The organism is Planotetraspora kaengkrachanensis, assembly GCF_016862895.1.
Taxonomy (GTDB): domain Bacteria; phylum Actinomycetota; class Actinomycetes; order Streptosporangiales; family Streptosporangiaceae; genus Planotetraspora; species Planotetraspora kaengkrachanensis.
In genome coordinates, this window is record NZ_BONV01000010.1 from 172,616 (window position 1) to 229,251 (window position 56,636).

Annotated in this window: 52 protein-coding genes and 1 other RNA gene (1 of these 53 cut by a window edge); 27 read left to right on the plus strand and 26 right to left on the minus strand. The window is 70.0% G+C overall.

Annotated elements, in window-relative coordinates:
- The first annotated feature begins 241 nt into the window (after window positions 1-241).
- Window positions 242-535: a DUF4235 domain-containing protein gene (locus Pka01_RS14340; RefSeq protein ID WP_203883218.1), complete on the plus strand. Its 294-nt coding sequence runs from the start codon at window positions 242-244 to the stop codon at window positions 533-535.
- Here Pka01_RS14340 and Pka01_RS14345 read toward each other — a convergent pair.
- The 5 genes from Pka01_RS14345 to Pka01_RS14365 all read right to left on the minus strand — a co-directional run bounded on the left by Pka01_RS14345 (window position 532) and on the right by Pka01_RS14365 (window position 5,570).
- Complete coding sequence (locus Pka01_RS14345; protein ID WP_203883219.1) at window positions 532-1,908, minus strand: alpha,alpha-trehalose-phosphate synthase (UDP-forming); 1,377 nt, start codon at window positions 1,906-1,908, stop codon at window positions 532-534. The genes Pka01_RS14340 and Pka01_RS14345 overlap by 4 nt on opposite strands.
- A 211-nt stretch (window positions 1,909-2,119) precedes the next feature.
- Window positions 2,120-2,872, minus strand: coding sequence for a hypothetical protein (locus Pka01_RS14350; protein ID WP_239114968.1), 753 nt, complete (start codon window positions 2,870-2,872; stop codon window positions 2,120-2,122).
- Window positions 2,873-2,893: 21 nt separating this feature from the next.
- Window positions 2,894-3,193, minus strand: a complete 300-nt coding sequence (locus tag Pka01_RS14355) for a DUF4193 domain-containing protein (RefSeq protein WP_030505490.1) — start codon at window positions 3,191-3,193, stop codon at window positions 2,894-2,896.
- 260 nt (window positions 3,194-3,453) lie between these two features.
- Window positions 3,454-4,887 (minus strand): sensor histidine kinase, encoded by a 1,434-nt coding sequence (locus Pka01_RS14360; RefSeq protein ID WP_239114969.1) that lies wholly within the window; start codon window positions 4,885-4,887, stop codon window positions 3,454-3,456.
- A gap of 29 nt (window positions 4,888-4,916) precedes the next feature.
- Entirely contained in the window at window positions 4,917-5,570 is a 654-nt protein-coding gene (locus tag Pka01_RS14365; RefSeq protein ID WP_203883220.1) for a response regulator transcription factor, read from the minus strand.
- A gap of 241 nt (window positions 5,571-5,811) precedes the next feature.
- Here Pka01_RS14365 and Pka01_RS14370 point away from each other — a divergent pair, with 241 nt between their 5' ends.
- Window positions 5,812-5,976 (plus strand): hypothetical protein, encoded by a 165-nt coding sequence (locus Pka01_RS14370; RefSeq protein WP_203883221.1) that lies wholly within the window; start codon window positions 5,812-5,814, stop codon window positions 5,974-5,976.
- 67 nt (window positions 5,977-6,043) lie between these two features.
- Here the strand turns inward: Pka01_RS14370 and Pka01_RS14375 are convergent, their stop codons facing one another.
- Window positions 6,044-6,820 carry an inositol monophosphatase family protein gene (locus Pka01_RS14375; RefSeq protein ID WP_275414467.1) on the minus strand — a complete coding sequence of 259 codons (777 nt, stop codon included), beginning with the start codon at window positions 6,818-6,820 and terminating at the stop codon, window positions 6,044-6,046.
- 408 nt (window positions 6,821-7,228) lie between these two features.
- A complete protein-coding gene (locus Pka01_RS14380; protein ID WP_203883222.1) occupies window positions 7,229-9,199 on the minus strand; it encodes a S9 family peptidase in 1,971 nt (656 codons plus the stop codon).
- Window positions 9,200-9,287: 88 nt separating this feature from the next.
- On the opposite strand from Pka01_RS14380, the gene Pka01_RS14385 reads away from it, so the two are divergent.
- Window positions 9,288-10,262 (plus strand): ferrochelatase, encoded by a 975-nt coding sequence (locus Pka01_RS14385; RefSeq protein WP_203883223.1) that lies wholly within the window; start codon window positions 9,288-9,290, stop codon window positions 10,260-10,262.
- A gap of 3 nt (window positions 10,263-10,265) precedes the next feature.
- On the opposite strand, the gene Pka01_RS14390 is transcribed toward Pka01_RS14385, so the two are convergent.
- Complete coding sequence (locus Pka01_RS14390; protein ID WP_239114970.1) at window positions 10,266-11,444, minus strand: lytic transglycosylase domain-containing protein; 1,179 nt, start codon at window positions 11,442-11,444, stop codon at window positions 10,266-10,268.
- 224 nt (window positions 11,445-11,668) lie between these two features.
- Here Pka01_RS14390 and Pka01_RS14395 point away from each other — a divergent pair, with 224 nt between their 5' ends.
- The 3 genes from Pka01_RS14395 (at window position 11,669) to sepH (ending at window position 17,002) form a co-directional block, all read left to right on the plus strand.
- Window positions 11,669-12,859: an MFS transporter gene (locus tag Pka01_RS14395; RefSeq protein WP_203883224.1), complete on the plus strand. Its 1,191-nt coding sequence runs from the start codon at window positions 11,669-11,671 to the stop codon at window positions 12,857-12,859.
- A 102-nt stretch (window positions 12,860-12,961) separates the two neighbouring features.
- Window positions 12,962-14,287, plus strand: coding sequence for a D-arabinono-1,4-lactone oxidase (locus Pka01_RS14400; RefSeq protein ID WP_203883225.1), 1,326 nt, complete (start codon window positions 12,962-12,964; stop codon window positions 14,285-14,287).
- Between the two features lie 543 nt (window positions 14,288-14,830).
- Window positions 14,831-17,002, plus strand: coding sequence for a septation protein SepH (sepH, locus tag Pka01_RS14405; RefSeq protein ID WP_203883226.1), 2,172 nt, complete (start codon window positions 14,831-14,833; stop codon window positions 17,000-17,002).
- Window positions 17,003-17,108: 106 nt separating this feature from the next.
- Here the strand turns inward: sepH and Pka01_RS14410 are convergent, their stop codons facing one another.
- Together Pka01_RS14410 and Pka01_RS14415 are read right to left on the minus strand one after the other, a co-directional pair.
- Window positions 17,109-18,872 carry a PH domain-containing protein gene (locus Pka01_RS14410; RefSeq protein WP_239114971.1) on the minus strand — a complete coding sequence of 588 codons (1,764 nt, stop codon included), beginning with the start codon at window positions 18,870-18,872 and terminating at the stop codon, window positions 17,109-17,111.
- Entirely contained in the window at window positions 18,869-19,384 is a 516-nt protein-coding gene (locus Pka01_RS14415) for a PH domain-containing protein (protein WP_239114972.1), read from the minus strand. Before Pka01_RS14415 ends, Pka01_RS14410 begins: the two co-directional genes overlap by 4 nt.
- Window positions 19,385-19,505: 121 nt before the next feature.
- Here Pka01_RS14415 and Pka01_RS14420 point away from each other — a divergent pair, with 121 nt between their 5' ends.
- On the plus strand, window positions 19,506-20,471 hold the full coding sequence (locus tag Pka01_RS14420) for an ATP-binding cassette domain-containing protein (protein WP_203883227.1): 966 nt from the start codon (window positions 19,506-19,508) through the stop codon (window positions 20,469-20,471).
- Window positions 20,472-20,556: 85 nt separating this feature from the next.
- Entirely contained in the window at window positions 20,557-21,369 is an 813-nt protein-coding gene (locus Pka01_RS14425) for an ABC transporter permease (RefSeq protein ID WP_203883228.1), read from the plus strand.
- Between the two features lie 14 nt (window positions 21,370-21,383).
- On the opposite strand, the gene Pka01_RS14430 is transcribed toward Pka01_RS14425, so the two are convergent.
- Complete coding sequence (locus Pka01_RS14430) at window positions 21,384-24,671, minus strand: AfsR/SARP family transcriptional regulator (RefSeq protein WP_203883229.1); 3,288 nt, start codon at window positions 24,669-24,671, stop codon at window positions 21,384-21,386.
- 187 nt (window positions 24,672-24,858) lie between these two features.
- On the opposite strand from Pka01_RS14430, the gene Pka01_RS14435 reads away from it, so the two are divergent.
- The 4 genes from Pka01_RS14435 to Pka01_RS14450 all read left to right on the plus strand — a co-directional run bounded on the left by Pka01_RS14435 (window position 24,859) and on the right by Pka01_RS14450 (window position 31,064).
- Window positions 24,859-25,401 carry a YbhB/YbcL family Raf kinase inhibitor-like protein gene (locus tag Pka01_RS14435; protein WP_203883230.1) on the plus strand — a complete coding sequence of 181 codons (543 nt, stop codon included), beginning with the start codon at window positions 24,859-24,861 and terminating at the stop codon, window positions 25,399-25,401.
- 183 nt (window positions 25,402-25,584) lie between these two features.
- Window positions 25,585-27,633, plus strand: coding sequence for a hypothetical protein (locus Pka01_RS14440; protein ID WP_203883231.1), 2,049 nt, complete (start codon window positions 25,585-25,587; stop codon window positions 27,631-27,633).
- A gap of 52 nt (window positions 27,634-27,685) precedes the next feature.
- A complete protein-coding gene (locus Pka01_RS14445; RefSeq protein ID WP_203883232.1) occupies window positions 27,686-29,962 on the plus strand; it encodes a SulP family inorganic anion transporter in 2,277 nt (758 codons plus the stop codon).
- An 85-nt stretch (window positions 29,963-30,047) separates the two neighbouring features.
- Window positions 30,048-31,064, plus strand: a complete 1,017-nt coding sequence (locus Pka01_RS14450; protein ID WP_203883233.1) for an NAD-dependent epimerase/dehydratase family protein — start codon at window positions 30,048-30,050, stop codon at window positions 31,062-31,064.
- A 2-nt stretch (window positions 31,065-31,066) separates the two neighbouring features.
- Here the strand turns inward: Pka01_RS14450 and Pka01_RS14455 are convergent, their stop codons facing one another.
- Complete coding sequence (locus tag Pka01_RS14455; RefSeq protein WP_203883234.1) at window positions 31,067-31,786, minus strand: TetR/AcrR family transcriptional regulator; 720 nt, start codon at window positions 31,784-31,786, stop codon at window positions 31,067-31,069.
- 175 nt (window positions 31,787-31,961) lie between these two features.
- Here Pka01_RS14455 and atpB point away from each other — a divergent pair, with 175 nt between their 5' ends.
- A complete protein-coding gene (atpB, locus tag Pka01_RS14460; RefSeq protein WP_239114974.1) occupies window positions 31,962-32,753 on the plus strand; it encodes a F0F1 ATP synthase subunit A in 792 nt (263 codons plus the stop codon).
- A 22-nt stretch (window positions 32,754-32,775) separates the two neighbouring features.
- Here atpB and Pka01_RS14465 read toward each other — a convergent pair whose 3' ends face one another.
- The 4 genes from Pka01_RS14465 to Pka01_RS14480 all read right to left on the minus strand — a co-directional run bounded on the left by Pka01_RS14465 (window position 32,776) and on the right by Pka01_RS14480 (window position 37,177).
- A complete protein-coding gene (locus Pka01_RS14465; protein ID WP_239114975.1) occupies window positions 32,776-34,296 on the minus strand; it encodes an MDR family MFS transporter in 1,521 nt (506 codons plus the stop codon).
- A gap of 148 nt (window positions 34,297-34,444) precedes the next feature.
- Window positions 34,445-35,857 (minus strand): hypothetical protein, encoded by a 1,413-nt coding sequence (locus Pka01_RS14470; protein WP_203883235.1) that lies wholly within the window; start codon window positions 35,855-35,857, stop codon window positions 34,445-34,447.
- Window positions 35,844-36,347, minus strand: a complete 504-nt coding sequence (locus tag Pka01_RS14475) for a SigE family RNA polymerase sigma factor (RefSeq protein ID WP_203883236.1) — start codon at window positions 36,345-36,347, stop codon at window positions 35,844-35,846. Before Pka01_RS14475 ends, Pka01_RS14470 begins: the two co-directional genes overlap by 14 nt.
- 182 nt (window positions 36,348-36,529) lie before the next feature.
- Window positions 36,530-37,177, minus strand: coding sequence for an FMN-dependent NADH-azoreductase (locus tag Pka01_RS14480; RefSeq protein ID WP_203883237.1), 648 nt, complete (start codon window positions 37,175-37,177; stop codon window positions 36,530-36,532).
- Between the two features lie 85 nt (window positions 37,178-37,262).
- On the opposite strand from Pka01_RS14480, the gene Pka01_RS14485 reads away from it, so the two are divergent.
- Together Pka01_RS14485 and Pka01_RS14490 are read left to right on the plus strand one after the other, a co-directional pair.
- Window positions 37,263-37,727, plus strand: coding sequence for a MarR family winged helix-turn-helix transcriptional regulator (locus Pka01_RS14485; protein WP_203883238.1), 465 nt, complete (start codon window positions 37,263-37,265; stop codon window positions 37,725-37,727).
- 69 nt (window positions 37,728-37,796) lie between these two features.
- Entirely contained in the window at window positions 37,797-38,375 is a 579-nt protein-coding gene (locus Pka01_RS14490) for an SDR family NAD(P)-dependent oxidoreductase (RefSeq protein ID WP_203883239.1), read from the plus strand.
- A 77-nt stretch (window positions 38,376-38,452) separates the two neighbouring features.
- Here the strand turns inward: Pka01_RS14490 and Pka01_RS14495 are convergent, their stop codons facing one another.
- The 4 genes from Pka01_RS14495 to Pka01_RS14510 all read right to left on the minus strand — a co-directional run bounded on the left by Pka01_RS14495 (window position 38,453) and on the right by Pka01_RS14510 (window position 41,188).
- Window positions 38,453-38,824: a VOC family protein gene (locus Pka01_RS14495; RefSeq protein WP_203883240.1), complete on the minus strand. Its 372-nt coding sequence runs from the start codon at window positions 38,822-38,824 to the stop codon at window positions 38,453-38,455.
- A gap of 237 nt (window positions 38,825-39,061) precedes the next feature.
- Window positions 39,062-39,697 (minus strand): DUF6058 family natural product biosynthesis protein, encoded by a 636-nt coding sequence (locus Pka01_RS14500; protein WP_239114976.1) that lies wholly within the window; start codon window positions 39,695-39,697, stop codon window positions 39,062-39,064.
- 568 nt (window positions 39,698-40,265) lie between these two features.
- Complete coding sequence (locus Pka01_RS14505) at window positions 40,266-40,436, minus strand: hypothetical protein (protein ID WP_203883242.1); 171 nt, start codon at window positions 40,434-40,436, stop codon at window positions 40,266-40,268.
- A 251-nt stretch (window positions 40,437-40,687) separates the two neighbouring features.
- Window positions 40,688-41,188 (minus strand): protein-tyrosine phosphatase family protein, encoded by a 501-nt coding sequence (locus tag Pka01_RS14510; RefSeq protein ID WP_203883243.1) that lies wholly within the window; start codon window positions 41,186-41,188, stop codon window positions 40,688-40,690.
- A gap of 246 nt (window positions 41,189-41,434) precedes the next feature.
- Here Pka01_RS14510 and Pka01_RS14515 point away from each other — a divergent pair, with 246 nt between their 5' ends.
- From Pka01_RS14515 to Pka01_RS14525, 3 genes are all read left to right on the plus strand, one after another.
- Complete coding sequence (locus tag Pka01_RS14515) at window positions 41,435-42,940, plus strand: MFS transporter (protein ID WP_203883244.1); 1,506 nt, start codon at window positions 41,435-41,437, stop codon at window positions 42,938-42,940.
- A gap of 105 nt (window positions 42,941-43,045) precedes the next feature.
- Window positions 43,046-43,354 (plus strand): cupin domain-containing protein, encoded by a 309-nt coding sequence (locus tag Pka01_RS14520; RefSeq protein WP_239114977.1) that lies wholly within the window; start codon window positions 43,046-43,048, stop codon window positions 43,352-43,354.
- Between the two features lie 114 nt (window positions 43,355-43,468).
- The gene (locus Pka01_RS14525) at window positions 43,469-43,930 is read left to right on the plus strand and encodes a GNAT family N-acetyltransferase (RefSeq protein ID WP_203883246.1); all 462 of its coding nucleotides are present in this window, start codon (window positions 43,469-43,471) and stop codon (window positions 43,928-43,930) included.
- Between the two features lie 186 nt (window positions 43,931-44,116).
- On the opposite strand, the gene Pka01_RS14530 is transcribed toward Pka01_RS14525, so the two are convergent.
- Complete coding sequence (locus Pka01_RS14530) at window positions 44,117-44,812, minus strand: class I SAM-dependent methyltransferase (protein WP_203883247.1); 696 nt, start codon at window positions 44,810-44,812, stop codon at window positions 44,117-44,119.
- Window positions 44,813-45,107: 295 nt separating this feature from the next.
- Here Pka01_RS14530 and Pka01_RS14535 point away from each other — a divergent pair, with 295 nt between their 5' ends.
- Window positions 45,108-45,581 carry a YcxB family protein gene (locus tag Pka01_RS14535; RefSeq protein WP_203883248.1) on the plus strand — a complete coding sequence of 158 codons (474 nt, stop codon included), beginning with the start codon at window positions 45,108-45,110 and terminating at the stop codon, window positions 45,579-45,581.
- A gap of 90 nt (window positions 45,582-45,671) precedes the next feature.
- Window positions 45,672-45,872 (plus strand): tyrosine-type recombinase/integrase, encoded by a 201-nt coding sequence (locus Pka01_RS14540; RefSeq protein ID WP_203883307.1) that lies wholly within the window; start codon window positions 45,672-45,674, stop codon window positions 45,870-45,872.
- 228 nt (window positions 45,873-46,100) lie between these two features.
- On the opposite strand, the gene Pka01_RS14545 is transcribed toward Pka01_RS14540, so the two are convergent.
- Window positions 46,101-46,448 carry a hypothetical protein gene (locus tag Pka01_RS14545; RefSeq protein ID WP_203883249.1) on the minus strand — a complete coding sequence of 116 codons (348 nt, stop codon included), beginning with the start codon at window positions 46,446-46,448 and terminating at the stop codon, window positions 46,101-46,103.
- A 233-nt stretch (window positions 46,449-46,681) separates the two neighbouring features.
- On the opposite strand from Pka01_RS14545, the gene Pka01_RS14550 reads away from it, so the two are divergent.
- Together Pka01_RS14550 and Pka01_RS14555 are read left to right on the plus strand one after the other, a co-directional pair.
- A complete protein-coding gene (locus Pka01_RS14550) occupies window positions 46,682-47,005 on the plus strand; it encodes a VOC family protein (RefSeq protein WP_203883250.1) in 324 nt (107 codons plus the stop codon).
- A gap of 539 nt (window positions 47,006-47,544) precedes the next feature.
- Window positions 47,545-47,823, plus strand: coding sequence for a tyrosine-type recombinase/integrase (locus tag Pka01_RS14555; protein WP_203883251.1), 279 nt, complete (start codon window positions 47,545-47,547; stop codon window positions 47,821-47,823).
- Between the two features lie 39 nt (window positions 47,824-47,862).
- Here Pka01_RS14555 and rnpB read toward each other — a convergent pair.
- The 4 genes from rnpB to Pka01_RS14575 all read right to left on the minus strand — a co-directional run bounded on the left by rnpB (window position 47,863) and on the right by Pka01_RS14575 (window position 51,149).
- Window positions 47,863-48,251, minus strand: an RNA gene (gene rnpB / locus Pka01_RS14560) — RNase P RNA component class A.
- A gap of 62 nt (window positions 48,252-48,313) precedes the next feature.
- Window positions 48,314-49,618 carry a bifunctional RNase H/acid phosphatase gene (locus tag Pka01_RS14565; protein WP_203883252.1) on the minus strand — a complete coding sequence of 435 codons (1,305 nt, stop codon included), beginning with the start codon at window positions 49,616-49,618 and terminating at the stop codon, window positions 48,314-48,316.
- Entirely contained in the window at window positions 49,576-50,316 is a 741-nt protein-coding gene (locus Pka01_RS14570; protein WP_203883253.1) for a zinc ribbon domain-containing protein, read from the minus strand. The genes Pka01_RS14565 and Pka01_RS14570 overlap by 43 nt, the downstream gene beginning before the upstream one ends.
- Window positions 50,313-51,149, minus strand: a complete 837-nt coding sequence (locus tag Pka01_RS14575) for a Nif3-like dinuclear metal center hexameric protein (protein ID WP_203883254.1) — start codon at window positions 51,147-51,149, stop codon at window positions 50,313-50,315. The genes Pka01_RS14570 and Pka01_RS14575 overlap by 4 nt, the downstream gene beginning before the upstream one ends.
- Window positions 51,150-51,222: 73 nt before the next feature.
- Between Pka01_RS14575 and Pka01_RS14580 the strand changes: the two genes are divergently transcribed.
- The 5 genes from Pka01_RS14580 to Pka01_RS14600 form a co-directional block, all read left to right on the plus strand.
- A complete protein-coding gene (locus Pka01_RS14580) occupies window positions 51,223-52,272 on the plus strand; it encodes a dipeptidase (RefSeq protein WP_239114979.1) in 1,050 nt (349 codons plus the stop codon).
- Window positions 52,269-53,387, plus strand: a complete 1,119-nt coding sequence (locus Pka01_RS14585; RefSeq protein WP_203883255.1) for a M20/M25/M40 family metallo-hydrolase — start codon at window positions 52,269-52,271, stop codon at window positions 53,385-53,387. Before Pka01_RS14580 ends, Pka01_RS14585 begins: the two co-directional genes overlap by 4 nt.
- A complete protein-coding gene (locus Pka01_RS14590; protein WP_239114980.1) occupies window positions 53,384-54,193 on the plus strand; it encodes a GNAT family N-acetyltransferase in 810 nt (269 codons plus the stop codon). The genes Pka01_RS14585 and Pka01_RS14590 overlap by 4 nt, the downstream gene beginning before the upstream one ends.
- Window positions 54,190-55,293 (plus strand): o-succinylbenzoate synthase, encoded by a 1,104-nt coding sequence (gene menC, locus Pka01_RS14595; RefSeq protein ID WP_203883256.1) that lies wholly within the window; start codon window positions 54,190-54,192, stop codon window positions 55,291-55,293. The genes Pka01_RS14590 and menC overlap by 4 nt, the downstream gene beginning before the upstream one ends.
- Before the next feature lie 140 nt (window positions 55,294-55,433).
- Window positions 55,434-56,636 carry the 5' portion of a sensor histidine kinase gene (locus Pka01_RS14600; protein WP_239114981.1) on the plus strand. It continues 105 nt past the right edge of the window, so 1,203 of the gene's 1,308 nt are visible here — the first part of the coding sequence; its start codon is at window positions 55,434-55,436; its stop codon lies off the right edge, out of view.

Here is a 56,636-nt window from a genome sequence, read left to right on the forward strand (position 1 = left end):
CGGCGAATCCGTGCATGATCACGCGCGGCTTCACTCCAGGCCAGGAGCCTGCGCGCGAATGTGTGCATGATCACGCCCGGCGGTGGGGCAGGTCAGAGCCCACATCCGCGAATGTGTGCATGATCACCCCCAAGAGGGGGGCAGGTCGGCGTGCAGATCTACGAATCCGTGCATGATCACGCCGAATGGCGTGGCGGGGGTTGGGATGGGTAGACACTATGGTCATCACCGAGGAGGAACCATGGCGGACATTACGCGGGCTGACGCGGACAAGCCCGACATGCAGTGGCGGATCGTGGGCGGTCTCGTGGGGCTCGCCGTGGGCTTCGCCTCACGCAAGGTGCTCTCGTACGCCTGGGAGAAGTCGACGGGCAAGAAGCCTCCGGCCAACGTCGACTCCCCCGAGATCAGCCTCGGCGAGGCCATCGCCTATGCCGTCGTGATGGGTCTCGGCATGGAGGTCGCCCGCATCGTGGCGACCCGCGCCGCCGCCCGGAAATGGCGGTCGTGGAAGGACGCGGCGAAGGACCTCTAGTGCGCCTCGAGGGCGGTGAGGAAGTCGCTGGCCCACTTGTCGACGTTGTGCGTCGCGACCCTGCGCCTCAGTGAACGCATCCTGCGGCCCAGCTCGTGCGGGGTCGCCCGCATCGCCGAGAGCATGGCCCGTTTCATGCCCTCGATGTCGTACGGATTGACGAGGAACGCCTGCCGCAGTTCGTCGGCCGCCCCGGCGAACTCGCTCAGCACCAGGGCGCCCCGCAGATCGTGCCGGCACGCGACGTACTCCTTGGCCACGAGGTTCATGCCGTCGCGCAACGGGGTGACCACCATGACGTCGGCCGCGCAGTAGAGCGCCGCGAGTTCGGCCTTGCTGTACGACTGGTGGAGATAGGTGATGGGCTGGCTGCCCAGCATGCCGTGCTCGCCGTTGATCCGCCCCACCTTCAGCTCGATGTCGTTGCGCAGCCGGATGTACTCGGCGACCCGCTCCCGCGTGGGCGTGGCCACCTGGACGAACGCCGCCTCGCCCGGCTTGACCGTGCCGTCGCCGAGCAGCTCGCCGAACGCCTTGAGCCGCTGGCCGATGCCCTTGGTGTAGTCGAGCCGGTCCACGCCGAGCAGCACGTGCTCGGGATCGCCGAGCTCGGCCCTGATCTCCTTGGCGCGGGCCTGGATACGCGGCTCGCGGACCATCTGGTCGAGCTCGCCGAAGTCCACGGAGATCGGGAACGCCTCGGCCCTGACGGTCCGGCCGTCGACGTAGATCTCGTTGCGGTGGTACTGCAGGCCGAGGAGGCGGCGGCAGAGCCGGATGAAGTTGGAGGCGCCGCCGGGACGCTGGAATCCGACGAGGTCGGCGCCCAGCAGGCCCTCGAGGATCTCGCTCCGCCAGGGAAGCTGCCAGAACAGCTCGGCGGGCGGGAACGGGATGTGCAGGAAGAAGCCGATCTTCAGGTCGGGACGCAGCCGGCGCAACATGGCGGGCACGAGCTGGAGCTGGTAGTCCTGCACCCACACGACGGCGCCGGGCGCGGCGGCGTCGGCGGCGGCGCGGGCGAACCGTTCGTTGACCGCCCGGTAGGCGTCCCACAGCACCCGCGAGTAGACCGGGGTCGCGACCACGTCGTGGTAAAGCGGCCACAGGGTCGCGTTGGAGAAGCCCTCGTAGTAGAGCTCGACCTCCATGGCGGACAGCGGCACCGGGATCAGATGCATGCCGTCGTCGTCGAACGGCTTCAGCTCCTCCCCCGCGGCTCCGGTCCAGCCGAGCCAGGCGCCGTCGCGCCGCTGCATCACGGGCGCGATCGCGGTGACGAGTCCGCCGGGGCTGCGCCGCCATTCCTTCTCGCCTACGCGGTCCACGGGAAGCCGGTTCGCGACGATCAGAAACGCGCTGGTGCCATGCATGAAGCCCCTCCAGGGTCGGCTGTGCCTCACCATATGAAAGGCCGCTGCGATCGCCCATACCCGCAAGAACGTGCACAATTCATCAGGGACGGTGTGAGGATGATCTCACGCAGCTCACAGCCGTCGCCCAAGAGGTTTAGACCAATCCGCCACACTTCGCTACCGGGCTTTCCCGGTCCTGCCGCGGATCAGATGGGGGACGGACCGGAAATCAGGCGGGAGGCAGGGCCCGTTGCCGGCGCAGATCGGCTCGTACGGCTTCCGCGAGCCTCTTGGTGGCCGCCCTGTTGAGCGCGCCTCCGGCGATCGCGCCGGTGAGGAACGGGCCGAGGGTGGTGAGATGCCTGCCGAGCGTCCGCATGAGGCGGTTGCGCAGGGCCGTCTTCGCCGCCGCCCCCAGGGCGAAGGTGGCCGAGCCGGGCGTGAGGGGGTTCACTCCACGCTGCTTCGACCAGGCCATGGTGTAGGCGGCCGCCCGCTGGGAGCCGTTGCCCTGGACGGGCACGCCGTACACCTCGTGCAGTTCGGCGAGGAGCTTGACCTCGATCGCGGCCACGACCAGCGTCTCGGCCACGAGCTGCGCCGGAGCGGACAGCAGCAGGGGCGGGGCCGCGAACTCGGCGGCGGCGAGGGCTCCCCCCACCGCGCCGATGGCCGTCGTCGCCTTCGCCGCCGTGCGGACGAGGTCGTCGGCCAGTTGCTCTCCCGTCAGGCCGTAATGGTGTTCCTGCAGGGTCTCGTAGTCGCGGATCGGCAGCCGCTGGGCGATGCTGACGAACATGTCGGCCAGCCATCGCCCACGCCCCGAGCCTGACACACGGGCGTTCTTCGCCGACGTCGCGAGCGCCTTACTGAGGCGGCCGAGCAGCCGTCGCCGCTCGGCCCCGTCCGCCTCGTCAGGGGCCACGAGCTTGCCGACCAGGTCGGCGACCTCTTCGTTCGATCGATCCGTTTCGGGAGTCAACGGACCCTCCTCAAGAGACTCCTAGGCCGCGCACTCTCGGCAGACCTGCTGACCGTTCTTCTCGGAGGCCAGCTGGCTGCGGTGATGCACCAGGAAGCAACGAGAGCACGTGAACTCGTCCGCCTGCCGCGGAATCACCCTAAGAGACAGCTCCTCGTTGGAGAGGTCAGCCCCCGGCAGCTCAAGCGACTCGGCGAGATCCGTCTCGTCGATGTCGATGCTGCCCGACGACTTGTCGCTGCGCCGCGCCTGAAGCTCCTGAAGGCTGTCCTCATTCAGGTCGTCATCAGTCTTGCGCGGGCTGTCGTAGTCGGTTGCCATTTGCGTACTCCATCCCCCTCATCTATCTGTCTGCGCCTACGTCGCGCGTCTTCAACGCTCGGGAGGCGGAAATTGTGCCCGTCGCCGCCGGGAGATTTGCAATCGGTACCCGCATGGACGAACACTCAACCTCCCAACACGAGAGGGGCATCCCGTACTAGGCCCTGGTTAGCCAAATATGGCGAAAACCACAGTATCGACGGTATGACCCACCGCGTTTCGACGGCACATCCAACCACATGTGCGGCGCTGGCGCTCCATCAGCGCGCCGACTGCGTCCCACCGGTGGTCACCCCCGCCCCCGACAGACGCACCGTCATCACGAGGCCTCCACCGTCACGGGGGACGGCGTTCACCGATCCGCCATGCGCGCGGACGATCCCGCGCACGATGGACAGGCCCAGTCCCGCGCCTTTGGCCGACTGGATCCTGTCGGCGTTCAGTCTCCTGAACGGCTCGAACAGGCTGTCCACCTCGTACGCGGGAACGTGTGGTCCCGTGTTCGCGATCTGAACAACGGCACCCCCACCGACAATTCCCGTCCGGACCCAGACTTTTCCGGAAGGTCCGGCATTGTGCTTGATGCCGTTCTCGATCAGGTTCGAAAGGCAGCGTTCGAGAAGAACCGGATCACCTGTCGTGAGCGCGGGATGAAGGTCGTATTCGACGGCGATCTCTTCCTCTTCCGCGAAGGTGGCGAGTTGCTCGATCGCCGTCCTGGCGACCTCCTGAATGTCCACCGGTTTGCGAACGGACAACTCCCGATCGCTCCGGGCGAGCAGCAGCAGTCCCTCGATCAGACGCTCGTTGCGCGCGGTGGTCCCCAGGAGCGTACGGCCGAGCACCTTGAGGTCTTCGGACGCCTCGGGGTCGGCGAGCGCGACCTCCAGGACCGTCCGGTTGATGGCGAGAGGCGTCCTCAGCTCGTGCGAGGCGTTGTCGACGAACCTGCGCTGGGCGTCGAAGGCCGCGTTGAGCCTGATCAGCATGGCGTCGAAGGTGTCGGCGAGCTCCTTGAGCTCGTCGTCGGGGCCGGTCAGGTCGATGCGCTCGTGGGCGAGCGAGGTCTCGGACAACTTCCGAGCCGTCGCCGTCATCTGCTTGATCGGCCGCAGGGCCCGGTCCGCCACGATGTATCCGAGGATCACCGCGATGATGCCGACTCCCAGGAGCGCCAGGAGCCCGCGGGTGATCAGCGCGCCGAGCACCGCGTCGCTGACGGAGGCGTTCCTGTAGCTGATCTCCTGCTCCCAGTAGTCGATGAGCCACTGGGGCGTGTCGCCGGGGACGGTGAGTCGTACGCCCAGGGCGTTGGACAGCACCGGGCGCACCAGCAGGTACATCACGAGCAGGAGCAGGGCCCCCGCCGCGAAGAACAGGGCGCTGTAGGTGAGCGTCAGCCGCCATCGGATGCTCATCCGGTCCGACAGGGCCTTGGCCTGGTCGAGAAGGCTCACCTTCACAGGATGGGCCACGAGCGGCGGTGGCCCGTCCCAGACGGGAGGTCCGCTGGGCGGCGGCGGGACCTGACCGCGGAACTGGCCCCCCGATCGCCGGCCCGGCCCGGCGGGCGGCTCCTCGCCCGGCTCGGCCGTGTGCGGCGCCCCTGCGGCCGGGTTCTCCGCCCCCTGCCCCGGGCGGGCGCCGGACTCGACCGACTCCGGGAGAGCGCCGGGCTCGTCCGGTCCGCTCACCGTCTCACCTCGAGTCCCCCGTGATCGGCTCACAGCCGGTATCCCACCCCGGGGACGGTCTCGATGACCTGGGGTTCACCGAGCTTCTTGCGCAACGTCATCATGGTCACCCGTACGACATTGGTGAACGGGTCGATGTGCTCGTCCCACGCCTTGTCGAGAAGATCCTCCTGGCTGACGACGGCGCCCTCGGCGCGCATCAGCTCCTCGAGGACCGCGAATTCCTTCTTGGTCAGCGCGATCTCCCTGTCGCCTCGCGCGACGAGCCGCTTGCCCGGGTCGAGGCGGATCCCCGCCCGCTCGAGCACGGGAGGCAGGGGCGGCGCCGACCTGCGGCCCAGCGCCCGTACGCGCGCGACCAGCTCCAAGAAGGCGAACGGCTTGGCGAGATAGTCGTCGGCGCCCAGTTCCAGGCCCTCGACCTTGTCGTCCACGTCGCCGGCGGCCGTCAGCATGATGATCCGCGAACCCGACCGCTGGGTGACGAGCTCGCGCGCCACCTGATCACCGTGGACCTTCGGCAGGTCGCGGTCGAGCACGATCACGTCGTAGTCGATGTAGCCCGTCTTCTCCAGCGCGGCGGCACCGTCGTACGCCACGTCCACGGCCATCGCCTCCCGGCGCAGCCCGGTCGCGATGGCGTCCGCGAGCACACGCTCGTCCTCCACCACAAGAACGCGCATCTGGGTCCTCCTCAGCTGGAATGACGCCCTCATTCTCCCAACACCCGGCGTAAGCCTGCGGTAAGCGGTTCCCCGCGATCACGTGATGCAGAGCACATGATTTGGGTGGTTTGGGACAAGCCCGGCGGTGGGTAATGGGGGGCTACACCCCAAATTGTCGTGTGCCGGGGAAGGCGTACCCTCCCCAGGATCCGCTGCGGGGTCCGCGCGCGGCATGTTTCGCTCCAAGAAAGAAGGTGAGATGGGCGAGTTCACCAGCACGATCGAAACCAGGCTCGACCAGGCCTACAAGGGTCTCGAGGAGGCCAGGTCGAGTGGAGACGCTTTCCTCGCCGACGCGCTCACCGCCGAGATCGAAGACCTCCGCCGCCTGGCCGACGATCACGGCATCCCGATCCAGCGATAAGACGGCATCAAAACTCAAGGGGGCCCACCGGTGCGGTGGGCCCCCTTCGCCGTTCTCGGGACGGCGCTCAGTCGTGGTCGGGGTCCAGCGGGATCAGCAGATCGCGCAACTCCTCGAACAGTTCGGGCGCCGCGGACATGATCAGGTCAGGATGGACCGGCCAACCGCGCAGGCCGCCGACCCTGGCGCCGGCCTCGGCCGCGATCAACCCGCCCGCCGCGTGGTCCCAGTAGTTGGTGCCGCGCTCGAAGTACGCGTCGACCCGGCCGGCGGCGACGGAACACATGTCGACGGCGCAGGAGCCCGACCTCCGGATGTCCCGGATTCTCGGCATGACCTGGGCCAGCACCTCGGCCTGGACCCGCCTCCGGTCGGCTCCGTAGCCGAAACCGGTGGCCACGAGCGCCCGGTCGAGGGGGACGCCGGTGTTGCAGCTCAGGCGCTCGCCGTCCAGCCACGCCCCCTCACCCTTCTCGGCCGTGAACAACTGGCCGCGGGGCACGTTGTTCACCACTCCGGCGACGATCTCGCCGTCCACCTCGACGCCGATGCTGACGGCCCAGTCCGGCAGGCCGTACAGGAAGTTGACGGTGCCGTCGATGGGGTCGACGACCCAGCGGACGGCGCCCTCACCCGGCGTGTCGCCGCCTTCCTCGCCGAGTACGGCGTCGCCGGGGCGCGCCTGGGCGATGCGGCTGCGGATCAACTCCTCGGCGGCCTTGTCCAGGGCGGTCACGATGTCGGTCGGGCTCGACTTGGTCGCGAGGACCTCGGGCCGCGGGGGACGCTTGGCGAGGAGCATCTCCCCCGCCTCGCGGGCGATGTCGACGGCCAGCGTCAGCAACTCCCCCGCCGTCCCCCCTCCGCCGTGATCATGCGCGGGCCCCCCTTGGGGGTGATCCTGCGCGAGTCCCCCTTGGGGGTGATCATGCACACCTTCGCGATCAACCACTGTGACCTGCCCCCTCACATTTCGTGATCATGCACAGGTTCGGGATCATGCCCTGCGACCTGCGCGGACTCCTCACACGATCATGCAGTCCGGAAATTTCCGGACTGCATGGTCACGGACGCCATCCTCCCAGATCAGCGTTCGCGGGCCCGAAGGCCTGCATGATCACGCACTGCGACGCCGCAGGCCGTACAGCTGATCACCGAACCCGTGCATGATCACGCCCCGAGTAGGTGCAGGTCGCGAGGGGTGCCGGCGAATCTGTGCATGATCACCCATAAGGGGGGCGGCGCCCCGGGGTCAGCTCAGGGACTCGGGGGTCTCCCAGGGGGCGCCGAGCACGTGCTGTGCCAGGAAGGCCAGCACGGTCTCGTACCAGGCGACGGCGTTGCCCGGCTTGAGGACCCAGTGGTTCTCGTCGGGGAAGTAGAGAAACTTCGACTCGACGCCTGAGCGCTGGAGGTCCCACCAGAGCCGCAGCCCCTCCCCGATCGGCACCCGGTAGTCCTTGTCGCCGTGGATCACCAGCATCGGCGTGGAGATCTTGTCCAGCGAGTGGTGCGGCGACAGCCGGGCGTAGCGGGCCGAGCCCGGCGAGCCGAACTCCCGCTGCCAGTACATCGAGGCGTCCGTCGTCCCGGCGAACTGGTCCAGGTTCCACAACGAGGCGTGGGTGACGATGGCCTTGAACCGGTCGGTGTGCCCGGCGACCCAGTTGGCCATGTATCCGCCGAACGATCCGCCCATGGCCGCGATCCGCTGGTCGTCGATCTCGGGCCGCTTGAGGCACTCGTCCGTGATCGCCATCAGGTCGGCGTGGGTGACCGGCCCCCAGTCGCCCCAGCCCCTGTCGATCATCGACTGGCCGTACCCGGTGGACAGGGCGGGGTCCGGCAGCAGCACGGCGTAGCCGCTCCTGGCCATCAGCCACGGGTTCCAGCGCCAGGACCAGTCGTTCCAGCTCCCCACCGGGCCGCCGTGGATCCACAGGAGGAACGGCGCCGGGTTCTCCGCCGACGCCTCGGACGGCACGACGAGCCAGCCGCGGATCTCCGTTCCGTCCTCGGCGACGGCGCTGACCTCGGTCAGCGTGCCCGGCAGGTCGAGCGACGGCACGGGCGACGGCAGGTCGGTCACGGAGCCGTCCGGGGAGATCCGCACGGGCCGGGGCGCCGAGTCGACGGCGCTGCGCAGGGCGTAGAGCGTGCCGTCGGAAGCGGGGCACAGCTCCTGGTAGGCCCCGTCGTCCTCGGTCACCCGGGACACGTCGCCGTCGAGGGAGATCCGGAACACCGGCCGGCGGCCCAGGTGATCGGCCGCGATGTAGATCGCGTCCGACGAGGGCGCCCACGCGACGGCGGACGGGAACAGTTCGCCGCCCAGCGCCCGGCCCTCGCCGGTCTCCAGGTCGACGACCCACAGGTCGAGCGCGGTCGAGAGTTCCTGGTCGCCGAGCCGTTCCCGGGTGCAGGCGACGTACCGGCCGTCCGGCGACACCTCCACGGGGCCGCCGAACTCGTGCCCCTCGGAGGCGGCCAGGGTGCGCCGCGCGCCCGTCGCGATGTCGATGGCGGCGAGTTCGGCCCGCATCTCGCCGCTGGGCAGGTAGACCAGCCAGGTCGTGACGACCGACGACCCGTCGGGGGTGACGGCGAACGACACCCTGTCCAGCGCCCGGCCCGGCTCCGGCGTCAGGTCCGCGGCGTCGTCCAGGCCGCCCTGGACGGAACCGGCGAGCAGGCGGGTCTGGGCGGGCCCGAGGTCGTGATCCCAGTAACGGATGGGGTACTGCTCATGCAGGATCGCGCTGACGCCGGCGTCCTTGCGAGCCTTCCGGCGCTCCTCCTCGGTGGCGGCGTCACCGGGCAGCACGTTGGCGGCGACGATCACCGCGCCGCCTGCCGCCCGCACGCCGCCGATCCCGCCGGGCCTGGCCGCGATCCGGCGGGGCTCGCCGCGCTCGGGGAGCAGCCACAACGCCGGGACGTCCTCGTCGTTGTCCTTCACGGTCTCGTCGGGCCGGCGGGAGACGAACAGCAGCTCTCCCCCGGTAGTGAACTCCGCGCCCGCCTCTCCCTTCGCCGACCGTGTCAGCCGGTACGCCTCCGCGGCGGGGTCCAGCGGGATCTCCCACAGCGCGGTGCCGTACGACGAGCGGTCGGGGTTGAGGGACTGGACCACGGACACGAGCCGGGTCCCGTCGGGGGAGAGCCGCAGCGACACCACGCGCGGCAGGGCAACGTATTCACGGATGTCCGGAAATTGGCTCACCGCTCGAACCTACCTGGATCTCCGCAAGATCCCAACGGAGCCCACCTCCGGCCGCGACCGGACCGGCGCGTGCGTAGGCTGGACAGCCATGGGGAGCACCTTGCCTTACGACGCGTTGCTGGTCGTCTCATTCGGCGGACCGGAGAAGCCCGACGACGTCATGCCGTTCCTGGAGAACGTCGTCCGGGGCCGCGGAGTGCCGCGTGAACGGCTGCTCGAAGTCGAGGCGCACTATCAGGGCTTCGGCGGAGTCAGCCCGATCAACCAGCAGTGCCGCGACCTGATCGAGGCGCTCGACGTCGACCTGCCGGTCTACTGGGGCAACCGGAACTGGCATCCCTTCCTGGAGGACACCGTCCGCCAGATGAAGGCCGACGGGGTCAGGAAGGCGGCGGCGTTCGTCACGGCCGCCTACAGCTCCTACTCGAGCTGCCGGCAGTACCTCGACGACATCGACCGCGCGCGGGCAGCCGTCCCCGGGGCGCCGGAGATCGTCAAGCTGCGGCATTACTACGACCACCCCGGATTCATCGCGGCCATGGCCGACCACACCCGCGCCGCTCTCGAGGCCCTTCCGCCCGCTGACAGGGACGGCGCGCGCTTCGTCTTCACCGCGCACAGCATCCCGGTCTCCATGGCGAGGACCGCCGGCCCCGCGGGCGGGGCGTACGAGGCGCAGCTCAGGAAGGCCGCCGCGCTGGTGACCGAGCAGGTGGGCGCGGGCCGGTCCTGGGACCTGGTCTGGCAGAGCCGCAGCGGCCCGCCGAGCGTCCCCTGGCTGGAGCCCGACGTGTGCGACCACCTGGAGGCGCTGCACGTGGAAGGCGTCCGCGCGGTCGTGGTGGTCCCTATCGGATTCGTGTCCGACCACATGGAGGTCGTCTACGACCTCGACATCGAGGCGGCGACCATGGCGGACAAGCTCGGCATGAGGCTGAGCCGGGCGGCCACCGCGGGCACGCACCCGCGGTTCGTCTCCATGGTGAGCGAACTGCTGGCCGAGCCCGAGCCCGTCCTCTGCGCCGCCACCTGCTGCCCGGCGCCGGTGCGCAGGCCCTCCTGATCCCTACGGATATCTCCGGGCGTACGCCCCGGCCAGACCGAGGACCTTGTCCACGTACGACCACGAGTGGTTGTAGAACCAGACGCTCTTCCTGAGCTTGTCGCCGCCGCGCCCGGCGCCGTTCGCGCAGAGGTATTTCGCGGCCGCCGGGACGGCGTCGTAGGGGCTCCAGATGTCCTTCTCGCCGTCCCCGTCGCCGTCGAATCCGTAGGCCTCCCACGTGGCCGGCATGAACTGCATCGGCCCGAGCGCGCCCGCAGAGGACGGCCCGTTGTTACGCCCGTGGCCGCTCTCCACCTGCCCGATGGCCGCCAGGACGGTCCAGGACAGGCCGGGGCAGGTGGTCGCGGCCCGCTGGTAGAGCTCCAGGTAGCTGCCCGGCCGTCCGACCAGTCCGGACGTCGAGGCGGGCTTCGACGGGGCGACGACCGGGGTGCGGGCCGCACCCACGGTGACGATCTGCGCCCTTTTCCCGAGCAGCCGGCCGACCGCGCGCCTGTCGGCCGTGCCGTGGTCGGTGTGGATGAGGACGACGACGCCAGGGGCGAGTCCCAGACGACGGCCCAGGCCGATGCTGACCAGGCCGTCGACGCCGGGCAGGCCGAGCGGGGCGGACGCCGCCAGGCGCACCTGCGGGCCCCCGTCGATCTGGTATTCGGCGCCGAGCACCATGCCCGTGCGGTCGACCGTCCCGCTGTCGGCCACGACCTCGTCACGCGCAAGCGCGCTCCAGACCTCGGGCTTGTCGGCGACGGGCTTGGGCGTCCACGAGCGGAACGAGGTGGGGTCGACGGCCAGCAACTGCAGTCCCCTGCCGGAGGCGCGCACCGCGCCGCCGTCGGCGCCCGCCACCTCCCGCACGTTCTTCAGGGCGGCGATGGCCCGCAACGTGTCGGCGGAGACCGGAGCGGGAGCGATGGCCATCATGCTCGGCGGCGTGACGCGCACGGCGGCGTCGGCGACGGGCGGGCTCGAGGGCAGCGCCGGGTCGGGGACGATCTCAGCCGAAGCCGAAGGAGAGCCGGGAACCGGAACAGGAGCAGTGGCGCCGGCCGACACGGGCTGTTCACCTTCGCCGGCGGAGCCCAGCAGGACGAAGCCTCCGGCGACGATCCCGGCGATCAGTACGGTCAGCCCGGCCACAAGAGCACGAAGATGCGTGGACCGGGGAAGAAGACGCACCTGGCTCAGGTTAATCCCTTCACCCCAAAGACGTAAAAATCACTTGCCTTACGCCGGGGTTGTGCGTAAGGGTCGAGCGGCGTACGTCATCGTCCGCGTGCCGTGGGGACGACGCCCCGCGGCCGCCGCCGCTCCCAGCCGGTGTGCCCGGACGCACAGCGTGACCACGCGTTCCCCTGGCCGGGCCGCGATCACGTGACGACACGGTGCTGAAGGGATGCGACATGGTGGGGCCCTTTCGAGGTCTGTTCGGCACGCCCGGCGTCAAGGGCTTCGTCATCACGGGCTTCGTCGGCCGGATCCCCATGTCGATGCTCGGCATCGGCCTGGTTCTCCTCATCTCGGCGCTCACGGGTTCCTACGCCACCGCCGGCGCGGTGTCGGCCGCCTTCGCGCTCGCCAACGCGGTGGCCGCCCCGGTGTCCGGCCGCCTCGTCGACAGGTACGGCCAGGCGAAGATCCTCGTGCCGCTCGTCGTCCTCCACGGGGCCGCACTCGCGGGCCTCATGATGTGCGCCCACACGAAGGCCCCGATCTGGACCCTCTACGCGACCGGCGTCGCGGCGGGGGCCACCGCCACGTCCCTGGGGTCGATGGTGCGGGCCCGCTGGTCGCACGTTCTCAAGGGCTCGCACCGGCTGCACGTCGCCTTCTCGTTCGAGTCGGTGGCCGACGAGGTCATCTTCGTCTGCGGCCCCGCCTTCGTGACCGCTCTCGCCACGGCGGTGAACGTGTACGCCGGGCTCATCGTCGCCCTGGTCCTCGCCGTCGCGGGCACGCTGGCGTTCGCGGCGCTGCGTGGCACGGAGCCGCCGGCCCTCCGGCACAAGGACCACTCGGGCTCCCCCATCGCCATCCCCGGGGTGGCCCTGCTGTCGGGCGTCTTCCTCGCGATGGGCGCGGTATTCGGCTCGGTCGACGTCATCACCGTCGCCTTCGCCGACGAACAGGGCAGCAAGGCGGCGGCGGGGTTCCTGCTCGCCTCGATCGCGTGCGGGAGCATGGTCTCCGGCCTCTGGTACGGCTCCCGCAACTGGCGGATCAGCCTCCGCAGCCGCTTCATCCGGGCGTTGTCGGTGTTCGCGGCGGGGATGACGCCGGTCCTGCTGATGGGGGACGTCCGCGCGATGGCGGTGGCCATGTTCTTCGCCGGGCTGGCGATCTCCCCCACCCTGATCACGGGCTTCTCCCTCATCGAACGCCTGGTCCCGGCCTCGCAGCTCACCGAGGGCATGTCCTGGATCTCGACGTCGCTCGGCTTCGGCGTGGCCATCGGCGCCTGGGCGGGCGGCCACCTGACCGACACGTTCGGCGCGTCGAACGCCTACGGGTTCACCTTCGCCTGCGCCCTCGCCGCGGCGCTGGTCGGCGTGGCGGGGTCCACTCTGGTGCGGGCGGAGCACCGCACCAACTGAACCCGCGCGAGCGGCGCTCCGGCCATAGGCAGCCGGTCATTTTATGAGTAGTGTTCATGTTCCACGACGGGGGCGTGCGGTTCTCACTGCGCGAGGAGGAACATGGGCGCCTTCGTCAACTGGGCACGCAACCAGTCGGTCACTCCCTCCGAGTTCCGGACGCCCGCGTCCGCCGAGGACGTGGTGCGGGCCGTCTCGGACGCCGCGCGCGACGGACGGCGCGTCCGCATGCTCGGCACCGGACACTCGTTCACCGGCGTGGCACTCACCGACGGGATCATGCTCAGGCCGGAAGGGCTGACCGGGATCATCGAGACGGGCGACGGCCGGGTCAAGGTCGCCGCGGGCACCCCGCTTCGCGTGCTCAACGAGGAACTCCAGGCACGCGGGCTGGCCCTCGCCAACATGGGGGACATCACCGCCCAGACGGTCGCCGGGGCCATCCAGACCGGCACCCACGGCACGGGCCGGGAGGTCGGCGGCCTCGCCGACCAGGTCCTCGAGATGGACATCGTCCTGGCCGACGGCTCGACGGCCACGGTGAGCGAGGGCGACCTGTTCGACGCGGCGCGCGTCGGCCTGGGCGCCCTCGGCGTCCTCACCGCCGTGACGTTCCGGGTCGAGCCGTCCTTCCTCCTCCACGCGCGCCGCGAGCCGATGTCGTTCTCCCGCATCCTGGACTCGCTCGATGACCTCACGGGCGAAAACGAGCACCTCGACTTCTTCTGGCTGCCGCACACCGACACCTGCCTGGTCAAGCGGAACAACCGCTCCCCCGGCCCCGCCCGGCCGCCGGGCGCGTTCAAGCACTGGCTGGACAACGTCTTCCTGGAGAACACGCTCTTCGGCGCGATGTGCGCCCTCGGAGACCGCCTCCCCGCAACCATCCCCCGCATCAACGGCCTGTCCGCGAGCGTGCTGAGCGCGTCGGAGTGCGTGGACGCCTCATACAAGATCTTCACGTCCGTCCGGGAGGTGCGCTTCCTCGAGACGGAGTACGCCATCCCCCGCCGGCACCTCGCCCAGGCCCTGCGCGAGACGCGGGACCTCATCGAGCGCGCCGACTGGAAGATCACCTTCCCGGTCGAGGTCAGGGTGACGCCGCCGTCCGACGCGTGGCTGTCCACCGCGTACGGCAGGCCGTCGGCGTACATCGCCTGCCACGTCTACCGCCGGACGCCGAACCCCGCCTATTTCGCGGGCGTCGAGGAGATCATGACGAGGTTCCAGGGCCGCCCGCACTGGGGCAAACTGCACACTCGGGACGCGGCGTACCTCCAGTCCGTTTACCCGAAATTCGCCGACTTCCAGGTGTTGCGTGACAGGCTCGACCCGCACGGGTTGTTCGCCAACGACTACCTTGACCAGGTGCTCGGCACGGCACGGGCCGGTTCCCCCGCCGAGGGCTCGGAAACCACGGCCACGTAAAGAGAACACCTTCGTGGTGCGTTCTCGGCGTGTCGGGTTGCCTCAACTGACCGGCTTACGGGCACATTGCGAGGCACGGGCGGCCTGAGCCCGGCGTGCCACTCGAACCCCGGGGGAGCAAGTGCACATCAACCCCTCCCGCGGGTGGGGCCTGAGGGCCCACCACCCCGCGGGGGCCGCCACGACCTCCGCGGCGACCACGACGTCCTCCGCCGTCCCGGCGCGGGGACGGACGCGGCCACGGACGGTGAGCGCGCATCACCTCAGGAAGAACGACCCTCCGTTCTCTCGCTTCATGAGCCGACTCCGCCCCTCGGGGCGTCGCCGTACGGGACAATCCGTCGAGAACATCAGCCCGCTTGCCGTAGTCCGTCGGGCTGTAGCAAGGTGAGCGCGGAAAATGTGACCGGCGTCACAACATCTGCCCCACCCCTCGGCGAGGCGATGTTCGGACATGCCGGGTACGGTGCTGGAAGGCAACCGGCTCACGCGAGAAACTCAAGGGTCCGGGGGAAGACGCAGCACGATGACGAAGGGACTCGCATGCAGGAGCTCCGTCTCGTCGCGGTAAGTGAGGACGGAACGTATCTCGTCCTGGCCACGGCCGGACGGGGCACGCGGTTCACGCTTCCCGTCGACGACCGGCTCCGCGCCGCGGTCCGCGGCAACTTCTCCCGTCTCGGCCAGTACGAGATCGAAGTGGAGAGTCCGTTGCGCCCCAAGGAGATCCAGGCTCGAATCCGCGCCGGTGAGACGGCTGAGGAGATCGCGGCCACCGCCGGCATCCCGGTGGAACGAGTCCGCTGGTTCGAGGGACCCGTTCTCCAGGAGCGCGAGTACATGGCCCAGCAGGCGCAGCGCGTCCCGGTCCGCCTGCCCGGAGAGACCACCCCCGGCCCGACGCTCGGCGATCTGGTCGCCGAGCGGCTCACCCGCCGCGGCGTGCCCGCCGACGAGATCGACTGGGACTCCTCCAAGCGCGACGACAACCTGTGGCGGGTGAAGCTCGGCTTCGTCTGGAACGGGCACACCCGGCACGCCGAGTGGCTGTTCGACCCGCGGCGCCGCCACATCACCCCGAACGACGACGAGGCCATGCGCCTGTCGGCGGACGAGTACGTCGAGCCCGACACCGACGACTCGACCGTCCGCCCCTTCGTGCCGAGGCTCGCGGCCAAGCTCGCCCCCGTGGCGCCGCTTCCCGGTTCGTCGCTGCCCGGCCGGCAGAACCCGCAGGGACGTGCCGAGCCCGGCTACGACCGCCCGGCCGTACGGCACGAGCCGCCGGCCAGACTCGACCCTCCGCTGCGCCAGGAGCCCCCGTCGTGGCATGAGCCCCGTTACGAGGAGCCTGCGGCGTATCGGTCCGAGCCGCGCCGTGAAGACCCGGCGACCTACCGATCCGAGCCACGCCGCGAGGACCCGGCGACCTACCGGTCCGAGCCGCGCCGTGAAGACCCGGCGACCTACCGGTCCGAGCCGCGCCGCGAGGACCCTGCCGCGTACCGATCCGAGCCCGCGCCGGTGCCCTTCCGGCTGCCGGAGCCGCTGGTCGAGCCGGACGAGGTGGAGGAGCCTCCCGCCTTCCTGCTGCCTCAGGCGACACCGGCCGCGCCGGCCCCGACGCCGCTCCGCCCGGTCGCGGACGACAGGCGCGTCAACCACCCGGCCGTCAGCGCGCCGGAGTTCGAAGCGCCCGCGATCGCCGAGTCCATGCTCCCCTTCGCCCTTGAGCCCTCCGCGTCTGAGGCGCCCGAGCCCGTTCTCGACGACCCCGGACAGTCGCGGGACGCCGCCCTTGAACAGGCGTCGGAGCAGGAGACGGCCGGGACGGACCGCATCGGCGAGAACGCTCCGGCGCACGAGGCTTCCGCCTCGGACGCCGCGACGGCTTCCGACGCGCGGAACGCACAGGACGAGGAGGCCGCCGAGCCTCACGCCGAATCCGAATCCGAATCCGAATCCGACGCCGAGTCCGACGCCTCGGCCGACGTCGAGCACGACGCGAAGCCCGCCGCCGAAGAGACTCGGGAGACGGCAGCGGCGGACGCCTCGGGGACCGCTGAGGACTCCACGGGCGCCGCGGACTCTGACGAATCCGTAGACGAGGCCCACGGCGCTACGGCGGGGACGGATCCCGCTCCCGCGCAGACGCCGGCCGAAACCGCGGCCGAGCCTGCTCCAACGCCCGCGCCCGCTCCCCGTCCGGTTCCGCGGCCCGCCCCTGTTCCCCGTCCGGTTCCCGCACCTCCGCGTGCCGCCACCGGTACGGCGGCGGCGGGCAGGCCCGCGGGCGGCGCTCCGGCGGCCCCGGCGAAGCAGGCGGAGAAGGCGGAGAAGGCAGAGCCTGCGCCTTCCAAGCCGGCTGCTCCTGCCACGACCGGACGCGGGGTACCCGCTCAGGCCCCTGCGGCAGCTCGGGCCGGAGCCGGCAACGGCGACCGGCCTGGAGGCGGGACGGCCGCGACGGCCCCCGCCGCCAAGCCGACCGGCAGGGACGGCGCCGAACCCGCCGCGAAGGACGAGGCCGCCAAGGCTCCCGCGAAGGAGCCGGTGAAGACCGCCGTCAAGGAAACGCCCAAGGACACGAAGCCGGAGACGCCCGCACCGCCCGTGCCGAAGCCGGCTCCGGCCCGGCCGCGGAAGTCGCGGGGCCGTCGCGCCTCTGTTCCGACCTGGGACGAGATCATGTTCGGGGCGCGCAAGCCCGAGTGACCCGAGTGAGCGGTGTCTGCATCGTGCGGGCACTTCGTCCGGGCCGCCTCTGCGGAGTCGGCCCGGACGGGGTGCCCGCTTTCGCGTGACCTGGCCGCTGCCGGGTCTACTGGGTGTCGGCCTGGGCCGGCGGGGCGAGGAACGGGCGGATCCAGTCGGGGGTGACCTCGGCGGCGAACTCCACGCCCTGGGTCTCCCCGGTGTCGATCGCGGGATATCCGCCGGTGCCCGCGCCGACGCCGGCGACCACGGTCAGCACGCCCGACGTCCGCTGGAACACCGTCTGCCGCAGGGTCCAGCCCACGACGGCGCGACGCTCGACGACGGCCTGGGCTCTGCGCAGCGACCCGCTGCGGACCGACAGCCGCTTGCCGTCGTAGGCGTGCCCGAGGGAACGGTAGCGATCGAGCCCGAGCGGTATTCCGAGCAGCGCCAGGACCACGGCGGCAAGGGCGGCGACCTCCCATCCCAGCAGGACCGCGGCGGCGGCGACCGCCAGCCAGGGTGTGATGGCCCGGAACAGCCTGCGGCGCCGCGCCTGGGGCGGGTGCCGCCGCAGCGGGGCGGAGAAGGGTCCTACGGCGTCCGAGGCGACGGTGGTGGCGAACGTCCGGGGTGCCACCGGCAGCAGCTGCCCCCTTGTCTCGGAGTCGCCGAGGCCGGTGACCACCGCCCACAACCGCACGACGTTGAACCGGCGTTCGATCAACCCGTCGACCAGCTCGTATCCGCGGATCCTGCGGCGTTCCAGGGAGACGGTGCGGCGCGTGACCAGGCCGCGCTCCGCCACGAGATAGCCGTCCCTGGTGCGCAGGGTGAAGTCCCAGTTGAAGACGGCGTACATGACGCCTCCGACCACGGGCATGGCGAGGACCAGCAGCACCGCGGCCGCGACCAGAAGGGCGGGACGGTCCTCCACCCAGGCGAACACCTCCCGCGCCGTCCGCGCGTCGACACGCAGTTCGCCGCTCACCTGGAAGAACAGGCCGACGGCTCCGGCCAGCAGCGCGAAGGGCGTCAGCAGGTAGGCGCCGGACAGCGGGCCGTACCTGAGCCAGGATCGGGGCACACGGCCGACGACTCGCTCGTCGTGATGCCCGGAAACCTGCCCGGGCACCGCATCGGGCGCCGGGCCGTACGCCCGTTCGTGTGCCGGTGCGGCGTCGTCGCGGGCGACGCCGTCCGGGGTCCCTGCGCCGTACAGCGCCGCGGCCTCGGGCTCCGCGGCCGAGCCTTCCGGCCGGCGGGACGGTGTCACGGCACGGCGCGCCAGCAGCACCGCCCGGAGGTTCTCCGCCTCCTCGACGGTGAGCGCGTCGAGTTCGCCCTCCTGCTCGCCGCCGCCCGCGCCCGTGTCCAGCTTGAGGACGGCGAGGTGGAGCAGGCGGTGCAGCGGCGGGGCGGTGATGTCGATGCCGCGGACCCGTTCCAGGGGGATCGTCCGCACCGACCGGCTGACGAGCGCGCGGGTGAGCTCCAGCCGGTCGCCGGAGACGCGGTAGGTGAACGTGGCCCAGCGGACGATCGCGTAGACCACCGATCCCGCCACGCCGAGGGCCGCCCAGCCGAACGACGCGGGCGAGAATCCGCCCGCCACCAGGACTCCGGCGAGAGGCAGCAACAACCCGGGCAACATCCTGATCGGGTCGATCAGCAGGACGCGCGGGCTCAGCCGCCGGGGCTCACCCGTGTTCCCGTACGGCGTCGCGCCCGGAGGAGCGGGATGGCCGCCCGGCACCGGCGGCCCGGCCTCCGGCCGAGCGGGGCCCGGCTGCGCCGGCCATGGCTGTCCGGGACCTGACGGCGCCGGACCCGGCTGTCCGGGACCTGACGGCGCGGGACCGGGCTGTCCGGCACCTGGCTCTGTCATGTCGCGTCGTCCCTGAGCTCCTGGGCCCGGCGGGCCAGTTCCGCGGCGAAGCCGGCGGCCACGTCGTAGTCGAGGCCCTTGATCGTCGACGACCCGGCGTGCGAGGCGGTGCGGATCTCCACGGTGGCGAGGCGGAGCGCGCGCTCGAACCAGCCCTGCGCCTTGTCCACGGTCTGGATCCGGCTGACGGGAACGAACACCCATTCCCTGCTCAGCCAGCCCGACCTCGCGTACACGACGTCGCCGGAAAGCTCCCACCGGTGCACGGCGTAGCGCCAGAGCGGTTCGATGATCACCAGTGGCGCCGTCACGACGCCGACGACGAGCGGGAGCAGCCACGCGTTGTCGGACAGCCAGCCGGGCAGGGCCGACCAGTCGCTGCGGCCGATCCAGTACGCGAGCAGCAGGGCGCCGCCGAAGAAGACGGCGAACCCGATCAGCGACTCGATCAGCCACAGGACGATCGCGCGCCGTGACACCCGATGGGCGGGATCCCGTAATGGACCTCTCACAATCCCACCCTAAGAGACAGGGGCCCTCCGTCAGCGATATGTCAGCGGCTGATCGCGACGCTCAGTGAATTGTCAGTGGCATACCGCAAGGTGGGGGCGTCCACAAACAGGGAGGACGTCGATGAGATACGCGATCCAGGCACAGGGCCTGGCCAAGCACTACGGCGAGACCCGTGCCCTCGACGGGGTCGATCTCGAGGTGCCCCAGGGGCGGCTGCTGGGGGTGCTGGGGCCCAACGGCGCCGGCAAGACCACGGCCGTCCGCATTCTCGCCACCCTGCTGCGGCCGGACGGCGGCCGGGCCCAGGTGGGCGGGTTCGACGTCGTCAGGCAGGCGCACCAGGTGCGCTCGCTGATCGGGCTGACAGGTCAGTACGCCGCGGTCGACGAGACGCTGACCGGCGTGGAGAACCTCGTGATGATCGGCCGCCTGCTCGACATGACGCGGGCCGACGCTCGGCGGCGCGCCGCCGAGCTTCTGGAGCGTTTCGACCTGACGGACGCGGGAGGCCGGGCGACGAAGACCTACTCCGGCGGCATGCGCCGGCGCCTCGATCTCGCGGCCAGCCTGATCGGCCGTCCGCAGGTGCTGTTCCTCGACGAGCCGACGACGGGACTCGACCCGCGCAGCCGCACCGAGCTGTGGGGTGTCGTGCGCGGCCTCCAGAGCGACGGGGTGACCGTCCTGCTGACCACGCAGTACCTCGAGGAGGCCGACCAGCTCGCCGACGACATCGTCGTGTTCGACCACGGGAAGGTCATCGCCACCGGCACGTCCGACGAGCTCAAGGCGACGATCGGCGGCCAGGTGCTGGAGGTACGGCCGGTGGAGGCCGCCCACCTCGACCTGGTGGCCCGCGTGGTCGGCGACATCCTCGGCGCAGAGCCCACCGTGTCGGGCGGCCTGGTGAGGGCCGGGGTGCGCGACGCCGCCGCCGTCCCCGCGATCGTCCGCCGTCTCGACGACCTCGGAGTGATCGCCTCCGAACTGTCGCTGCGCAAGTCGAGTCTCGACGAGGTGTTCCTCGCCCTCACCGGGCACGCGGCCGTGGACAAGGCGCAACTACCGGAGGAGGTCCCGGCATGAGCCGGGCGACCACACCGGCGCCGCCGGACCCGGCGGCGAACGGGACCCGACCGAGCACCCCCGACAACCTTGACGAGGAGACATCATGACCGCGATCGCCGGGACCGCCGGAGGGGCCGTCGCCGCCCCCAGGGTCAGCCCCGCGGCCACGTTCCGCCACACCATGACGCTGTCGTGGCGGAGCCTGGTGCAGATCAAGCACAATCCGATGGAGCTGCTCGACCTGAGCGTCCAGCCCGTCATGTTCCTGTTGCTGTTCACCTACGTGTTCGGCGGCGCCATCGCCGGGTCGACCGGTGACTATCTGCAGTTCGCGCTGCCCGGCCTGGTCGCGCAGAACATGTTGTTCGCCAGCATGACCACGGCCGTCGGGCTGAACACCGACATCACGAAGGGCGTCTTCGACCGGTTGCGGAGCCTGCCGATCGCCCGCTCGGCCCCGCTCGCGGGACGGATCGTGGCCGACACGCTCAAGCAGGTGTGGGCGTTCGCCCTCTTCCTGGGTCTGGGCCTCGTCCTCGGTTTCCGGGTGCAAACGGGCCTGATCGGCGTCGCCGGCGCGCTCGCGGTGCTGCTGGCCTTCGCGCTGGCCATGTCGTGGGTGGCGGTCCTGGTCGGCCTCCGCGCCTCCGACCAGGAGAAGGTCCAGATCCTGATGTTCTCGCTGATGATGCCGATCACCTTCACCAGCAACGCCTTCGTGCGCACCGACACGATGCCGACCTGGCTGCAGAAGTGGGTCGAGGTCAACCCGGTGAGCCACCTGTCCGACGCGGTGCGGGGACTGCTCAGCGGCGGTCCCGTCGCCGAGCACGCCGGAATCTCCCTGCTCTGGGCGGTCGGCATCACGGTGGTGTTCGCGCCCCTGTCGATCCGGGCCTTCCGCGACCGCGTCTGATGCCGGCGCCGGCGTCAGCCCGCGAAGGCGACGACCTGTTCCCGGGTCATCGCCCGGCCGCGCTCGTAGCACCGGGAGAACTCCTCCCCGCCGAGCGCGGCCTTGGCCGTCTCGGTGGCGCGGACGTGGTCGAATCCGACGACGTCCACGATCCCCCGGACGGCGGTCGCCCCGCCGAGAAGCACCGCCGCCCTCTCGTGATCGCCTTCGATGGCGGCGAGACAGGCGTACGCGACGATCACATGGGCGACCACCGGGCCGTCCTGTGCCTCGACCGCGAGGGTCAGCGCCTCTCCGTGGAGGCGGCGCGCCCTTCTGAGGTCGCCCTCCTGTGCGGCCAGCATTCCGAGCGACGCGCTCAGCGTCGCCTGGAACTGCCGGGCCGACGACATCTCCGGCCCGCCCAGCAGCCGCATCGCCTCGTGGTAGCACTCGCGGGCGGCGTCGAATTCTCCCGCCTCCCTGGCGAAGTCGCCGCGGACGTGCTCCACGCCTGCCTTCCCCATGAGGTCGGCGTTGTCGTCGCAGATGCGCATGGCCTCCCGCAGCACCGCGTCCGCGGCGGCGCGGTCACCCGCGACGTTGAGGGCGATCGCCAGGCGCGTCCGGATGTACGGCGTGTCCTCCACGGCCCCGACCTCGTCGACGAGCGCGATGGCCTCCCGCAGGATCTCGATGGCCTCGTCGCTGCCGCGCATCGTGCCCGCCTCCGCGAGCGACGCGAGCGCGTTGCCCATCCCCCACCGGTCGCCGACCTCTCTGAACAGTTCGAGGGAGGCCCGCAGGTCGGCCTCCCCTTCCGCGACCCGGCCCGAGTTGAACGCCATGTTGCCGCGGAACATGTAGGCGGCGGCGACCACCCACGGATCCGGATGGCCGAACAGGTCCTCCAGCCGGGCGTTGGCCTCGAAGTCGGAGCTGAGCAGGAGCGCCAGGATGGGCGCGGCCATCGCCGCCATCGGATGCTGCGAGACCGGGGCCGGATGGTCGCGCAGGAGCCTGATGGCCGTCTTCAGACTCTCCTTCGCCCTGTCCCACTGGAGGTCCGCCGCGGCCCAGGTGAGGCCGAGCACCGCGTGGGCGAGCGCGACCTTCACCGGGTCGCCTCCGGAATCCGGCCCCGCCACCATGCGCAGGACCTCCTCGGCGCGCTGCGCGCCCTCCCGCCGCTGCCCCACCAGCCACCAGTACCAGCCGAGGTTGCCGACCAGCGTCAGCGCGACGTCGGCCTCGCCCTGTTCGGTGGCCCACAGCAGGGCAGATGTCAGGTTGTCGTGCTCGGCCCACAGCCGGGGCAGCCACTCGACCTGCTCGGCCCGGCGAAGATGCGGGTCGGCGGTCTCGGCCATCTCGGCGAAGAACCTGGCGTGCGCCATCCGGATCTCGCGCTCGTGACCCGTCTCCGCCAGCCGGTCCGCCGCGTAGGCGCGGACCGTTTCGAGCATGCCGTAGCGGCCGCCGTCGAACACCACCAGCGACTTGTCGACGAGGCGGCCGAGCACGTCAAGGTCTCCGCGGCAGACCTCCTCCGCGCTCTCCAGCGTGCCGCCTCCCGCGAAGACGGAAAGACGCGCCGCGAGCGTGCGCTCCTCGTCGTCGAGCAGGTCCCAGCTCCACTCGACGACCGCGCGCAGGGTCTGGTGCCGGGGCATGGCCGTACGGCTCCCGCTGGTCAGCAGGCGGAACCGGTCGCTGAGCCGGTCGGCGATCCGCTCGGCGGACAGGGTCCGCAGCCGGGCGGCCGCCAGCTCGATCGCCAGGGGCATGCCGTCGAGCCCGCGGCAGATGCGCTCGACCGCGAGCCGGTCGTCCTGCGCGCGGTAGCCGGGCCGGGCCGCCGCCGCGCGGTCGGCGAACAGCCGTACGGCGTGGTCGAGACCGAGCGGCTGGACCGGCCAGAGCACCTCACCGGTGATGCCGAGCGGCTCGCGGCTCGTGACCAGGATCCGGACGCCGGGGCAGTCGGCGAGCAGCCGGTCCGCCAGGATCGCCGCGGCGTGCACGAGATGCTCGCAGTTGTCCAGCACGATCAGCAGTGAGCGTCCCGCCAGCGCCGTCACCAGGCGGTCGGTCGCGTCGGAGTCCGTCGCCGGTCCGGCCGACGAGCGCACCGGCATGAGCCCCATGTCCCGGAGACCGAGCGCGGCCAGGAACGCGCGCGGCACCTGGGCCGGGTCGGCCACGGACGCCAGCTCCACGAGCCACACGCCGTCCGGGGCGTAGGGCGCGAACGCCTCGGCGGACTCGACCGCGAGCCTGGTCTTCCCCGCGCCGCCGGGTCCGAGGAGCGTGACGAGGCGGTTGCGGGCCAGCAGCTCCCCCGCCTGCTCGACGTCGCCCTCTCTCCCGACGAAGCTGGTCAGCCGGGCGCGCAGGTTGCCCTTCCGCGCGGGTGGCGACGGTGCGGCGAACGGCCGGCCCGGCTCGTGCGGGGGCGGCGGGACCTGGCCCGGACCCTCGATGCCGCGGACCTCGGAGCCGTCACCGGGCAGTCCCGCGCGGTCACCGGCCAGAGCGAAGCCGTCACCGGGCAGCGCCACGTGGTCACCGGGCAGAGCGGAGCCTCGCAGGATGGACAGGTGCAGCTCCGCCAGCGCGGGCGAGGGGTCGGCGCCGAGCCGTTCCGCGAACGCGGCGCGGGCGTCCTCGTAGGCGGCCAGCGCCTCCACCTGCCTGCCGGAACCGTAGAGCGCGCGCATCAGCAGCCCGCGCAACCGCTCGCGCAGCGGGTGGGCGGCGATGAGCCGGGACAGCTCGGACACGGCCTCGGGGTGCCGTCCCAGCCTGAGCTCGGCGTCGATCCTGTCCTCGGTCGCCGCGACCCTGATCTCCTCGAGGCGGGCCACCTCGACCCCGCCGGCGGGCAGGTCGGTGAGCGGCGCGCCGCGCCACAGGCGCAGAGCCTCGGTGAGCGCACGTACGGCCAGGCCGGGATCGCCCGTCTCCAGTGCCCGGCCTCCCTCGCGGGCCAGCCGGGTGAAGCGGTGGACGTCGACCTGGTCGGGCGGGACCAGAAGGCGATAACCGGACGGGTCCGCCACCACGAGTGCCCGGTCGATCGTCGCCCGGAGCCGGGACACCAGTGCCTGCAGCGCGTTGCCCACGCCGTTCGGCGGGCGGTCGTCCCACACTCCGGCGACCAGGGCGTCGGTGGGAACGGTGCGGCCGGTGTCGAGGAGCAGGAGGGTGAGCAGGGCGCGCAGCCGCTGCCCGCCGATCTCGATCAGGCGGCCGTCCTCGCGTACCTCGAGAGGCCCGAGGACGGCGAAGCTCACGCCGGTCTCCAGCGTCACCCCCTGCATGCCTCGATTGTCGCCGAAAACGCCACATCCCCGCGCAGTCAGTACCCTCTAGCGGGACCAGATGGTTGGAATGGGACGAATCAGAGACAGGACGCACCAGGTGAGAGCGGTACGCCCGGCGGGACAGCGGCACGGATCAGCCCGATTCGGTCGGCGCACCATTCCGATCCGCGTAGCATCATCGGGCATGGGGTCGCCGACGAAGTCCACGGGCGCACGATGCGCCGTCGTCATCACGGCGGTGGCGCTCGCGGCGTCCGGCTGCGGGATCCTGGGCGGCGGATCGCCCAGGAACCTCGACGTGATCAGCGTGTCGAGCCCGCGCTTCCGTGACGGGGCGCCCCTGCCGCACGGCTACTCCTGCGACGGCGGGCTGGGAAATCCTCCCCTCCGCTGGTCGGGCACGTCGGGCGCGAAGTCGGTTGCCATAGTCGTCGACGACAGCAGTGCGAGGAGCAGCGCGGTGAACTGGGTGGTGTTCAACATCGACCCGAACACCACCGAGCTGGCCGAGAACGGCGTCCCGAGAGGGGCGAGGCAGGGTCAGGCGTCGAACGGCAAAGTCGGGTATACGCCTCCGTGCCAGACCGACGGCAGTTACCGTTTCACTGTCTACGCGCTGGACGCGAAGCTCGATCTCAAGCAGGGAGCGCCCCTGGCTGAGACGCTGGAGCACATCGCCGATCACACCATCGCTCGCGGACGCCTCACGGCGGACGACATCGAGTGACATGCTGAACGCCGGAGGTAGTCGTGCTACACCAATCTTCGCCTAGGGTGTGACAACGGTCATTGTGGTCAAGCAGAATCGGATCCAATTGCTGAGCGCAGGTGGTCAAAGGGGGCAGGTCGCGTCGATGGCCGCGCGATCTCACCGGCGCCGCAGGCAGGCCATGGCCTTGAAGGTGGTGTTATGACTGCGGTCATTATGGGCCTCGTCGCCGTCGTGCTCTTGGTGCTCGTCGTCGTGGCTCTGGGCATGCGCTCGATGAACCGCAGGGAGAGCGCCCTATCTTCCGAGCGGTTGAAGGCGATGGCGGAGAACAAGGGCCCCAAGCCTCGCCGTCCTGCTGAAGAGACGTTCTTCGAGAGCTTCCCCCAGGGCTTCGACGCCTTCGAGGAGAACTCCGACAAGGAGAAGACCGCGGCCAAGCCGCGCCCCGCGGCCAAGCCCGGAGGCCGGCAGGCGGCGCGTCCCGCGCAGCGCAGCGGGGGCAAGCAGCCCGCCGCTCCGCGCGGCCGTCGCGGTGTCGACGAATGGGGCGAGTCGGACGACTACGACGACGACTACTGGAGTCGCGTGCGCGCCGACGACGGCGGCTTCAGCGGCCCCGGTGCCCGGCCGGCGACCCCTCGTCCCGCGGGCAGGCCGGCGGGCGACGCCCCGGCCAACGCGCAGGCGGCGACCCCGTCCCGGGCCACCGACCCCGACGCCGTCACCGTTCAGGCTCCGCTTCCGCTGCGCGCCGCGTCCGACCGTCCGAGCGGCCGCAAGCGGGCAACTCCCGCCTCGGCCGCCGCCGAGCAGAAGACCGTGGCGTTCTCCGCGCCGACCCCCGATGTCCTCGGCGGGCTCGGAACGCCCGCGTCCGGCCGCTCACAGTCCTCCCCCTCCGGGGACGCTTTCGACGCGAGCCCGTCGACCGGGTCGTTCGACGCGATCCCCTCCGCGGCCTCGTTCGACGCGAGCCCCGCCACCGGATCGTTCAGCACGGCACCTTCGGCGGCGTCTTTCGACGCGAGCCCCGCGACCGGATCGTTCGGCACGGCCCCCGCGGGCGACGCCTTCACCCCGCCGTCCCGTCCGTCGGGTTCGGCCTCGTCCCGGTCCGGCAGGTCCGGCAGGTCCTCGCGGTCCGCCCGCCGTTCCGCGGCGAGCTCCGCCGACACGGGCGCCGGTCGCGCCGGCGGGTCCTTCGAGGCCCCCCTCGGCACCGGGCCGCTGGCCGGCGGCTTCGACGCGACGTCCTCGCAGGCTCCCGCCGCCGGGTCGTACGGCACCGGCACAGGCTCGTTCGAAACGAATCCCGCCACAGGGCCGTACCCCACCGGCACCGGCTCGTTCGACGCGCCTGCCCCCGGGTCCTACAACACCGGCACGGGTTCCTTCGGCCCGGCTCCCGCGCCCGGGTTGTACACCACCGGCACAGGGCCGTTCGAAACGCTCGCTCCGGCCCCCGCGCCCGGGACCCCCGCCCCCGATCCGCTGACCTCGGCCACCCCGTCCGCGCCCGGCACGGGATCCTTCGACAGCTGGACGGCGTACGAGGCACCCCAGAGCAACGACTCCTACGACCTGCCCCCCGGTTCCAGCGGCCTGTTCACGACCGCGGACACGGGCCCGTCCTACACGGTGCCGCCGACCGTGCCGCCCGTCACCCCGATCCCGCCCACCCCGGCGCCTCCCGCCCCGAGCGAGACCTCCTGGCCTGCGACCCCGGCCGCCTCGCCGTCCTGGTCCGGTGTTCGCGACATCTTCGACGACCCCGAGCCGGCGCGCGGCGGGGGCAGCAACACGACCTGGCCCAGCGTCGAGAGCTACCAGCAACCGGCCGCCCAGCAGCCGGGCTACGACGGCTACTCCTCGTATCAGAACGACCCGGGATACTCCACCGGGACCTCCTCCTACGAGGTGAGCGCGGGGTGGGCGACGATCGAAGACGCCGACTCCGCGGCCGGGCCCACGGGCGCCCCCACGGGCCCGGGGCACACGGTGTCGCCGTACGAGTCGGCGGGGTACGACGTGCCCTCCGGTCAGAGCCCTTACGGCTACGACCAGCAGCAGGGGCAGCCCGGCGGCAACGGCCCGCAGTCGTGGCCGGAGCCGGAGCAGCAGAACGCGGGCGGCAGCTGGCCGTCCTACGACGAGCTCTACGGAACCGCCCAGCAGTCGACGAGTTCGCGCAGGGGCAGCCACCGTCAGCCTGACTCCGAGCCTGACTATCCCGACTATTACCGGTGATTTTCCGCCGGCTTGCCTGAGCTGCGGGCGACCCCTGTCATAGGGTCGCCCCATGACACAGAGTAGTCAGGCAATTTCAAAGCGCTATTGGAGGTCGGTACTCCAGCACGATGTGCCGGCTTCTCTCGTGGTCTTCCTCGTGGCGGTGCCCCTGTCAATGGGCATCGCCGTCGCCTCCGGAGCCCCGATAGCAGCCGGTCTCGTGGCGGCCGTCGTGGGCGGTGTGGTCGCCGGAGCGCTGGGCGGATCGGTCGTCCAGGTCAGCGGACCGGCGGCCGGTCTGTCGCTCGTCGTCGCTCAGCTGGTCCACACCTACGGCTGGCGGGCCACCTGCATGATCACGCTCCTCGCCGGTCTGCTCCAGCTGCTCCTGGGCGCGTTCCGGGTGGCGAAGGCGGCGCTGGGCGTCTCCCCCGCCGTCGTACACGGCATGCTCGCCGGGGTCGGCGTGGTGATCGCACTGTCCCAGCTGCACATCGTGCTGGGCGGCCAATCCCAGACCTCCGCGTTCGAGAACATCATCGAACTGCCGTCGCAGATCGTGAACAACCACAGCCACGCCGTCCTGGTCGGCCTCCTGACGATCGGGGTGCTGCTCGTCTGGTCCCGGGTGCCCCGGCTCAGTGTGGTGCCCGCGCCGCTCGCCGCACTGGTCATCGCCGCCCTGACGGCCGCGGTGCTCGGCTGGGACCTGACACGGGTCGACCTGTCCGGCGGCTTCTCCTCCCTGGAGTCCCCGATACTGCCGCAGGGCGACTGGCACGCCATCGCCGGCGCCGTCATGCTCGTCGCCCTCCTCGCGGGCGTCGAGTCGCTCCTCACCTGCGTGGCCTCCAACCGGCAGCACGACGGCCCGCGTGCCGACCTCGACCGGGAGCTCGCGGCGCAGGGCGTCGCCAACGTGGTGTCGGGCGCCCTCGGCGGCCTGCCGGTGTCCGGCGTGGTCGTGCGCACCACGGCCAACGCCAGGGCGGGGGCGCGCAGCCGCTGGTCCACCGTCCTGCACGGCGTGTGGGTGCTGCTGTTCACCGCCGGATTCGCGTGGATGATCGCCCTTATCCCGCTCGAGGCCCTGGCGGCGCTGCTGCTGTTCATCGGCGTGCAGATGGTCAACCTCGGGCATGTCCGCAACCTGCGCAGCCACCGCGAGATGCCCATCTACTTCGTCACCATGGGCGGCGTCGTGGTCGTCGGCCTCGCGGAGGGCGTCGCGCTCGGCCTCGGGCTGGCCGCGCTGCTCGCCCTGCGGCGCCTCGCCTGGATCTCCGTGGTGGCACGGCAGGCGGGCGACCGCTGGCGCGTCGTCGTCACCGGATCTCTCACCTTCCTCGGCGTGCCCCGCCTGGCCGAGGCCCTCGCGAAGATCCCGCCGGGTTCGGCGGTGGAGCTCGACCTGAACCTCGACTTCATGGACCACGCGGGCTTCGAGACGTTGCACGCCTGGCGGCAGGAGCACGAGCGCGGCGGCGGCACGATCGACATCGACGAGATGCACGGCGAGTGGTACGCCGCTGCCGTCAGCGGCGCCCGCATGCTGCCGGCCAGGACACCGCCGAAGCACGAGCGCTTCTGGCTGCCCTGGGCCTACCGTCGCCACGTCGTCGATCCCGTACGTCAGGCCGACAGCCCGTGCGCCTACGACGAGGTGTGCGAGAACGGCCCCGACGGCGAGCACGCGGCGGACGGGGCGCAGGCCGTGCCGGACCTGCTGCAGGGGACGCGGGAGTTCCACCGCAGGACCGCGCCGCTGGTCAGGCCGCTCCTGCACAGGATGGCCGGCGGGCAGACCCCCTCCCACCTGTTCATCACGTGCGCCGACTCGCGGATCGTGCCCAACATCATCACCGCGAGCGGTCCGGGGGACCTGTTCACGGTGCGCAACATCGGCAACCTCGTGCCACGCGGCTCGAGCGGCTCGAGCGGCCCGCCCGACGACTCGGTCTGTGCGGCCATCGAGTACGCCCTGAAGGTGCTTCAGGTGCGGACGATCACGGTGTGCGGCCATTCGGGCTGCGGCGCGATGTCCGCCCTCATGAGCGAAGCGCCCGAGTTGCCCGCGCTGCGCAGCTGGCTCAAGCACGGGCACCGGAGTCTGGCCAGGTTCGCCGCCTTCCCCGGGGAGGACGACGACGCCGGCCCGCTTGACCGCCTGTGCCGGGTCAACGTGATCCAGCAGCTGGACAACCTGGAGACCCACCCTCTCGTGAACGAGCTGGTGCGGGCGGGAAACCTGGAGCTCACCGGCCTCTATTTCGACATCGCGGCGGCCCGGGTCCACGTGCTGGACCGGGAGCACTTCTCCGCGGTTCCGGAACTGCGCCGCGGCTGAGCCACCCGTCCGCTCTCAGCTGAGCCCGTCCGCTGATCGTGAAAACACGGCGACACGGTCGTCCGGTCTCGCGAAGGATGGGCTCATGAGAGTTCTGATCATCGGTGGTTCGGTGTTCCTGGGCCGTGCGATCGTGGCGGCGGCCCTGGCCCAGGGACACGAGGTCACGACGTTCAACCGGGGCGTGAGCGGGCCCGGCCTGCCGGGCGTGCGGGCCGTGCACGGCGACCGGGAGGTCCCAGCGGACCTCGATCGGCTGGTGGACGGGCGGGAGTGGGACGTCGTCATCGACGTCTGCGGGTACACGCCCGCCCACGTCCTCGAAGCGGTACGGCGGCTGTCCGGGCACGCCGGCCACTACACGTTCATCTCCACCATCTCGGCCTATCCGGACTTCCCGGCGAAGCACGGCGTGGACGAGACCTTCCCGCGGCACGAGTGCCCGCCCGACGCCGACGCCGACTTCGGCGAGTACGGCGTGCTGAAGGCGGGCTGCGAACGGGCGGTCGAGGGATACTTCGACGGACCCTCCCTCATCGTCAACCCCGGCCTGATCATCGGGCCGTACGAGAACGTGGGCCGCCTGCCGTGGTGGCTCACCCGGATCTCCAAGGGCGGCCGGGTTCTCGCGCCGGGCGATCCCGACCTGCCCATCCAGCTCATCGACGCCAGGGACATCGCGGCCTTCACCGTCGCCCAGTCGGAGAAGGGCACCACGGGCCGTTACCTCACCGGCGGCGTCCCCGCGAACGCCACCTTCGGCAGCTGGCTGACCGACTGCGTGGAGGTCACCGGCTCCGGCGCCGAACTGGTGTGGGCGGACGACCGGTTCCTGCTCGACCACGAGGTGGGGCAGTGGACCGAGCTTCCCCTGTGGCTGGCCCAGGGCCCGGAGACCGAGGGCGGCTGGACGCACTCGTCGGCCAAGGCGCTGGCTGCGGGATTGACGTGCCGTCCCATCACCGAGACCGTCAGGGACACCTGGGCCTGGCTGAAGGACGTCCCCGAGGACGAGCGCAGCTTCGGCAACCGGATGTTGCGGCACGGCATCGACCCGGGGAAGGAGGCCCGCATCCTGGCCGACTGGGACGCGCGCGCCTGAGCTCAGGCTGACGGCAGGCGGGCGGCGATGCCGTCCAGGAGGCGGTCGAGCCCGTAGGCGAACCGGTCCCCCACGTCGACATAGTCCTGCCCGCCCTCCGTCAGCATCCTCGCGACCATGGGAAAGCGCCCGCTCGCGACCACGGACTGCAGGTAGGGGACCTGCAGAGTCATCCACTCCATCAGGTCGAGGCCCGTACGGCGCAACGCCTCGGCCTCGGCCAGCTCGCTCTCCACGAATCCGTTGACGTAGGCGAAGACCGTGCCGATGACCGTCAGCATCTCGTTGAAGCTCAGGCCGAGACCGTCGACCATGCGCAGGGCCGTGTCGAGCATCCGTACCCGGTTCGGGCTCGGCTGCTGCCGGGTGCCCGACAACGGGGCGATCCACGGGTGGCGGAGGATGACCTCGCGGACCCGGCCGGCCAGCCCGCGCAGGTCGGCCCGCCAGTCTCCGGACAGGTCGAGGTCAGGCGGGGTGTAGTCCGCCACGACGGCGTCGATCATCAGCTCGATGACGTCGTCCTTGCCCGAGACGTATCGGTAGAGGGACATCGTCCCGGCCCCGATCTCGGTCGCTAGCCGGCGCATGGAGATCGCGGCCAGCCCTTCGGCGTCGGCGATCCGGATGGCCGCCTCCGTCAGCTGCGCGCGGCTGAACGCCGGCCGCGGTCCCCTGGCGGGACGCTCCGGCCGCATCCAGAGGTTCTCCCGACTCGTCATCCTCACCGTCTCCCGCTCTGCCTGGTCTGAACTGCTACCACACCTCCGCGGCCTGATGAGACCTCGACAGTGTCACCGGCCAGATATTGCGTACGACGTATCCAGTAAGTAGTCTCGCATTCATAAACCGAGTACGTCGTACTCGGTATTGTGGTCACACGAGGGGACCCGGTCAGTGGGCGTGTCGCTTGTCGCCGTGGACGAGTTCGAGGCTCCGGGAATCGGCATCTTCGACTTCCCGCCGCTCTGGGACGGCGCACCGCACTGGCTGAACAAGCCCGTCGTCATGGCGGCGGCCGGTGTGATCCTGGTGTGCGCGCTCGCGTGGGCCGCGTTCGCCTCTCCGAAGCTGGTGCCGCGCGGCATGCAGAACGCCGGCGAGTACGTCTACGAGTTCGTGCGCGACCAGGTGGCCCGGCCGTTCCTGGGCAGGGACGCCGAACGCTGGATGCCGCTGCTGCTGAGCCTGTTCGCGCTGATCCTCGTCTGGAACTTCATGGGGGTCGTCCCCGTCCTGCAGTTCCCGGTGAACTCGCACATCGAGTTCCCGGTGATCTTCGCTCTGGTGGTCTACGTGCTGAAGATCTACCTGGGCATCAGGCACCAGGGGCTCGGCGGCTACTTCAAGAACATGATGTTCCCGCCCGGCCTGCCGAAGCCCCTCGCCATCGTCCTGTTCGCCCCGCTCGAACTGCTCTACAACTTCGTCACCGCGCCGTTCACCCATGCCGTACGGCTGTTCGCCAACATGTTCGCGGGGCACCTGCTGCTGGCGTTCTTCAGCGCGGCCGGCTTCTGGTTCCTGATCGCGCATCCGACCCTGCCGGGCGCGACCGTCGGCATCCTCAGCGTGGTGACCGCCGTCGCGATGACGGGCCTGGAGATCTTCATCCAGTTCCTCCAGGCGTTCCTGTTCACCATGCTCGCCGCCATGTTCATCGGCGGCTCCCTGCACCCGGAGCACTGACTCCCCCGGGCGAGGCCGCCGGTCAGTCGAAGGTGAGCTGCTCGGTGCGCCGGGGCATCAGCAGCAGCGCGCCCACGCTGAGCACGGCGACCACGATGAGCGCGAGGAACGTGTGGTGTGCCGCGTCGTAGAGCGCCCGGCGGACGAACGCGCCCACGGCGGAGTCGCGGACCGCCGAGCCCTGCCCTCCGAGCACCAGGCTGGTGGCGTCGACGCTCTTCGGGAGGTGACCGGCGACACCGGCCGGAGGGTGGGCGAACCGGTCGGCCAGCGTCGCGTTGGAGACGGCCCCCAGCACGGCCGCCCCCACCGCGCTGCCGATGGAGCGGCAGAACATGTTGGTCGCGGTCACCACGCCGCGCCTTTCCCAGCCGACGACCGACTGGACGGCGACGACGGTCGGGCTGGACGACAGGCCGAGGCCCGCCCCGACGATGAAGCACGCCACGGCCACCTGCCACACCATGGCGTTCTGCGCGAGCAGCCCGCACAGGACGGCACCGGCCACGATGAGCAGGCTGCCGACGAGCGCCGTGTCCCTGAAGCCGATGCGCATGTAGACGCGTCCCGACAGGGCGGCGGCGATGGGCCACCCGATGGTGAGCGCGGCCAGCGCGAAGCCCGCCACCAGTGCCCCGGTGCCGAGCACCCCCTGCACATAGGTCGGGATGTAGGAGCTCAGCCCGATCAGGAGCGCGCCGACGCCCACCGCGACGAGATTGCCACCCGTGAGCGTGCGGTTGCGGAAGACCCACAGCGGCAGGACCGGCTCGGCCGCTTTCCGTTCGACCAGCACGAACGCCACCAGCAGGACGACGCCCACCACGAAGATGACCACGCTGGGCACCGAGGTCCAGCCCCACGCGACCCCGCCTTCGAGCAGGCCGAGGATGAGGAGGGACGATCCCGCGATGAGCAGGGACGCCCCCGTGTAGTCGATGCGGTGCGAACCCGGTGTCACTTTCTCCTTGAAGCGCCGGGCGATCATCCACATCGCGACGGCGCCGAGGGGCAGGTTGATGAAGAAGATCCACCGCCACGACACGTACTCGGAGAACACGCCGCCGAGGGTCGGCCCGAGGACCGAGGCGACGCCCCAGACGCTGGCGACGTAGCCCTGCACGCGGGCCCGCTCCTCGACCGTGTAGAGGTCACCGATCATCGTCATGCTGATCGGCTGGACCGCTCCGGCGCCGATGCCCTGGACGGCGCGGAACGCGATGAGCGCGGGCATGCTCCAGGCGAACCCGCACAACACCGAACCGATGAGGAATGCGGCGATGCCGAGCAGGATCACCGGCTTGCGTCCCGCGATGTCGGCGAACTTGCCGTACAGCGGGACAGTCACCGCCTGCGTCAGCAGATATATCGAGAAGAGCCAGGGGAACTGGGAGAAACCGCCGAGGTCGCTGACGATGGACGGCACCGCGGTCGCGATGATCGTGCTGTCCAGAGCCACCAGTCCGGTGGAGAGCATGACGGCGGCCAGCACCGGTCCACGCTCCGAACGGAGACCGATGCCCTTCGAGATCGTTGTTGCCACGTGGGGAGGTTCTCCTTGCGGGTCGAGCACGAAATCACGAACGGACTCGTCCACCTGAGGGCGCACTCGTCCCGACAAGCGCCAACTCCGGCCGCACCTTCCGCATTCCCCGGCGGCCAGGTCAGGTCCCCCGACCTGGCCGGCGGGGCTACCCCTTCACCGGCGGAACGGGCGTGACACCGCGGGCGATCGCCATCATCGGTTTCGTGAGATCGGGCGTGGCCCAGATCCGTACGCCCAGGCCGGGCCGGATCACCCACAGGAGCATCCGGCCCTTGTCCATTGATCTGTCCGCCCGCATGACGCGCCCTTCCAGCGCCGGGACTCCCCGCACCGCCGTCTCGTGCACGTCGAAGAGGTGTTCGTCGGTCGGCCAGCTGACTTGGCGCAGGCTCTGGAGGTTCTGTGCGCGAGGCCCGCGTACGACCTCCACGGACAGGCTTCCGCCGTCGTTGCGGTTGAACCACCGGCCCTGACCGTCGTTCACCCCATGTACCTCGCCGGAGGCGTCCCGCAGGTCGTCGGGCATGTAGCCCAGCCGTACGCCCGCGAGATCGTGGTCCCACGGCACCCGGAGAGCGAGCGCGATCTGTTCGAGGTACTTCCCGGCCGAGGCGGATGTCGTCACCCGCAGCACCAGATGCTCGTGCTCCACCCAGACCAGGTCGTCGTGACCGGCCGACATCATGCCGCTTCCGCGCCGGAGCCAGGTGTTCCCTTCGGGGATGGCGAGCAGAGCGCCGAGCGCCGTGCGGTCGGGCACCGGTTCGCCGGGCCGGTAGACCGTCACCTGGATCGAGCGGTCGCCCTGGGACCAGCGGACGGCCTTGCCCGTCAGTTCGTGGTCGATGACATCGAACGCCACGGGTGCCCCGAACCCCGTGGGCAGCCCGCGAACCTCGACACCGTCGACGCGATCGAGGCCCTCCGGCAGGTGAGTGATCCGCTCGTCAGGGACCTCTGGCTGGACCCGGAGGCCCGCGGCGATCCTGTCCAGGTCGTCCTTCAGCGACACCGAGGTCATGACCCTCAGCACGAGACCCGGCTCGGCCACCCACATCCGATCGGTACGGTCGGGGGAACTGACGTACCCGTCGTTCAGGGTCGACTCATCGGCGCCGGGCAGGATGTTCAGGGCAAGGATGTCCTGGACGTCCTCGACTGAGCGCTCGGTCCGGTAGACGGAGACCTGGACGAACCGGTTTCCCTCAGACCACATCAGCGCCTTTCCCTGGAGGCGGACCGTTCCCCGCCGGTCACGTTCCTTGAGCGGCAACGCTTCGGGCTCACCCAGGTCGTCGGGCAGATAGCGGACGTCGACTCCGTCGATCGTGGCGACGGGTCTCACGGCCGCCGTCCGATCCGCTCGCTGGAACGCCACGAATGCCGGTACGGCTCCCGCCACGAGGAAGACGGCGGCCACGGTGGCCACGAGCCTCAGCCGGCGGTGCCTCCTGTGTCGCGAGAGCCGTACGACCTGGTCGACCAGATCCGGCGCGGCCCGCAGCGAGTCGGTCTCCTCCGTCATGGCCTGGCGCAGTTCGTCCTCAAGCGTCGACATTCGTGACCACCTCCCGGTCCACCAGCACGCGCAGCCGCGCCAAGGCCTTGGATGCCTGGCTCTTGACCGTCCCGACGGAGCACCCGAGCACCTTCGCCGTCTGGGCCTCGGTCATGTCCTCCCAGAACCGCAGGACCACCACCGCCCGCTGCCGGGGCGGCAGGGCACGCAGGGCGTCGAGCAGAACCTGCCGCAATTCGATGTCCCTCCGAACGAAGGGCAGGTCGGGCGGGGAGTGCACGGGGATGAACCGCAGAACGGCACGGCGCCGAGCCCGGCTGATCGCCAGATTGACGATGATCCGCCGGACGTACGGTTCGGGATCGGCGTCCCCGCGCAGCCGGTGCCAGTTGCGGTACGCCCGCTCCAGCGCGCTCTGCAGCACGTCCTCCGCCTCGGCCGCGGATCCGCACGTCAGATGTGCCGTACGCAACAGAGCGGTGGCCCGTGCCGCCACGAACTCGGCGAACCCCGCGTCGGGCGGGGTCATGGTGCTCCCAGGGGACTCATGTCCTTCACGTACGCATGATCACGTCAAAAGGTTGCCTCCGGATTCAGCCGAGATCGGTCTGTCATCAGATGACGCCCCTCCGGACGACAAGCCGGTACGGCGACCTCGCCGTCCACGAGGCCGCCGTACCGGTCACCCATGACCGAGGGCGAGTGCCCGGCTCAGACCAGCACGGGCTCCGGGGACCACAGTCCGTCGATCTCCTGCTCCGCTGCGGCGAGGCTCTTGTTCGCCAGCGGGATCAGCTCGGCCATGGCGGGCGTGACCTCCGCGAGCGTGAGTTCGGCCGCGATGAAGCGCGGCTCCAGTCCGGTGACGGAGAGGCCGTGCGGCAGCCACGGCTCGGCGTGGTCCCAGCCCTCACGAGGCGCGCCCGGGGTGTAACCGCCGCCCCGGCTGGCGACCACGACGAAGTCGCGTCCGCCGAGCAGGCCGGTCATGGTCGCGGGGTCGAACGACAGCCCGCCGGCGATGATGTGGTCCACCCAGGCCTTGACGCTGCTCGGCGCCCCGTAGTTGTACAGCGGGAGCCCGAGCACGATGGCGTCGGCCTCCTTCACCTCGTTGACGAGCACCTCGGTGAGTGCCCACGACGCCGCCTGCGCGGGCGTGTGCTGATCAGGCGGAATCATCCTGGCCAGTCCCCCGGCCGCGTCGAGGTGCGGCAGAGGTTCAACGCCCAGGTCCCTGTACGTGACGGTCCCGCCGGGATGCCTGGCCTGCCATACGGCGGCGGCGCGGGCGCTGAGCTTACGGCTGACGGATCGGTCGCCCTGGATGCTCGAGTCGATGTGCAACAGGTGAGTCATATCACTGACCTTCCATAGATGGTTTGTGTTGCATCAATGATTAGCGCTCCATGCATGGAACGTCAACTCGGCTAGAATCGACCCCATGGCCTCCCTGCCCGTCGTCAACCAGCCGGTGCATCGGTCAGGCGCGCTGCTCGACCAGCTGGCCCGCCGTGTGCGTCTGCGCTCCGAGTCGGTGCTGGCGCCGCTCGGCCTTCGTGTCCGCCACCTCATCGCCCTCACGGTGCTGCGGGACCGCGGTGGCTGCACGCAACAGGCGCTCGCGACCACACTGGAGATTGACGGGACGAACATCGTCGGCCTGCTGAACGACCTCGAAGCCGAGAATCTGATCGCACGGCGGCGCTCGCCAGAAGACCGCCGCCGCCACGTCGTCGAGCTCACGGACGCCGGCGCCAAGCGGCTCGCCAAGGCGGAGTTCGCGCTCGCGGCGGTCGAGGACGAAGTGTTCGCGGCGCTGAGCGACGCACAGCGGGAGGCGCTCTACGGGCTGCTCCAGCAGGCTCTCGGCACCGGCGACGACGGCTGCGTGGCCGCGATCGACTAGGCCCTTTTCGACGCCCTCCTGTCGGCAGCGCGGACGGGAGGGCGGGGTTGCGGTGATTCACGCCAAGGGTTGCACCGGACGAAGGAGGGCTGGGAGCTCCAGTTCGCCACGAACCACCTCGGGCATTTCGCCCTCGCGCTCCGCCTCCACGACGCCCTCGCCCAGTCCGGAGACGCCCGGATCGTCTCGGTGAGCTCGAACGCGCACCGCGTGTCGCCGATCGCCTTCGACGACATCATGTTCGAGCGGCGGCCGTATGAGGGATGGTCGGCGTACGGCCAGTCGAAGACCGCCAACGTCCTGCTCGCGGTCGAGGCGGCCAGGCGCTGGGCGGCCGACGGCATCACGGCCAACGCCCTCCTGCCCGGCGGCATCCGCACCGGCCTCCAGCGCCACCAGACCAGCGCGGCGGCCCAGGAGATCTTCGACAACTACGACTGGAAGACCCCCGAGCAGGGCGCGTCCACCTCCGTGCTGTTCGCCGCGTCCCCGCTCGTCGCGGGAGTCGGCGGACGGTACTTCGAGGACAACGACGTAGCCGAACTCACGGCGGACCTGCATGCGGAAAGCGGCGTGCGCGCCCATGCCCTCGACCCCGTCGCCGCCGAGCGACTGTGGGAGGTCTCCCTGGAACTGATCGGCCGCTGACCGCGACGCCGAAGGGACCGCACCCGGCCGCGGCTCGCCCTATCCGCACCGCGAATCGCGTGAGCGCGGAGGGCGGCTCACTCGGGGAGGTGACAGACGGCCTCGACGTTGTTGCCGTCCGGGTCGCGCACGAAGGCGCCGTAGTAACCCGCGTGATACTCGGGCCATACGCGCGGCTCATGCAGAATCTCGGCACCGGCGTCGACCGCGATTCTGAAGAATTCATTCACCGCAGCCCGATCGGGTGCGGCGAACGCGATGTGCGACTCGCGGAAGCCGTCACCCGTCGCCTTCTGCCCGAGCCAGAAGTCGGGTTTCTGCGCGACGCCATAGCCGATCACACTGCCGAAATCCATCAGACGCCGACCGCCGAGCGGGGCGAGCACGGCGTCGTAGAACGCGGCGCTGGCGGCCACGTCGGCGCATTGAATAGCTAAATGATCAAGCATTCGGCCATTGTGTCAGACACGCTGAGGCCACGCAGGGCGCAGGCTCTTTTCCAATGGCCGTACACAGCCGGCGATTCCCGTAGCCGCGTGCCCGAACTCTCGGCACACGGGTGATTTAGGTTGAACCGCATGAACGTCCACAGACGCGCCTACCTTCCGGCGCTGTCCTGATTGCCGGGAACACAACATCGTGCGCGAGGGCGACTTCGTATGCGTCTTCTGCGGCGGCGCTCTCCCTCAGGAATGGAATGTGGACCTGTGACCGGTGTTGTCCGGCTCAGGGCGCGGAAACCGTGTGCGCATCTCGACGATGCAGGTGTCGCGGGACGTGGGACCGTCGAATCGGAGGCGATCGTAGGCCGCGAACTCGGGTTCCAATGCATCGAGTTCGTCGATCAGAGCGTGCAGGCGCTCGGACCACTGCGCTGACCCGGCATCCGGCTCGTCCGGCGCGGCCTTGATCGCGCTCGTCAGGTAACCCTTGCGCTGGATGTTGGCCGGGGTGACCGAGTGCAGACACACATATTGCCCGCTCAAGTAGGAGCTCCACTCGTCCCGTGCCACAGCATGGTCGGCCCAGTAGTCGGTGAACCAGGTTTCGAGCCGGTCCATGCCGCCCGCCTGTTCCGTGAGAGCGAACAGGTCGGCCGGAACCATCTCGGCGCCGTCGGAGCGGAGGTAGCCGGGAAGCGGCAGGCGCCGCTCCAGCATCAACTGGCGGACCTCGTCGGCATCGCGGCCGCGTGCCGCGCACAGTTCCTCAAGGACGACGAACTGCACGCTGACGTAGGCGTCGTCGGCGTCGGACATCGGATGGTGTCCGTTGACCTCCAGGAACCGCTCGGCAAGCCGCAGTTTCAGGTCCGTCTTCATCACGATTGGCCTTTCGCCGTCACCCGCGCGGAGACTCCGCACAACGTGCTCCGCACGCTAGCCATGGACCATTTCGGCCCTGATCGAATCATGCAGGCGCGTCGACACCCGTTGGCGTCCCGCCGCCGTCACCGGCCGGCTCCCGGCCGGGACAGGTGGAATACGGCGACCGGCAGAAATCCTGCGCGAAAGATCTCTATAGTCGATGACCATGCCAATACAGAGCAATGCGGGCGATTCGGGAACCGTACGGGGAGTCGGGAATCTAGCCCTTACGGTCGCTTTGCTGCTCATCGTTCTTCATACGCAGGCGCCTCGGGACTGGTCGGCTCTCGCAATCGTCGTGCTCGCCGTGATCGGTGTCGGCCTCCGGATTGAGGCGGCGATCTCATCGATCGCAGCCGGACGCCCTGGAGCAGTCGAAGCGGAAGAAGCCCACCAGGACTAGCCTCGTCGGTCCCGCTCGACGTCGCCGACCCTCACGCCTGGAGAGGGTGCCGGAAGGGCATTCCTGCACGTGGTCGCGCGGTGGGGCATCGGTCGGAGAAACAGGTTTCGAGCGCGAAACCTACATGTACATGAAGGCCACAATGCCCATGAACATGTATCCACCGACGAACACGACCAGGCTGGCCAGCCAGAATCCGACAGCCGCTCCGAACCGGAGATATCCACGACCGTACGGCCGTGCCACATGCCGTCCGATTCCGGCACCGCCGATCAGCACCCCCACAGCCATGGCGACCATGGGCCATCGAGGCGAGGGGAACCAATCACGAAAGACCCATGGACACAAGGCGAGCAGCCCGGCATGTAAGACCGCGAAAGCGACTGCCACCTCTTCAAGAGGAGCGCGCACAATGTGGCCCTCATCAGTGCCCATCACGGCAGGATGATCTCATGCGCTCCACTCGAGATGCGCCGAATCTCTGTTAAGTCCGAGACACCCCACCATCCTGCGGCGAAGAGCCTGATTTCTCGCAACGCGCTTCAGTCGTCGAGCCCGACGAGCAACCCGGCGACGCCGAGCCCCGTCGTCAGGTAGTTGACGAACAAGTGATTACTCAGAGCCCACTTCGAACGGCGGTTGCGGACGAGGAACATCGCGTCATCCAGGGAGTATCCGAGGGTCAGGAGCGCCTGGACGATGACGAGACCCGACCGGTTGTAGCCGGCCTGGCAGCGAACCAGGACCTTGCGGTCTTCCCGCACGGCTGCTGCTGCGAACTCCCCGAGTTCCACGACCTCCGCGAGCTGCCGGGATGTGAGCGGTCCGTCCGGGATCTCACAACAGCGGTGGACGACTGCTTCAGCTGGGCCATGCCCGTCACGGCGATAAAGGCTGACGACCACATCGAATTCACTCCCGACGACCACCGGAAGCAGGCCACCGGACGAGTCGCGGTAGTGATGTCCGCCCATGAACAGACCAGGAACGATCTCGTTCCAGGGGAAGTCGGCATAGGGTGCGCCCCGGCCCTCGATGCGCATCTGCACCTCACCGTCAACATGGCCCGCCAGGTACGGACGGGCGGATCAGCATCTCCCGCGATTCACCCTACATTCGCGGCCGATCCAGATGATTTGGCGAAGGTTCAGTGGTGGTTCAGAGGTGCCACCGGCAGGGCGCGTACTTCCGGCGTCGTAGTCCGATAGGTCGTTGATCCCGGCGCGGTAGCGGCGGATCACTTCGCTCGTGCGACGCTTCTGAACAGTCGCTGGACGACGATTTCGGTCATGAGAACCCCCCTCGGCACATCCATCGGCCCCCGAACAGGCGGACGGTCAACAGCCGGAAGCGTCGGCATCGAGCCGGGCGCCCGTCCGGGGATCATCCTCGCCGCGGTCGCCGTCGTGCAGTTCATGGTGTCGCTGGATCTGTCGGTCGTTAACGTCGGACTTCCCCAGATCGCCGCCGGCCTCGGGTTCAGCGCAGTGGGGCTGACCTGGGTGATCCACGCCTACGCGCTCACCTTCGGCGGACTGCTCCTACTGGGCGGCAAGGCCGCCGACCGATACGGTCGCAGGCGGCTCCTGCTGCTCGGGCTCGGCCTGTTCGGCCTCGCCTCGCTCGCCGGCGGCTTCGCCCAGGAACCCGGCCATCTTGTCGCCGCCCGTGCCGTACAGGGCGTCGGGGCCGCCGCGCTGGCTCCGGCCGCGTTGGCGCTGCTGGCCGCGACGTTCCCTGCGGGCAGGGCCCGCGTCCGGGCCTACGGCATCTGGAGCGCGGTGAACGCCGCCGGGGCCGCCTTCGGCGTCCTGATAGGCGGTCTGCTCACTGAGTACGCCGGTTGGCGCTGGGTGATGTTCGTGAACGTGCCGATGGCCGTGATCTCGCTGTTCATGGTCTGGTGGAGCGTCTCCGCCGGCCCGTCGACGGTGCGACGGGGCCGCCCGGACGTCCTCGGCGCCGTCCTGGCCACGGCCGGCATGACCCTGCTGGTGTTCGGCATCGTCCGCACCGACCAGTATTCGTGGACCTCGCCGGTCACCGTGACGACCCTGGCGGCCGCCGCCGCTCTGCTCATCGCGTTCATCCGCGTCGAGCGGGTCACCGCCCGCGAACCGTTGATCCGGCTCGGACTGTTCGCCAACCATTCGGTCGCCGGCGCGAACGCCTACAACATCCTGGTCGGCGCAGCCATCACCGCAGCCTCCTACTTCGCGTCCCTGTATCTGCAAAGAGTGCTCGGGGTCGGGCCGGCCCTGACCGGGATCGAGTTCCTGCCGTTCGCCCTCGGTGTGATCGTCGGCTCCGTGCTCGCCGTCAAACTCGGCTACCGTCTCGCACCGCGCACCCTTCTGGTCGTCGGTGGACTGCTCACCGCGGCCGGGTTGGCCTGGATGGGCATGATCAGCGCAGACGGCTCCTTCGCCACCGACGTCCTGGGGCCTTCGATCGTCGCCAGCATCGGCTTCGGCCTCTGCCTCGGACCGGTCGTCTCCACCGCCACCACCGGTGTCGCTTCGCACGAGACCGGCACCGCATCGGCCCTGCTCAACAGTTCACGCCAGATCGGCGCCTCGCTCGGGCTGGCCGTCCTCGGCACCGCCGCGCACAACCGCACCGGCGAGGCCGTCACGCCCGAGGCCCTCAACGACGGGTACGCACTCGGCCTGACGCTCAGCGCCGCGCTCCTGGTCGCAGCCGTCCTCATCGCCCTCACCGTCCTGCGCGGGACCCGCCCGCCGTCACCGGCCGAGCAGACCGATGACCGCGACTTGCTTCCCGTCCAGGACTGAACGCCACAGGAAGGTCGCATCGACATGACCGTCACCCCGATCGATCTCTTCTCGTCCCGCATCCGCCTTCACCAAGGCGGCAGGATTCACACCCAGAAAAGACGAATGGATTCCGACCAGGACGGTTGGCAGCTGACGGCCTTCTACGCGAGGACCGACGCCGACGTACACGCCGACCACTGGGAGGTCCACCCCGAGGCCGAGGAGATCGTGTCGTGCCTCATCGGGAAGATACGGCTCTACCTCCGGCCGGAGCAGCCGGGACAGCAGGAGGAAGAGATCAGGCTGACGGCCGGAACGGCCGCCATCGTCCCGCGCGGCAGATGGCACCGCATCAAGCTGGACATTCCCAGCAACATCATGGCCGTCACCCTGCCGCGTGGCAGCCGGCTGGAGAAGCGGACCGAGGCCTAGACAAACGGGCGTCGCGGAACCGTCCAGCACGGGCCGTCGCCACCTGGCCGCCGTCATCAGCTCGTCGCGAGAATTCCCGATGACACCATGTCTGGCGGATGCCACGCTCGTGGCATGGAACGCGTCTCGATCCGCCCAGCCCGGCTGGAGGAACTTCCGTTCCTTGATGGGCTGCTCCTGCGGTCGAAGTCGCATTGGGTGGGCGGACGCGTGGCGGACGTTCCCGCCGTGACGCCGGAGCTCACGGCCGAGGACATCGCGTCTCGCCATGCGACGGTCGCCGAGAAGGACGGCGTCCCCATCGGTTTCTACACGCTCAACGAGCACGAGGACTACCTGGGAATCGGCCTGTTCTTCGTTGATCGGCCGTTCATCGGCACGGGGGTCGGGCGCCTGTTGTGGAGTCACCTGGTCCAGCGCGCGGTCACCCTGGGCGCACGTCTGCTCGGCGTCGGAGCGGAGCCGCGCGCCGAGGGCTTCTACCAGCGGATGGGCATGGTCAGCCGGCACGAGTTCGATCACAACGGTGAGCGCCTGATCTGGATGACCGGCGAAATCGGCAAGGTCGTCACCTGACTTCTGCGTGTCCAGGGTGTCGGCCGGCTCGCGCGGACATCACGGGCCGCCGCATTCAGTAACGACAGAGTCCAGCGAATCGGGGACGCCGGCGGTCGACATGACGTCGAACACTCCTTGGCTGTGACTCCGCACCCCAGCCAAGGGAGGCGGCCATCGCCCGGGCCCGGCCGCCTCCGTTTGCGCTCAAGGACGTCTCAGCTTCACCGCGATGAAGCATGGCGCTTGATGAAGCTTGTCGTAGGCGGCTTCGTCGATGTCCCGAAGGCCGACCGCGGGGCGGGGTTCGATCAGTTGCTCCAGCACGAACCCGGCGGTCAGGAGCTCGCCCAAGAACGTCTCCAACGGCATCCGCTGGTAGTGGATCGCGAAACTGCCATCCGCGACAGGCAGGTCGCTCCAGTCCTGACTGAAGTACGAGTCGCCGAAGCGCCGCCAGTCGGCTGTTGGGTGAGTGGTCGATACGAGCAGCCATGCCCCCGGGCGCAGGGCGCAGCGCAGTTCATCCAGCAGTTGCGCGCGGTTCCTCACGTGATGGAGTACGAGGGCGCAGACCGCCCCGTCGAACGACGCGTCAGCGGCGAAACCGAGTGGCTCTTCCAGATCATGGAGAAGTAGTTCTGCTTGCCCGTTCACGCGTGCTCGTGCATGGCGCAGCAACGTGGCGCTGCCCTCGATGCCGACCACCTGGGCGCCGCGGGCCGAGAGTTCGGCCGCATAGTGGCCTGCTCCACAGCCGACGTCCAGGATTCTGGCCCCGGAGACATCGCCCGCCAGTTGCAACATGGCAGGTCTGTCCGTGTAGGCGTTGTACGGGCTCGTATCCGCGTTCTTCGCGAAGAAGTCGCCGAGTGCGTCGTGATAAGCGGTCGCCCTGTGCACCGGGTCATCATGACGCGCCCACACGCCACGTCTCCATTGAGTTCCAGTTGAGACGGTGGATGGTGTTCAGGGACGTGTCCTCCTGCAGGCTCTGCGACGGTGCGACGCTCGGTCAGTCCGCAGAACGCCGTCGCCAAGGTGGAACTGCCGCCGCTCCACCACGCGGGATCACACGTCGCAGTTCTGATTAGCCCTTGATCGCGACCTGGGGCAAAGGCTTCATCGTCGAGCTCGAAGTCGAGGGGCGTAGGGCCCATGCATGATCAGTACCCAGCGCTCGATCTAGGATGCGACGGTGCAAATTTCCATGCAGGTCCCCCACGATGAGAAACGGCTACGGCGAACACTCCGGTTCCTCCTCCGTCCGCAGCTGAAACTCATCCGCATCATGGGCGGAGTGCTGATCGTCCTCGGCCTCGTCCTGGTGGCAATGGATCCCTCGGACCCGATCGCCTACCTGGCCATGATCCTTGGACTGCTGTTCGCGGTCGCGGTCGCACCGATCGCGATGGCTCAGTCCATGCGTGCGCAGTCCGACGTCATCAAGGACGGGTTTCACGTGACTCTGGACGACGAGTGGGTCACCGTGGTCTACCCGCTCGCTGAGTCGCGGTTTCGGTGGGCCGGCCTCGGTCGCGTCGTCGAGACCCCCGAGGTCTGGTACATCATGTTCGGCAAGTACCAGGCGGTCACGATCCCGAAGGGCTCGATGGCCGATGAGCAGCGGGCCGAGTTCGCCGCATTCGTCGACAGGTTGCAGCACGCCTGAGAGTGACGGCCATCCCATCGGATTCATAGACCAGGCGGCCTTCGCCACCCCGTTTTTCGTCGACCCACGACGGAGCAACAGAGGGCCGACCTGCCCAAAGGCACCCGCTTTCACCACCTCAGGCACTTCTACGCGTCGAATCTCATCCGGGCGAACCTGAATCCGAAAGTCATCCAGACGCGTCTTGGCCACGCCACAATCGCCAAGACCATGGACACCTACGGGCACCTGTTTCCGGATGATGAAGACCTCGGTAGAGTGCCGTCGAAGCCATGGTCACCGCAGCACTGACGGAACAGCAGCGGAACAGCAGCCTCAAGTAGCCGCATAGACACAGGTCAGAGACTTAACAGCGGACGAGTCGGCCTGTAGGCCGGGTACAAATTCCGCACCCTCCCCACCTGCACGCTTTCGCTCCACCTCCGAAGCGACCTGCGATGACGCTTCCGTTCGTTGTCTCGCCTGCCAGCACTTTCCGGTGCCATGTGCCCCCAAAGTGCCCCCGCCGGATGCATCACGCTACGACTGATGGCGGTGAAAGACTTCGTGTAGCCAGTGATCGAAGTACCTGCGTACAGCGTCCCTGTCCCGAGGATTCAGGGCCAGCCATTCGCGGGCGGCCCGAACCATCTCGGCCTTGGCAAGGTCTTCCTCGGCTGGCTTGAGCTCCACCCAGTCGGTGAGCTCACCCCACAAGTTGTACATGCTGACCGCGTACGCGTACTCGCCGGTGGTGATGACCTCGATCGTGTCGCCCATGAATTGCAGCCCAACGTCGTAAGGGTCGTCCGCGCGAAGGAGCTGTCCCGCGAGCTCGCGGGTGTGCTCGAGATAGGCCGGCCAAACCTCGTCGTCTGAGCTGCTCACGGGCCGAGAATCACACGTCGCCGTGCGCGGCCGCAAATCCTGGTGGATCAGGTAACAGCAACAGGTGTTCGAACTGGTCTTACAGGGCCTCTACCTGCGGAGGTAGTCCACTCCCGTCCGCCAGTGTCCAGCGTCGTCCGTCGGCGTATCACGCAGTTGGTCACTCACCTTGACCTGTGCCGCGATAGCCTGCTCGCCTGATCGGCGACCAGTCACTGCGGCGAGAGGACAGGATGGGCATCCGCATCAACGGGATCGTCATCGACGCCACCGATCTTGACTTGCTCGCCCGCTTCTGGAGCGAGTTACTCGACCTGGCGATCACCCGCCGAGAAGACGGCTGGATCAGCCTTGGCCCCAACCTGGCCCTTCAATTGGTCTCAGAGCCGAAGACCGTCAAGAACCGCATTCACTGTGATCTGGTCGCCGATGACTTCACAGCGGCGACCGCCCGAGCAGCCGAGCTCGGAGCCACCCCGGCCGGAGACATCCAGGAGAACCTCTGGCAGGTCTGGCAGGACCCGGAAGGCAACGAGTTCTGCATTTGCATGTCCTGATCAGCAGGGTGACCGTTTCCCTCGGCGTCTTGGACCGTTTCTCCGTCTCATGTCCCCTGCGAGTGTGATGTGCGCTCCCGCACGCGCGGGCCTTGTCCTGATCTCTCGTCTGCTGTCGTCCCACCGCGTAGCGGCAGCGGGCCGGCGACGGAGGGTCAAGCCTGGCCTCGCGTGTACATGTTCCCGGGTGACCTTCCTCGCGCGCTGGGTTGCCCAACGTGCACGGCCGGGCTTGACCTGGAGGAGTCGATCTGCTGGGCTCTGCCTGGGTCGATGGCAGGCGGGCGATCAGGACCTTCACCTCAGCCATCTACGGCCCGCCATGGTGCGCGGGCGTCCCCTCTCGGAGCTGGAGCGCCCCGGGGTTCGGGGCGGAGCCCCGAGGTCTTCCCCCGGCACTTCCCCGCCTCCTCACTCCCTTCCCTTCTTCCTCTCACACAGCGTCGCCTATCGGCTTCCGGGGCCTGCTCGGCTCCGTGCCTTCCCGTGGCCATGACCGTTCACCCATTGGGGAGAGACCTTCATCGGCACAAGCCGCTATGCCGTCGATCCGATGGCTCACGCCGCTTGTCGGCGTTGGTGTGCGCCGCCGCCGGCGGGACCGGCCGAACGATCTGCGGCACACCTTCGCGAGTACGGCTCTGGCCGAAGGCGTTCCGATCTCCGAGGTGTCCCGATGGCTCGGCCACGAGTCGATCACCACGACGGTTGACCTCTACGGGCACCTCGTGCCGGAAGCCTTCGAACGAGCTCGTACGGCGCTCGACAACGCGTTCCGCTCCGCGCTCGATGTGCCCCCAGTATGCCGCCGATCATGAATGAGGCGGGAAGAACCCCCAGCCCAGGCGGGGAAACAGCGGACGAGTCGGCCTGTAGGCCGGGTTCTGTGATCAGCCGGAGCCGATCGGCGGCCATCCATCTAGGACCGCCGTTGCCGGCGGCCTCAAGCGGTCTACCCGCGCGGCTCGGGCGAGCAGCCCTCGAACGTCGCGCGCGGAACGCCTCCTAGGAGGCGCCCCTTCTTGACCTTGCTCCGGGTGGGGTTTACCTAGCCGCCCACGTCGCCGTGGGCGCTGGTGGTCTCTTACACCACCCTTTCACCCTTACCCCCGAAGGGGCGGTCTGCTCTCTGTGGCACTGTCCCGCGGGTCACCCCGGGTCGGCGTTACCGACCACCCTGCTCTGTGGAGCCCGGACCTTCCTCGGCGGGGCCCGAAAGCCCCGACGCGGCCGCCCGGCCGACTCGTCCGCCGTACTCACAAGCCTAGCGGGTCGGCCGGATCTCCCCCGCCACAGCGGCCTCCCGGCTCAGCTCTGAAGGTGCGCGGTGTCGTTGAAGGAGCGCATCACGCAGGGGCCGTCGGCGTAGTAGTCGATCACCGAGAGGCAGGCCAGGTCGAGGTACATCCGGTACAGCGCCTGCGGAGGGGCGTCGAGGGCCGACCGAACGAGCAGCTTGATCGGCGTCACGTGCGACACCACGAGCACGGTCCTGCCCTGGTGCGCCTCGATGATCCTCGCCCTGGCCCGCTCGACCCGGAGGGCGGTCGTGGCGAAGCTCTCGCCGCCCGGTGGAGCCACCTCGGGGTCGGCCAGCCAGGCCGCAAGCTCTCGCGGCCACCGCTTCTGGATCTCGGCGAACGTGTGCCCCTCCCACGCGCCGAAGTCCGTCTCGCGGAGGTCCTCCTCCACCGACACGGCCACACCCGTACGCGCGGCCACGGCCTCGGCGGTCTGCCTGGCACGCGTCAGGGGTGAGCTGACGATCGCATCGATCTCGTACGGCTTGCGCGACAGCCGGGAGGCGACGGCTTCGGCCTGGGCCAGGCCGACATCGGTGAGAGACGGGTCGCCGAGACCGGAGAAGCGCTTGTCCACCGACAGCCGGGTCTCGCCGTGCCGCAGGAGGATCAGCGAAGTGGGCCGGAGGGACGGCCGCGCCATCCATCCGGTGCCGCCGCTCTCCGAGGACTCGGAGGACGCGACGGTCTCGGATGGCTCGACGCGCGTCGTCACGGAGGTGCCGGCGGAACCCGTGGAGAATCCTGCCGCGGAATCCGCGGCGGCATCCGTGACCGAGCCGGTGCCTGAGCCGGTGATCAAGCCGGTGACCGACTTCGTGGCCGAACCCGTGGCCGGGAGGGTCTTGGCCTGCCACTTCTCACCTCGCGCCGCGGCGTCCATCGCCTCGTTGGCGAGCCGGTCAGCGTGGGTGTTCTTCTCTCTCGGGATCCACGTCCACGTCACCCGGAACCGCCGCGCGAGCGCGGCGGCCTCCAGCGCGAGCGGCCGCAGTCCTTCGTGCTTGACCTTCCACCGGCCGGCCATCTGCTCAATGACCAGCTTGGAGTCCATCCGCACCGTGACGGCGGAGCCTTCGGCCCCGAGAGCGACCAGCGCCTCAAGCCCGGCGATCAGCCCGCGGTATTCGGCGACGTTGTTCGTCGCGTGCCCGATGGACTCGGCGGCCTCGGCGACGACCTGCCCGTCGGCGTCCTTCACCACGGCGCCGTATCCCGCGGGGCCGGGGTTGCCCCGCGACCCGCCGTCGGCCTCGACGGCGAACGAGCTCACAGCCCGGACTCGGGGGTTCGGACCAGGATCCGGCGGCATTCCTCGCAGCGGACCACCTCGTCCGCGGCGGCGGCCCGGATCCGGTTGAGATCGGCGATCGACAGGCTGGTGCGGCACCCGAGGCACCGGCCGCCCTGCAGCATCGCGGCTCCGGTGCCGGACTGGTCGCGCAGCTTCTCGTAGAGGCCGAGCACGTCCGCCGGGATGTCGTCGGTGATCCCGGATCGCTTGCCCTGCAGTTCGGCGGTCTCCTTGTCGAACTCCGCGAACGCGGCGTCGCGCCGGTCCCCCGAGGCGGCGAGCGCGGCCGTCACCTCGTCCCGCTCGGACTTGAGCGAGGAGACCTGGGTGTCGACGGCCTCGCGGCGCTCCATGATCTCCAGCACGACCTCCTCCAGGTCGCCCTGGCGGCGGTGGAGCGAGGTGATCTCGGACTGGAGGCTCGCCAGGTCCTTGGGCGAGGACACCTGGCCGGAGTCGAGCCGCTTTTGGTCACGCTCGGCCCGGATGCGCACGGCGTCCACGTCGGACTCGGCCTTGGCCTGGTCGCGCGACAGGTCACCGGCCTCGGTCTCGGCGGCGATCACCTGGGTGGCGAGCTGAGCGAGCCTCTTCGACGTCTCTTCGATCTCGGCGAGTTCGGGCAGGGTGCGACGGCGATGCCTCAGCCGGTCGAGCCCCGCATCCAGCTCGGAAAGATCGAGCAGACGCCTCTGTGCTTCGGGTGCGGCCTTCATCCCCATCCTCGATCCAGGTCTGTGGTCGTCCATACATCCGTGACGACGCGGGAGATACGCGCCTCAACATTAATGCCCCTGGCCGCCATCGCCGACGTCAGATGTGCGGCGGCGTCGGCGAGCCAGGGCCATTCCGTGGCCCAGTGGGAGGCGTCGATGAGCGCGGGCCGGTCGCCCGCCTCCATGTGCTCGCTGGCCGGGTGGTGGCGCAGGTCCGCGGTCAGGAACACGTCCACGCCGGCGGCCCGGGCCGCTGCGAGCAGCGAATCCCCCGCTCCCCCGCTCACGGCGACGGTCTCGACCATACGCTCCGGGTCGCCCGCCACACGCAGTGCCGTACGGGGAAGACCGGCCGCGGCGAGTTCGGCGAACCGTCCGAGCGGCATGGGCGCGGGCAGCCGGCCGATCCGGCCGAGCCCGCGGCGCGGGTCGTCGGCCGACGGCTGCAGTGGCCGCAGCTCGGAGCTCAGCCCGACGGCCCGGGCGAGCGCGTCGGAGACTCCGGGGTCGGCGACGTCGGCGTTGGTGTGGGCGGTGTAGAGCGCGACGTCGTTCCTGATCAGCCGGTGGACCACCCGGCCCTTGAACGTGGTCGCCGCGACGCTCGTGGTGCCCCGGAGATAGAGCGGGTGGTGCGTGACGATCAGGTCGGCGCCCCATTCCAGCGCCTCGTCGACGACCACCGCGACCGGGTCCACCGCGAACAGGACCTTCCGTACCGGCAGCGCGGGATCGCCGCAGACGAGCCCCACCGCGTCCCAGGTCTCGGCCCAGGCGGGGTCGTATCGCGCCTCGAGTTCGGCGACGACCTCGGCGAGAGAGCAGGTTGACATCCGCGCAGACTATCGAGAACGGCAAACCGAGGTAACGTCCATGTGACACCAGGCTGCAAGGGAGGACCCCGACGTGCCCGTTGACCAGCAGGACATCCACAGGGACGCGGTCGTCGCAGACACGCACAACGATCTCCTGATGGCGGTGTCCGCGCGCCCGCCGAAGAAATGGGCCTCCTTCTTCCGCGATCAGTGGTTGCCCCAGCTGGTCGAGGGCGGCGTCGACGTCCAGGTCCTCCCGGTGTTCATCGACGACGCGTACCGCCCGGAGGGGGCGCTGCGCCAGACGCTCCGCATGATCGAATGCGCCCACGTGCTGGCCGAGGGCAACCCCGACGCGGTGCGCCTGTGCCGCGACGGCGCCGAGATCGACCAGGCGCTCGCCCTCGGGAAGATCGCCCTGGTGCTCGCCATGGAGAGCATGCCCGGCGTCGACGCGAGCGTGGAGCTCGTCTCGACGATGCACCGGCTCGGCGTACGCGTCGCCTCCATCGCCCACTGGGGCCGTACGGCTCTCGCGGACGGGAGCGGGCAGGACGGCACCGGATCACGGCTGACCAGTCACGGTGTCGAGGCCCTCCAGGAGATGGAACGCCTCGGCATGATCTTCGACGTGTCCCACCTGGGCGCCTCCGGGGTCGGGCACGTCCTCGAGCTCGCGACCCGGCCGGTGATCGCCACCCATTCCTCGGCACGCGCGCTGCGCGACCATCACCGCAACCTGACCGACGACCAACTCCGGGCGATCGCCGCCGGCGGCGGTGTGATCTGCGTGAACTTCCTGGCGGCCTTCCTGACCATGGACGCCCGCGCGGCCACGGTCGACCACCTGGTCGACCACATCGAGCACATCGCGGGCGTCGCCGGCATCGACCACATCGGCCTCGGGCCCGATTTCATGAGAGAGGTCCATGTCGACCTCACCCCGCCGTGCTGCGAGGGCTTCAGCTACAGCGAGATCGACGCGACGGCGGCCATTCCCGGCCTCGAGGGGCCCCGCGGGCTGCCGTTGGTGACCGAGGCCCTCCTCAAGCACGGCTTCTCCGACGACGAGATCGTCAAGATCGTCGGCGGCAACGTGGTCCGCCTGTTCCGCGCCGAGCTGGGGCAGGGACGCGCGTGAACCTCGACGGCATGCTGGCCGACCTCGAAGAGCTCGTCGTCTGCGAGTCGTACTCGAGCGACCACGACGCGGTCGCGCGCAGCGCGGAGGTGGTCGCCGCGATGGGGACCCGGATGCTCCAGGCGAAGCCCGAGACGGTGGTGATCGGCGGGGTCACCCACCTGCGCTGGACGTTCGGCACACCCCGGGTGCTGCTGCTCGGCCATCACGACACGGTTTGGCCGATCGGCTCGCTGCGCGAACATCCCTGGTCGGTCTCCGGCGGCATCGCCAGGGGGCCGGGGGTCTTCGACATGAAGGCTGGGCTGGTGCAGCTCTTCCACGCGCTGGCCTCGCTGCCGTCGCCGGACGGGGTCGCCGTGCTCGTCGTGGGCGACGAGGAACTCGGCTCCCCCACGTCCCGCCCGCTGATCGAGGAGGGCGCGGCGGCCTGCGAGGCGGCGTTCGTCCTGGAGGCCAGCGCCGACGGCGGAGCGCTGAAGACGGCGCGCAAGGGCGTCTCCCGGTACGAGCTCGTCGTCCACGGCCGGGCGGCCCACGCCGGCCTGGAGCCCGAGCTGGGCGCCAACGCCGGAGTCGAGCTGGCCCACCAGGTCCTCGCGATCGCCGGCATCGCCGACGTCGTCGATTCTTCCTCGCGGGCCGGCCTCGTCTCGGTCACGCCGACGCTGATGTCCGCAGGGACCAGCGCGAACACGGTTCCCGCAATCGGCAGGGTCGCCATCGACGTCCGCGTTCCCGACGCCCGTGCGCAGGCCCGGGTGGACGAGCTGATGCGCGCCCTCACGCCCAGGACCCCGGGCACCCGGCTGGAGCTCGTCGGCGGCCCGAACCGCCCGCCGCTCGACGCGTCCGCGTCCGCTGAGCTCTTCGAGGTCGCGGGACGGATCGCCGGCGACCTCGGCATGGGAGCCCTCGACGGCGTCTCGGTGGGCGGCGGCTCCGACGGCAACTTCACCGCAGGGGTCGGCTGTCCCACGCTCGACGGGCTCGGCGCCGTGGGCGGGGGCGCCCACGCGCCAGGGGAGCACGTCGTCGTCGCGGAGATGCCCGTCCGGGCTCGCCTGGTCGCGGCGCTGACCTCCCATGTGCTCGCCGGCGAGCGTGCCCGGTGAGCGCCGCGGGGCGGCAGGCCGCCGACGCCGCGATCAGGAGCGGCGTACGGCTCCGCGAGCTGCATGACATCCCCTCGTTCGTACAGGTGGCCAGGCTGTTCGACGACATCTGGCACCCCGATCCCACCGACCCGCCCATCACCGTCGAGATGATGCGGGCGCTGTCCCACGCGGGGAACTACGTCGCCGGCGCCTACGACGGCACGGCTCTCGTGGGCGCGTCGGCCGGATTCTTCGCCGCTCCCGTCGGCACGGTGCTGCACTCCCACGTCACCGGCGCGGTCAGGCGGGGCGCCGGGTTCGCCCTGAAGCTCCACCAGCGCGCCTGGGCGCTCGACCGGGGAATCGGCGTCATCACCTGGACCTACGATCCGCTGGTACGGCGCAACGCCTATTTCAACCTGGCCAAGCTCGGGGCCCGCCCCAGTGAGTACCTGCCGGAGTTCTACGGGTCCATGACCGACGCGGTCAACGCGGGCGACGAGTCCGACCGGCTGCTCGCCGTCTGGCGGCTCACCGATCCGCACGTCGTGGAGGCCTGCGATGGCAGGCCGTACCGGCCGGAGGTCCCGGCGGACGCGGTCGCCGGCGTCGCGTCGCACGAGGGGCGTCCGGTGGTCGGGCCGACGGACGCGCGTGTCGTGCTCGTCGCGCTCCCCGAGGACATCGAGGCTCTCCGCCAGCGTGATCCCGGGCTCGCCAAGGCGTGGCGGCACGCCGTACGAGAGGTGCTGGGCGGGATGATGGCCCAGGGCGCCCGGGTGACGGGCCTGGCCGACGGCTGCTACGTGGTGGAGCGCACATGAAGATCACAGGAGTCGAGCTGCGGCGGATCTCGATGCCGCTGGTCGCGCCGTTCCGCACGTCGTTCGGGACCGAGCACTCCCGCGACGTGCTGCTGGTGCGGGTGGTGACGCCCGAGGCGGAGGGCTGGGCCGAGTGCGTCGCCATGGGTGAGCCGCTGTACTCGCCCGAGTACGTCGACGGGGCTGCCGACGTGATGCGCCGTTTCATGGTCCCGGCGCTCACGGCGCTGCACCACGTCGACGCGTACGGCGTGGGCCAGGCGCTGGAGCCCCTGAAGGGGCACCGGATGGCGAAGGCCGCTCTGGAGACGGCCGTGCTGGACGCCCAGCTGCGGGCCTCCGGGGAGTCGTTCGCGCGCTTCCTCGGGGCGTCGAGGGACGCCGTGCCCTGCGGCGTCTCTGTTGGGATCATGAATTCGATCCCGCAACTGCTCGACACGGTCGACGGCTACATCGCCGAGGGGTACGTCCGGATCAAGCTCAAGATCGAGCCGGGCTGGGACGTCGAGCCGGTCCGCGCCGTCAGGGAGCGCTTCGGGGACGTGCTGCTCCAGGTGGACGCCAACGCCGCCTACACGCTGACCGATTCCGCCCATCTCGCCAAGCTCGACGCGTTCGGCCTGCTGCTGATCGAGCAACCGCTGGCAGACGACGACCTCGTGCAGCACGCCGAGCTGGCCCGGCGGCTGCGGACGCCGGTGTGCCTCGACGAGTCGATCGAGTCCGCTGCCCACGCCGCCGCGGCGATCTCGCTCAAGGCCTGCTCGGTGATCAACATCAAGCCGGGACGGGTCGGCGGTTATCTGGAGGCCCGGCGCATCCACGACCTGTGCCGGGCGAACGGCGTCGCCGTCTGGTGCGGCGGCATGCTGGAGACCGGAATCGGCCGCGCCGCCAACGTCGCCCTCGCCGCGCTTCCGGGGTTCACGCTGCCGGGTGACACGTCGGCGTCGCGCAGATACTTCGCGAGAGACGTCACGGCGCCGTTCGAACTGCGCGACGGGCACCTCGACGTGCCCACCGGCCCGGGGATCGGCGTGGACCCCGATCCGGCCGTGCTCGACGAGGTGACGACCTCCGTGGAATGGCTCGCAGGCTAGCGATACCCTAAAGGTGGTTTGCCCGCTTTTAGTATCGAATCTCCCTTAATTGGCGACAGGTCGGCCAAGTGTGGTCATCTGATCACCGGGGGGATCTGGTGGACTTGTGGCACGGATGGTCGGTTAGGACGCGCCTGGCGGTGATCGCGAGCGCCGTCATGCTGCTCGTCTGCGCTGCCGCCGGGGCCTTCGTCCTGATCTCGGTCCGTGGCACCGCGGAGAAGTACAAGACCGAAGAGGTCGTCTCGACGGCCGTCCGGGTCAGCTACCTCATCAAGCGCGAGCGGCTGCCCCCGGTCATCCTCGACGAGGACGTCTCCGCGGTCCAGGTCGTCAATCCCACGGGCCAGATCGTGTCCACGAGCTACGACCTGTCCGGCAGGCCGCGGATGGCGGCCTTCCGCCCCAGTGAGTCCAGCGCGCAGGAGAGCAAGGTCATCTGCCGCTCGCCCGCGTACCCGGACCAGTGCGTGATCGTCGTCGCGCTGCGCGTCCCGCAGTCCGACGGGCAGTGGCTGGCCTACGCCGCCGGCTCCGAGGTGCCCTGGTACGTCAGCTCCGAACTCCTCATGGCCCTCATCGGCAGTTCCCTGCTGCTGATCGGGCTCACGGCCTTCGGGACGTACCAGACCGTGGGCAGGGCGCTGTCCCCCGTCGAGGCGATCGCGGACAAGCTCGCCGTGATCACCACCACCGACCTGGGCCAGCGCGTGCCTGTGCCGAAATACCGCGACGAGATCAGACGGCTAGCGGAAACCGCCAACCAGACACTCGACCGGGCCGAACTCGCCGTCGAACAGCAGCGGCGGTTCGCCTCCGACGCCTCCCACGACCTCCGCAGCCCGCTGACGGCCATGCGCACCGAGATCGAGGAGGCCCTGCTCCATCCGGAGTCCACCGACTGGCTGGTCACCAGCGACGCCCTGCTCGACAGCCTGGACCGGCTGCAGGCCCTCGTCACCGACCTGCTCCAGATCGCGAGGCTGGACGCCGGAGCGGCTCCCAAACTGGAGCACGTCGACCTCGCCGACCTGGCCACCCGCGAACTCGACCGCCGCCAGCGCAAGGTCGACGTGGCCAGGGAACTGGAGCCGGGGGTGGTCGTCGTCGGCGACAGGCTCCGCCTCGCGCGCCTGCTCAACAACCTGCTCGACAACGCCGAACGCCACGCGGCGTCGCTGATCACGGTGCGCGTTCGGCTCGACAGGCAATGGGGGGCCCTGGAGGTCGTCGACGACGGCGCGGGCATCCCAGCCGACCAGCGGGAGATGGTCTTCGAGCGCTTCACCCGGCTCGACGCGGCCCGCAGCAAGGACGCCGGGGGCACCGGGCTCGGGCTCTCG

Bases quoted from the DNA above. Each gene is read 5' to 3' on its own strand.
- Pka01_RS14340 (WP_203883218.1), top strand. From the start codon at position 242: ATGGCGGACATTACGCGGGCTGACGCGGACAAGCCCGACATGCAGTGG.
- Pka01_RS14345 (WP_203883219.1), bottom strand. From the start codon at position 1,908: ATGCATGGCACCAGCGCGTTTCTGATCGTCGCGAACCGGCTTCCCGTG.
- Pka01_RS14355 (WP_030505490.1), bottom strand. From the start codon at position 3,193: ATGGCAACCGACTACGACAGCCCGCGCAAGACTGATGACGACCTGAAT.
- Pka01_RS14365 (WP_203883220.1), bottom strand. From the start codon at position 5,570: ATGCGCGTTCTTGTGGTGGAGGACGAGCGTGTGCTCGCGGACGCCATC.
- Pka01_RS14370 (WP_203883221.1), top strand. From the start codon at position 5,812: ATGGGCGAGTTCACCAGCACGATCGAAACCAGGCTCGACCAGGCCTAC.
- Pka01_RS14385 (WP_203883223.1), top strand. From the start codon at position 9,288: ATGGGGAGCACCTTGCCTTACGACGCGTTGCTGGTCGTCTCATTCGGC.
- Pka01_RS14395 (WP_203883224.1), top strand. From the start codon at position 11,669: ATGGTGGGGCCCTTTCGAGGTCTGTTCGGCACGCCCGGCGTCAAGGGC.
- Pka01_RS14400 (WP_203883225.1), top strand. From the start codon at position 12,962: ATGGGCGCCTTCGTCAACTGGGCACGCAACCAGTCGGTCACTCCCTCC.
- sepH (WP_203883226.1), top strand. From the start codon at position 14,831: ATGCAGGAGCTCCGTCTCGTCGCGGTAAGTGAGGACGGAACGTATCTC.
- Pka01_RS14410 (WP_239114971.1), bottom strand. From the start codon at position 18,872: ATGACAGAGCCAGGTGCCGGACAGCCCGGTCCCGCGCCGTCAGGTCCC.
- Pka01_RS14420 (WP_203883227.1), top strand. From the start codon at position 19,506: ATGAGATACGCGATCCAGGCACAGGGCCTGGCCAAGCACTACGGCGAG.
- Pka01_RS14425 (WP_203883228.1), top strand. From the start codon at position 20,557: ATGACCGCGATCGCCGGGACCGCCGGAGGGGCCGTCGCCGCCCCCAGG.
- Pka01_RS14430 (WP_203883229.1), bottom strand. From the start codon at position 24,671: ATGCAGGGGGTGACGCTGGAGACCGGCGTGAGCTTCGCCGTCCTCGGG.
- Pka01_RS14435 (WP_203883230.1), top strand. From the start codon at position 24,859: ATGGGGTCGCCGACGAAGTCCACGGGCGCACGATGCGCCGTCGTCATC.
- Pka01_RS14440 (WP_203883231.1), top strand. From the start codon at position 25,585: ATGACTGCGGTCATTATGGGCCTCGTCGCCGTCGTGCTCTTGGTGCTC.
- Pka01_RS14445 (WP_203883232.1), top strand. From the start codon at position 27,686: ATGACACAGAGTAGTCAGGCAATTTCAAAGCGCTATTGGAGGTCGGTA.
- Pka01_RS14450 (WP_203883233.1), top strand. From the start codon at position 30,048: ATGAGAGTTCTGATCATCGGTGGTTCGGTGTTCCTGGGCCGTGCGATC.
- Pka01_RS14455 (WP_203883234.1), bottom strand. From the start codon at position 31,786: ATGACGAGTCGGGAGAACCTCTGGATGCGGCCGGAGCGTCCCGCCAGG.
- Pka01_RS14470 (WP_203883235.1), bottom strand. From the start codon at position 35,857: ATGTCGACGCTTGAGGACGAACTGCGCCAGGCCATGACGGAGGAGACC.
- Pka01_RS14475 (WP_203883236.1), bottom strand. From the start codon at position 36,347: ATGACCCCGCCCGACGCGGGGTTCGCCGAGTTCGTGGCGGCACGGGCC.
- Pka01_RS14480 (WP_203883237.1), bottom strand. From the start codon at position 37,177: ATGACTCACCTGTTGCACATCGACTCGAGCATCCAGGGCGACCGATCC.
- Pka01_RS14485 (WP_203883238.1), top strand. From the start codon at position 37,263: ATGGCCTCCCTGCCCGTCGTCAACCAGCCGGTGCATCGGTCAGGCGCG.
- Pka01_RS14495 (WP_203883240.1), bottom strand. From the start codon at position 38,824: ATGCTTGATCATTTAGCTATTCAATGCGCCGACGTGGCCGCCAGCGCC.
- Pka01_RS14500 (WP_239114976.1), bottom strand. From the start codon at position 39,697: ATGAAGACGGACCTGAAACTGCGGCTTGCCGAGCGGTTCCTGGAGGTC.
- Pka01_RS14505 (WP_203883242.1), bottom strand. From the start codon at position 40,436: ATGGCTGTGGGGGTGCTGATCGGCGGTGCCGGAATCGGACGGCATGTG.
- Pka01_RS14510 (WP_203883243.1), bottom strand. From the start codon at position 41,188: ATGCGCATCGAGGGCCGGGGCGCACCCTATGCCGACTTCCCCTGGAAC.
- Pka01_RS14515 (WP_203883244.1), top strand. From the start codon at position 41,435: ATGAGAACCCCCCTCGGCACATCCATCGGCCCCCGAACAGGCGGACGG.
- Pka01_RS14520 (WP_239114977.1), top strand. From the start codon at position 43,046: ATGGATTCCGACCAGGACGGTTGGCAGCTGACGGCCTTCTACGCGAGG.
- Pka01_RS14525 (WP_203883246.1), top strand. From the start codon at position 43,469: ATGGAACGCGTCTCGATCCGCCCAGCCCGGCTGGAGGAACTTCCGTTC.
- Pka01_RS14550 (WP_203883250.1), top strand. From the start codon at position 46,682: ATGGGCATCCGCATCAACGGGATCGTCATCGACGCCACCGATCTTGAC.
- Pka01_RS14555 (WP_203883251.1), top strand. From the start codon at position 47,545: ATGCCGTCGATCCGATGGCTCACGCCGCTTGTCGGCGTTGGTGTGCGC.
- Pka01_RS14565 (WP_203883252.1), bottom strand. From the start codon at position 49,618: ATGCCGCCGGATCCTGGTCCGAACCCCCGAGTCCGGGCTGTGAGCTCG.
- Pka01_RS14570 (WP_203883253.1), bottom strand. From the start codon at position 50,316: ATGAAGGCCGCACCCGAAGCACAGAGGCGTCTGCTCGATCTTTCCGAG.
- Pka01_RS14575 (WP_203883254.1), bottom strand. From the start codon at position 51,149: ATGTCAACCTGCTCTCTCGCCGAGGTCGTCGCCGAACTCGAGGCGCGA.
- menC (WP_203883256.1), top strand. From the start codon at position 54,190: ATGAAGATCACAGGAGTCGAGCTGCGGCGGATCTCGATGCCGCTGGTC.